The sequence below is a fragment of the Dyadobacter psychrotolerans genome, assembly GCF_004349265.1.
Lineage (GTDB): Bacteria > Bacteroidota > Bacteroidia > Cytophagales > Spirosomataceae > Dyadobacter > Dyadobacter psychrotolerans.
Genome location: NZ_SMFL01000025.1, coordinates 1 through 50,811, shown reverse-complemented (window position 1 = coordinate 50,811; position 50,811 = coordinate 1). Strand labels below are relative to the sequence as shown.

The following is a 50,811-nucleotide window of genomic DNA, read 5'->3' as shown; positions in this document are numbered from 1 at the left end:
TACATGATGGGAATCTGCTGATCGACAATAATCAAATTGAAAATTCCTTACGTGGCTTGGCCCTAGGTCGGAAAAATTATCTTTTTGCCGGATCACATGATGCTGCACAGCGAGCTGCCATGATATACTCTTTCTTCGCGATCTGCAAAAAACATAATATCAATCCCTACAATTGGCTAAAAAACACCCTGCTAAACATCTCCACAATCAATCATAAAAACATTACCGACCTATATCCGCAAAACTTTAACAAAGTTCAGCAACTAACAAATATGTAGTTGGTAGGCCGGATACGTTTCAGTTACCGTATTCCAATCTATTTCAACTGTTTCCCCCACGCGCTTTACAATAAAATCAGTAAGTTCCACAGGTAAAATTCCACAAGCCACAGCCAGGTTTGCCGACGAGCAGTTCCCCCCGGCTGTGATGTAGATGTAAGACCCGGGAGGTTTTACTGCCATATTTAATAAATTACAAAGTGGCTGTACTGCACAATGTGTCAGTGAAGGGTTTGATTTGATATAAAAATATTTTGCACTCACTGCATTATCTATGCCCATGAGGCTATTTATGCCAGTTTCCTCCAACACCAATCCTCCCCGAATAATTTCTAGTTTTTCAAGGCCTTGCAAATTTCGTAAACGGCTATTTTCTGTTATTGAAATACCACCAACAGATGTCAGATTGTTTAACCCGGCTAAATCCGTAAGAAAAGGTGTCTGATATATGTCAAGACCACCTCCAATATACGTTAGGTTTTCCAGACCAGACAGGCTTGTAATTACCTTATTAAAATTGATGGATAAATCTCCTGCAATGGATGTTATGTTTTTCAGACCTCTGATGTTATCAATGCCGCCAGACGAAGAGATGTTCAAACTTCCGGGAAGTTCTTTACAATTGGGCCAGGTTATAGGAAAATTATCAACCTGACTTTGCGCCGTCCACAATATATCACCAGTTGGACATTGTGCCGAAGCTTTGATTAATGCAAAAAGGAAAAATACATAAGGTAAATAAATCTTCTTCATAGTGTCTGTTAGTAAATTATCTAAATAGAAATATAAAAAGTAAATTTTTTCGATTTTTTAATATGAAAGTATTTAAGTAATGGTTATTTCAAGTATTTATTACGATTAGTATATTAACAACAAAATCTAAGAAAAGCTCTATCAAAAACTTTTAGTAAATTTTAGAAACGTTCATTAAGGAAAGTGTAATTATTTTAATACCTAGTATCAAATAATTAATATGACTAATGAATTACTCCAAACAGAACTTTTCTTAAAACTGCGCTCTTTTCAATCAAATTTGTACATACAAATGAGAATATAATTAAAAAACCAGCAATAAAAATTATCATAAAATATTTATTAGGATTAATTCTTTGAACAAGAAAAATTACTTTCGGATGAAATACAACTAATAAATGAATCATATATATTCCAAGAGACTTGGATCCTATTTTTAAAAAAGGATCCAACATAAATTTTTTTTGCAGAAATACGTATGCTTTATGCAAAAAAAACAGATTAACAGCTACACCAAATAAACCAGCTAAATATCTATATATATTTACGTAAATCTGCTTTAAATCAAAAGATAGATTACTAAATCGAAAAAATTCCATTCCAGAGTTATAGATAAAAAATTCTGTCCTCCAGAATATTAAGAATGCTAAAAATATCAGAGTGAATAGTAAAATAACCAATGGCGAAATTTTAATAAACACCAGGTTAAATTTGTTAAATAAGTAACCAATTACAAAAAATGGAAATAGGTACTTCAGAAATGCAAAGCTTGATATATCAGGCAGAAATAACAATACTGTAAAAACTAGAAATTGAATAAACAGGGTAATTCTGAATGATAAAAAGGTGGCAAGTAAAATCATTGAGGCAAACAATATTGGTAAAAACCAATAAAATCTGGGAATAAGACCGATAAACGACTTCAGTAGGCTCTTTTTGTCTTGCTGGGGATAGACAAGCTCCTGATAGTTATACAGCAGGAACATGATCATTGTCCAAATTATGGTCGGAATTACTAATGACTTGAATCTCTGGCAAAAAATTTCCTGTAAACTCTTTTTCGTAACTGTACTATAAAATAGATATCCACTTATCGAGATAAAAAGTGGCATGTGGAAAGAGTAAATAAAAACGAAAACAAAAGATTCAAAAAAAATAGCTTCCTCTACAATTTGAACTGAATGCCCCAATACCACTAGCAATATGGCATACCCTTTGGCAAAGTCTATAAATTCACTTCTTGCTCTTGTCATTTGGTGGAAATACGATTTCCACAATGTAATTAATAATTATAAAACTTTTTCACTCACAGCGAATTTCTTATCCAGTGGTATTTACTCCAAAACTGCCTAGAAATGTTAGCTCTCCATCAACCTGAATGTTTTTCACGGTGATATCCTGTGCTATCTGAATATTATGTCCATAATTAACTTTGACATATTCATTCGGACCAGGCACCCGGTTGCTTGACCAGACTTCTCGATCTGGCCAGGAACCAGATTTAACAGTTTCAACAACATCCGAAAAGAGTGAAATAGTATTAAAATTTCTAAATAAAATTGAGTCTGTTGTCGTTTTTGTCACCCCAAACCAATCATTTATTATATCATTATAAACCCTTCTAAAGTCAATCTGCATTTTAATATCCTGATTTGAATCATGTGCCGGAGCAACTAAAGGCACCAGATCGTTTACTAAATCAGGATTTGTTCCAACAACCTGTCTTTTTATACCAGTTCCAAAAACAAACATAGGCGCGGCGATCCCGTGATCCGTTCCCTTAGAGGCATTGCTTGTAGCACGTCTGCCAAAATCAGAAAATGTCATTCCAACAACCTTGTTTTCGGTTCCTTGGGCTTTCAAATCCTTTTGAAAAATGGCAATAGAATCTGATAGTTTTTTCAACAAATTAGCATGAATTCCTTCTGTATTATTGGTACCTACCTGCCCAGCGTGTGTATCATAACCAAGCATCTCCAGATAATATATTTTAGTTTTCAGTCCTCCATGAATAAGTCTCGCCACGACTTTAAGTTGCTCCGACAATTCGTTTGTACTACTTGCTGTTGGGTAAGTGACTTGATTGTGTCCGGCAGCTGCTGCCCTTTTGATCTCGGTTGCATAGGCAACTGACATAATTTGTTGCTGACGAAAATGTTCTATCATGTCTCCCGGATCACAACATTGCTGATCGCCGGAAGATATTGAACCTGCCTCACCAGTAAGCCGATAAAAGGAATCTACATTTGGTATTGCAACACCCAATGGCTGTTGACTACCTAATAGCGCTGTTGAATTTGTATACCCTATTTGAATGGCCAGAGGATCCAGCATTTCCGTCGTTGTTATATTTGGGAATTCATTTTCAAGATATCTCCCCGCCCAACCTGTTTGAGCATACTGATTTGAATCTACGGCTGTCATCAATATCTCCGATGACCTATAATGCGATAAGCTTGGATTCGGATATGAAACAGAATGTATAATTCCCAGTTTACCTTCATTATACATATCTCTCATGCCTGTCATGGCAGGATGTAATCCTGTTTCCAGGTTACCAGATAACCTGAGAACCTGAGCTTCCGGAATCGCTATATTTGTCCTAAGAGCGTTATATTTAGAATAATATTCGAGTGGAATAACAGTATTCAACCCATCGTTTCCACCATTTAAATAAATAACAACTAAAATTTTATCGTTATTTAACGCCGCCGTTTTCATAATTGATTTGACCAACGGCGAGTCTTTTCCATATGATTTAATCCGAAATCCATCCAGCACTACGGGCAATAACATGGTCGACGCCGCAGCTAAAAAATCTCTCCTTTGCATATTATATTTTAGAAAATATGGTACTCTGCCATCCTTAACATATACTCCATCAACACCTGACACCGATATCTGCAAGCATTGGTATTATTCTCGTTCGAAGGATTACTTCTATATCCATTCCATTCTATTATCCAGGAGTTCCTTGATATTCCCTGCATCATAATAGTATCTATCAAAAAATCCCTTTGCGACTGAAACAGATCAACGGCAAATAAATTCTTTGTCAAGCCATTCAAAACATCTACACATGTAATTGCGGGAGTTCCAGCCACATCTGAAAAATTGGGCTGTAACGATTTAACCCAGGCAAGAATATCAATACCCAATTTATATCCGGGCTTAATCTGTTTCCAGGGCCAGACAAAGGAATCTGTGTATTCTCCTCTTTGATATAGGGTAGCACCGTTTATCCAATTTTTGGAATACCCAATCTGATAATATGGAGGATAACCGAAAACAGAAGGATGATCTAAAATATCTTGCTGCATGATTCTAATCCCTCTTTTCATCCACTCAATCAACTCTTTAAATGCGGCACTATCCGTTTTAATATTTGGAACCGGTTGATTAAAAAATCGAACTGTGCCTACTAACAAGTCAGCCGGAGCCTTAGTGATCGCGCCGATGTTTGCCTGATCATAAAAGATGTCGCTAGTCAACAAAATTTCCAGTATTGGCTGGATAGCATAATTATTTTGACTACCGGCAAATATCTGAGCTAACGGAATTATAACATTATTTTCGATTTCCTCTGTGACGTTCGGATTAACATACCATCTATACAACTTTCTGCACAAAAACTTCGGTGTCTCCGGATGTTCAAGCAAAATGTTTATTAAATCTGTTAGTTCATCCAAACCAGCAGATGAACCTGAACGACCAGCAATTGATTTACTTAAATACTTTGCGGAAAAAGTCTTGCTCTCAGTATCATGTCTTGTAGGGGTAAATTTTGCATCAACAGAGATAGAATTAACAACTCTATGATTTACGACTTCCCAGCCTGTTAGTACTCTGGCAGCCTCTTTAACATCCTGTTCTGTATAGTTGAGGTTACCATAAAAATCCTTTTGCCCAACAACAAATAATTCCTGTAGTTCACGGGCGTAATTTTCATTCGGATGTTCCTTTTCGTTTGTATTTCCATTTTGATATAGGAGCATGCCGGCATTTTTAGTCATTTCTATTGCCAGGGTTCTGAAATTGCCCAGGCAAGAATGACGCAATAACTGAAGATATTGATAAATCATCCGATAATCTCCTATTTCAGTTTGAACAACCACCCAATGATTCTGCCAGAAGGCTGTTAATTTTTCAAGCAACGAAGGTTTACCGTTCTGTTCAGTCATTAAACCCACCCACCAATAGCTTACATAAATACTTAAATCGAATTCACGGCTTAAGTTAAACGGTAGCCCTATATAGGTATTTCCAAATCCCGGACTTGCCGCATCAAGATCAATTGGCTGAGAACTATCAAGTGTAACTGAGACATTAGCAATTAGCTTTTGTACTGCCTGCGTGGGAGTAAGCCCCACAAAATCCTGAATTTCCTGTTGTGTAGGCCCGAAAGTCGCCCTTCTTAGAAGGTGCGCCGCAGTCTTTGCCGTTAATGGCGCTGTATTCTTATTTAAATATGCCATAATGAGATTTACCGTCAGATTTTATATTTTACCCCGTCGTTGACGTCAACGACGTAATAGTATCTTAAAGGATTTTAAATCGCCCCTTTTGGTTATTATGGATAACACGTAAAAACCTGTATCTAAATGTTTTACATCTATGCCATCTATAGAAAAAGAGGAGGATGCATAAACAGTTTTGCCCGAAGGATTTATTAACGAAACTTTTTCCACTTCGGAACTTAGCAGGTTTTTAAAATAAATCCTGTCGTATACCGGATTAGGATAAACGATTATGCCGGCTTCATTGAATATCACACTTTTTATTGAACTGAATGTAAACGTACGGTCTTTGTCAATTATCTTAAGGCGATAGAAATTTTCACCTTCCCAAGGATTAGTGTGTAAAAAGCTATAGCTATTATCAATACCAACGCCGGTATCCTTAGATTTTTGATTACCAATGACAAACCATTTTTTCCCATCAGGACTATTCTGTATTTCAAATGACTCACTATCAATTTCAGCAGAGGTAGACCAGTCAAGAAGCACACTTCCTTCCTGTTTTCCGGCTGAAAATGATATTAGAGTTACAGGCAAAGGTCCGCCAACCTTGGCACCCAAGGTGTATACATTATAGGTATCTGGTGAAAATGCTCCAATAGTAGTAATTGAACCCGATGAAAGTGAACTTGGACTACCGAAAGCGGAAACAGCATCAATAGCCGATTGAATGCTAACCCACTGATTTCCATTCCATCCTAAAAGAATTAAATTAGCTAGATTTCCGTTTACAAGAGAATTTATATCGCTAAATTCACTCCAGGTAAGCGTAATCTTGGTTCCGGCTGCACCATTTATATCCCAGTATTCCTTAGAACTCACCACTGAAACTTCGCTTGATTTACTGGAAATGTTAAAAGGTCCCCCTGCTGGCAGCACTGGAAAATTGCCACCACTATTATTACTTGTAACAGCTACACCCGGATTAACTCCAAAATAAGCTCCTGAAATACCCTCAGCAGCAGCGACGAAAGGACGATAAAGACCATTATCGCCTACAGGAAATAAGAAATTGGACGAACCCTGCTTCTTGACGTATCCGTCTATATGCCGCAAATTATTCATACCGCTAACCTCTGCCGCCGGCCCGAAGTTCACAAAACCATATGGAGCAACCCGTTGCGTGTTAACAATCCCTTTTTGTGCAAAACAAGCATCGCAAGCAAGCGATAAAAACAGGATCAGTTTGAATATATAGAATAATTTATTCATGTCGATAAGATAAAGTCACAATTATCAACTACTTATAAAACAAAATAGTTCTACAAATATGTAATAATATTTATAACTTACAACTATCAACAGCCACAAACCTGTATTTTTTATTAAAGTAATTCTACAATTCGGGCAAATTTTTTAAATGGTGTGCGTAGTCCTTTTATTTATTAAGCCATATTATTTGAATAACCTAAACTCCTCAACCCCCATCTGCCCCCCTTTTTGTCCAGGTCCATCAGGTTTATAAGACCTGATTCTAAAGTATCTGGCATCGATTTTGGTAAGATTTAAAAGGATTTGTAAATTGTCACTCTTATCTGTTCGTCCAAGTGATACCCAATCAGTCCCTTTTGTAGAATAGAAAACTTCAAAATCTGTTGGATAATATTCCCGGCTAAAATCGATGGCCGCTTTAATAATTCCATCTACTACTTTACCTAAATCAATCTGAAGGGTCCATGCATATTGTCCACCAGCTTGTGCATGAGTTTTGTTATCTCCATCCACAGCATTATCTGCATAGAGTATTTCAGTACTTGGGATTAAAAGATTACCCGCATTATCAAGTAAAGTTGCTTTGCTACCCAGGGCTATATTTTCACTTTCCTTTCCCCCGGTAAAATATTTGAGTGAAAGTATCTCACCGTAACCGTCCTCAACTACCGGCACTCTGTCCCCGGTACTACTTAATATGGCATTGCCCGCAATCCTAAAATCAGCGTTTACATCTTCCTTTTCTACTTTTGAAGCTACAAATTTATCATTACCATCTTCCTCACTAACAATAAGATAAGACTTTCCGGCTTCAAGCGTTAACGGTGGGATATTAATATATTGATATCCATCCTTTTCAACTTTTGCCATTCCCGACTTTATGTCTAAATTCAGCAGAGTATACTGATCAAAAAATCTTTGAACTAGAATTTTATGAATATTTTTATTACCTGCAACAAACTTTCGTCCAATTTGACTAACCGTTACATTACGCCTCCCAACAGTGATTCTGATACCCCGGTAATATCCCTTTGGTTCGATTCGAGCAGTTGTAGTCTTGCTAATTTTTGAGGTAAAATTACGATTGGCAAATAACTGTTTTTCCGGGTTTCTGATGCCATATTGCCTATCTAATATCTTACTACCAGGCCTCCCCTCTTCATATGCAATTGCCCGCAACCTGGTACTTTCCTTGATTGTAATGGGAGAAACGTATTTCTTACTTTTTTTGTCTGGTTTACTTCCATCAATAGAAAAATAAATCACCGCATCCGGCTTTGCAAAGAGTTTGATGGTCTGAAAACCCACGTACTCTCCATTAATAACTGATGCAACAGGCATCTCACTCCATCCATTATTTGCATTAACAAATTTCCCTATCTCATTAAGTATAGGCTTGTACAGTTCAGGTAAGATCTCACCATTCGCGGGGATAGGATAATTTAACATATATGTGGCTCCTATCTCCCAGTTGGCCTTCATGTTTTTAATAATCATACTTGCAGGCTTCGGGTTTTTCACAGAACCTGACACTGGCTCCCACCAATAGTTGTCTAGCATGTTATCTACTTCAATTGCAACCTTTTTGGAAATAATCTGAGGTTTTGCTACCTGAAGAGCGCTCTCGCTGGCGGAGACGCGTCCTTCATAAACTAAAACATCTGTGTTAGGCCAGCGTAAAGCTGTTCCACCATAATGAACCCCAGGATTGTTTGCAAATATTGCATACGGATTGTTTGCCCGTATAATCGGTATCATTTCATTCCAAGGGAACCACTTTCCATAAGAGCCGGGATATAATTCTGAGGATGCGGCCATATCAATCCAAAGACCATCTACACCCATTTTGATAAGTTCGCGAATAAGACCTTTGTTTAATTCCGCACCACTACTCGTACTTTTACAGTCTATATCCGTATCCATCACCACTTTATTCCACGAGTTGTCAGGAGCAAAATAGGCAACAAATTTGATTCCCCGTTTGTGACAGGCATTGATTAATTCCAAAGTTAGATTCCTCTTTGTTTTAAGCTCCTGACAACTTGGTGTTGTAGAGGGCCAAAGTCTTATTCCATCGCCTCCCTTAACAGAAAAATTCAAAACTCTCCCCCCTAGTTTTGCAATCGTTTCAGCCCATTTGTCTGCATCAAAATTTTTTATGCGCTGTTCAAATAAAGGTATCTGATCCTTTGCATATAATGCCGGTTCGGTAAATGCCCCCCACTGTAACATAATACCAAACTTTGCATCTGCCATCCATTTGGAACGAAAGGATTCAGTACGAAAAGTCAACCCCTTAATAGCATTTTTACCTTTACTATCTGAGACCTCAACTATAAATTCATAATCTGCTTCTCTGAGCGCCTGCCCTCTTAACTTCCCATCAGAACTTAGATTTATCCCTAATGGGAGCGCTCCGGATATTACTTTCCATTTATATGGTTTGTTTCCACCGGATGCGAGCAACTGAAAAAATGGTCTACTACCAGATTCGGACCAGGAGCTATAGGCAATTCCATCTACAAAGGCTGGGTAAATTGACAAGTCTGGCTTTGCCATGTATTCCGTGCTGGAAGTCGTTAAAATTTTCAACAAGCTACTTTGGGCATGCACGCAAGTGTCAAAACCATATACTTGAGATACAAACAGCAACCACAATTTTACGTAAAATCTCATTTCAATATTTTAGACTGTTGACATCTCCGAATACTATAACGCTTGGGTTAACCGAGAGTTAATAACCGGTTGTTTTAGAATAAACATAACTTTTTCATTTTTATTCTACTTCGTTCATTTAACAGTTTCAAATTAGCGTGACTACATTCATTTCATGTTAAGTGCACGATACAATATAAAATTTCTTACTTTAAACTTTTTTTTATAAACTTGCGATAAGTACACAACTATCATCGCACACATGAATCGACATTTAGTGTCTAATCGTCCGTTCGTTCACCGTTTACTTAGCAAATCGGCCAAAACGGACCAAGTATTGATCATTACGAGTTATGATTATTTTCTCCAAAAAAATGATTTGAACCTGTTAAGAAACGAATACAAAGAAATCATTCTCGTCCCGCATACAACCGACGATGACTATTTACTAAATGTTACGGTTAGCCCTCTACTGGACAAATACGAGAAAATTCATTTGGTTACAAATCCCCAATTTGACAGTCAGTATCATGTGATTTATGAATTGGTTGTGCGAAGAAATAAATCGATAAGAATCACCACAGTATATGATTTCTGCGAAAAGGATTTAAAGAAAGTATATATTCCTGAAGACATAGAGCAAACCAACCCCAATTTAACCAGTTTGTTGGAATTTGGGAGAAGAGTTCGTTACCCCAAAAAAATTATTGATTTAGCAATTTCCTCCGTCTTGTTAGCCATAAGTTTACCTGTTTGGCTAATTAGTTTTGTTATCGTAAAACTGCAGTCTCCAGGGCCTGCATTCTTCTATCAGGAACGGGTTGGAATTTTTAATAAATCTTTTAGTTGTATCAAATTTCGATCCATGAGGCTGGATGCAGAGTCAAATGGAGCATCCTTTTCTAAGAAGAAGGACTCACGTGTATTTGCGTACGGCGGATTTATGCGGCTTACAAGAATCGACGAGTTACCACAGATTTTTAATATATTCAGGAGAGATATATCATTAATTGGACCACGTCCTGAAAGACCCGTGTTTTGTGAAAGTTTTGATGAGGTTATTCCTTACTATAACCAGCGTCATCTGGTTAAACCGGGTATTACCGGCTACGCCCAGGTCATGTACTCCTACGGAGCAGGTACTTCTGATGCACGCCATAAACTTATGTATGATCTTTATTACATTAAAAACTGGAGTCTGCAACTTGAATTAAAAATCATACTGCTTACGATTGTAGTAATTTTTGGAAGAAAAGGACGCTGAAACTTAAACTCTATTCCAAACTTATTGCGATCAGAATGAAGAGTATATTTTTCTGTACCTTAATATGTATAACCTTTGCATTCCGAAATGCATACAGTCAGGACTCAACGCTTACTTTTGGTATAAATATTCAGGGAACACTTTCTACACCTGCTACCCCTCTGTGGTTTCATTCTAATACAAATGGGACCATGCCAACCAAGGGATCTTTTGTTTTAAGCCAATTTGGACTTTTTAAGAAGTATAATCCTAATAACCCAAGATTTATTCAGTGGTCAGCAGGTGCAGAGGTGGTTACTTATACAGGAATTTCCAATAACCTGTTTTTCTCTGAGCTTTATGCTGCAGCCAAATTCGGTCCTGTGGAATTGAGCTTTGGGCAAAGGAAAGAATTTATGGGACTTGGCGACAGCCTTTTGTCCTCGGGACCAACGGCCATGAGTAGCAACTTTCGGCCTTATCCAAAAATACAATTATACACTCCCCGCTTTGTTAATATCATTCCTGGAAATGACATTGCCTCATTTAAGCTCTCCTACTCCGATGGCATTTTAGGGGCAGGAAGTATTCAATACGGCAATGTCTCTGAAGTTCCCCAGGTTTACCTTCATCAGAAATCCGTTTATCTGAGATTAGGAGGAGATAGATTTAAACTTAATTTATATGCCGGTTTTAATCACCAGGCCATGTGGGGTGGAGAAGATGAGATTTTTAGCGGAGGTCTTAAAAGGCCCGTGGCCTATAAGTATGTTATTTTCGGAAAACCATGGGCCCGAAGCAGGGTTGGGAACCATTTTGGTACGATTGATCTGGCTGCCGAACTAAAAACATCAACCGGAAATTTCCTGCTTTACCGGCAAAGTATTTACGAAGACGGGTCGTTAATTACCTTCTCAAACGTGGCCGATGGTTTAAATGGAATTCGTTTCAAGCGAAAAATCACCGATCCACTTGATCATTCTTTTAAAATCAATACGGCCTTACTTGAATTTATTTATACTAAAAACCAGGGGGGAGCAATTTTTGATTTTGAGGGAGGTATTTTTGGGAACGACAATTACTTCAACCATTATGTGTACAAACAGGGCTGGTCTTACAAAGGCAGGGCCCTGGGCACGCCCCTGATTGCTTCTCAAACTTTAATGAGAGACGATTTGCCTCGCGATCCATCAGGCTTCACCGTTAATAACCGTATTATTGCTATACACAGCGCACTTAATGCCACATGGGGAGGTTATAACATTTTATTTAAAGGTACCTATTCCAAAAACTTCGGTAGCTACAATGTACCATTTGACAATCCCGTTAATCAGGCCTCATTCTTATTATACTTCGAAAAACCCGTATCTATTTGGAAAAAAAGCATTGTAAGCGTAAGTTTAGCATCTGATATAGGCAAGCTTTATCCGAATAATTCTGCCATTTCACTTGGCTGGAAAAAGTCTGGATTTATCAGGTAATATATCGAAACCTATTTCCAGTCATTTAAACTTCGGCAGTGAATCTTGCAATGCGTTTTTGCTACCTTCTGATCTTTTTGGTATTTGTTTCCGAAGCTAATGCTCAGGATTCCACAGTTATATATAATGCATCCGTCACTTTATCAGGCTCTATCGAAAAAACTCCCTTTTGGATAAGCGCCAATAAAAACGGAGCCGTTCCAAACACCGGCAATTTTGGGTTAGGGCAATTTTCCATTTACAAGATATACAATTTAAATGATCCAAGAAGATTCCAATGGTCTGCAGGTGCCGAAGTCGTGGCATCATACAGTGAAAAACCGCAAGTATTCGTATCAGATCTTTTTGGAGCAATCAAAGTTGGCAAAGTCGAAATTTTAGCCGGACAGAAAGCCCATATGACCGGGCTCGTCGATACGCTTTTAACTTCGGGCTCGCTTTCAGTTTCCGGTAATACCCGACCCTTCCCCCGTCTTCAAATTTCAGTTCCGGATTATTATCCATTATATTTTACCAATGATTTCGTATCTGTTAAAGCTTCCTACTCGGACGGGCTCTTACATGGAACGGATATCGGTTACGGGAGTGTAAGAAGCATAAGCCAAACGTTTTTTCATCAAAAAAGTATTTATTTCAGGCTTGGCCGGGAAGAGGGAAATTGGACAGGTCTGCTTGGAATGAATCATCAGGCAATCTGGGGCGGAGAGGAGGAAATCAATCCGGTTGAAAAGATGAGCAAGGGTAAAGCGTATCGGTATACCGTTACCGGCAAAACATTGAACAGCAGAAAAATTGGAAACCATTTCGGAACAATTGATTTGGGTGTTCAATGGAAACGAACGGCCTGGACTTACTTTTTGTACAGACAAAACATTTACGAAACCGGCTCATTATTCAAGGTCATTAATTTTACTGACGGCTTAACCGGACTGAGTATAAAGAGAAATAAAAAAATCAAAGAGCGGTATTTTTTGGTGAATTCTATACTAGTAGAAGTAATTGGAACAAAGGAGCAGACCAATAAAAATCCTTTCTCCGGGCTTGCAATTTTTGAAAAGGGAAATTATTATAACCATTTTACTTACGCGAACGGTTATTCTTACTTCGGACGAGCAATAGGAACACCACTGATCGCCAACAAATATAACACCAGGTCCGATGACGGATTAAATGCTTCAGAATTCACCAATAATAATCGATTCTGGACGTTACACTCAGGTGTGACCGCTTCCTGGCTTAATACAAATTTTCTGTTTAAAGGCACCTACTCGCGGAATTTCGGAACGTACATAAGTCCATTTGACGGTCGTAAAGATCAGGTTTCCTTTATAATTACAGCCGAAAGAAAACTTAAAGGAAGATCGGGTCTTATTGCTTTTGCTGGTTTAGCAGGGGATATCGGAAGTCTTTACCCCCATTCTGAAAGTCTGTTCGCTGGTCTCAAAAAGACTGGCTTTTTAAATTGATCTGCCGTAATAAGTTAACGGTTTATTGAATAGCCGAAAGATTATATTAATTTTATTTCTTTTATTAATTTAAGGCCAGTTACACACTATTTATGCATCCTCCTCACTGTAAAGAAACAAATATTAAAACCTTATTCCGACTTTTTCTTCTTTTAATTCCTTTAACTTCTTTTTCCCAAAGTTCTGAATTTATTAAAGACTCAACAACCAATTATATTGAAATTATAGGTTTTGGAGGGACATCATCACGTACTCCCTTTTGGCTGCAGGCTAATCAATATGGTATTGTTCCAAAAAATTCTCCTTCAGGTAGTGTAAGAGCACAACTTGAAAAGGTATGGACGCTGGACCAAAAAAACATCTGGCGGGTTGGCGGAGGCGTTGAGGCTGCTGGAAATTATACAGAGCAGAAATCGAATGTATTGTTTCCGCAAATTTATGGTACAATCAGATTTAAAAACTGGGAGTTATTTGCCGGTAGAAAAAAGCAATTTGTAAGTATAGCTGATTCCACTATTGGAATGGGTTCTTACGCCTGGTCGGGTAACGCTTTGCCTATTCCCAAAATATCCATCGGAACCAGGGGTTTTGTAAGTTTACCTTTTACCAAAGGTTGGGTATCGTTTAATGGATTTTACTCAGACGGCATGTTTGAGAACTCCCGGCCTGTGACAAGTGATTTAAAATTTCATCAAAAGATGCTTTATCTAAGACTCGGTAAAGCTACCTCTAGAGTGAAACTGTACGGCGGCTTTAATCACCAGGTTCAGTGGGGAGGGAAATCGTCCTTCAACACCGTTGATGATCAGATGCCGAAAGGCCTTTCCAATTACATCAATGCAGTCATTGGAAAAGCTCACAGCAATAACCCGTCGATACACGATTCAACAGGTCGTGTTGGAAATCATTTGGGTTCAGTAGATATCGGATTAGAATTCGAAACTTATGGCTCAACCATATTAATTTATCGACAGAACTTATATGAAGATGGGTCTTTGATTTGGCTTAGCAACATCCGTGATGGATTAAATGGTGTAAGCATACACAGAAAAAACTCATATGGTGCTAACTTCGAGATCACGAGGTTCGTTTTAGAATTTTTATATACTAAGAGTCAGGGAGGTGAAGTTGCAGACTGGAGCCTTCCTACAAGACACAGGGGGAAAGACGATTATTTCAACAATGGCCAGGTACGGGATGGTTGGGCCTACTACGACCGTACCATTGGTACTCCATTTATACCGCCAAGCTCTGATACAAAATGGAAATGGCCTCAGTATGCAAATTTTATGACAAGTAACAATCGCGTTTCGGTGCTTCACCTGGGACTAAACGGTACTTTATTCCAGAAAATAACCTGGACAAGCAAATTATCATATTCCAGTAACTCCGGTACGTATAATGCTCCGTTCGAAGACAATCCCACCCAGTTTTCAGGCCTTGTTACTTTTCAGTCCCGGTTAAATGTGTTAGGAGGAATTTCACTCAAAGGTTCCTTCGCAGCAGACATCGGAGATCTTTACCCAAAAAACTACGGTTTTTCTCTGGGCCTTCGAAAAGATTTTAACCTGTAAAATTATTGAATCATAGATTGCCCCTTATTTCCTCGGCGAGTTGGGCAAGCTCTTCTTGTGAAATTTTTATCTTTTTGCTAAAATCTGCATCTGACATACTATTCAGCGGAAGCAGGTGTATGTGGGCATGAGGTACTTCCAGCCCGATTACGCTTACACCTATTCTCAAACATGGTACCGTCTTTTGCAATGCAGGTACGATCGATTTAGCAAACAGAAAAAGTTTGGCATACAACTCCTCATCCAAATCAAAGATGTAATCTATTTCTGTCTTGGGAATCACAAGCACATGTCCTTTCGTGATCGGGAAGGCGTCCAGAAAGGCCAGAAAATCCTCCGTCTCAGCGATCTTGTGAGAAGGTATTTCTCCGTTTACAATTTTTGAAAATATAGATGCCATCTGGGTAAAATTAAGGTTTGGTTTAAAATTTAAATTCCTGCCTGCGCTATTCACACAACCAACTTTCGCCAAAAATAAGTAGTTCAAACGATAAAAGTACTTAATATTGTGATCCAAACTTTTAACAAAACAGGATATGAATTTCACAAAATGGCAGACATACGGTAAAGCTGCCCTGGTTGGCTTATTTGCATTATCACTAAGTACCACTGACGTACAGGCGCAAAAAAAAGGAAAATGGGTAACACTATTTGATGGAAAAAGCTTAAATGGATGGCATAGCTGGCAGTCAGATAAAGTTTTGCCACAATGGAAAATTGAAGATGGCGCTATCGTTCTTGCCGAAAAAGGAGGAAAAGACCTTGTTACAGACAAAGAGTATGGCGATTTTGAACTTGAACTGGAATGGAAAATTTCTGAAAAAGGAAACAGCGGAATTATTTACCACGTAATCGAAGATAAAAAATACTGCTGCCCCTACTCCACCGGACCTGAAATCCAGGTTTTGGATGATGAAAGACACCCGGATGCAAAAGCCGGCAAAGTTGGAAATCACAAATCAGGTTCTCTTTACGATCTTCTGCCACCAACCGATTTTGCCGTTGTGAAACCTGCTGGTGAATGGAATAAAGCAAAAGTAATCATCAAAGCCGGAAAGGGTGAAAGCTGGCTGAATGGCAAAAAAGTTGTTGATTTCCCAACACAAGGACCTGAATGGGACAAACTCGTTGCCAACAGCAAGTTCAAAACCTGGGAAGGTTTCGGATCATTCCAAAAAGGCAAAATTGCTTTGCAGGATCATGGCGACAAAGTTTCCTATCGTAACATCCGGATTAAAGAACTCTAGAATTTTCTAAATTCATTGTTTTTGTCCAATACTGGCGACTATAAACGCGGTTGAAAGGCCAGTGTTTTTGTCTGAGAAGAAGAGGTAAATAGGCGTGCGGTTCTTTCGACGTTTCAGACCGGTGATACAAATCATCGTCCGTCAGGATCAAACCTTTATAAGCCTCTTCTTCCTTTATAGTCAAATCAGAAAAAGGCAGTTCTTTTTTATATTCCTTATTCAGTTTAATTAACCGATTTTTTAGCAGCCAATCGGTCCGGAAATGATCTGTCGGCAAGGGCTCCGGCTGGTAGTTTCCCTCTGAAACATCCAGCGCATACTGCAAATAGGCTTTCAACAGCTTCGGTCCTGTATTAGCTGTTGAATCGGTATTTAGCTGTGAAGGCCATAAGCTTGTCACAAAATATATTTTTTCCCTTGCCCTGGTTACTGCTACATTGAGCCTGTTTTCGCCCCCTTGGGCATTAAGACTTCCAAACTGCATACTGAGCTTTCCTTTCTCGTCATGAGCATATCCCATTGAAAAAATAACAATATCCCGTTCATCTCCCTGCACGTTTTCAATATTTTTGACAAACAAATCCTTCACGCTGATTTGCTCTCTTTCCACAGCTTCCTGAATAACCTGCTGCTGATAAATATTAAATGTAACAACACCTATTGAAGACTGCCCGCCAGCCAGTTCCTTTAGAAGATTTATTACAGCTTCCGCTTCTAACAAATTGGCATTCTGCTTCCAGATTCCGTCGACCTTAATATATTTTATACCCGGCTGTTTTTGATTTAGTTTATTAAAATCGGGTAAGAGGCGAAGCGTGTTCTTATAAAAATGCTGATTAGAAAAATCAATCAGATCAAGCGAAAGACTCCTGTAATGTCCTGACAACTGATATTGTTCCAAAGATTGTGCTGCCAGATCCAGCAGCGATTCAATCTCCAGTGCCGGAGCGTATTCCTCTTCCTCCGTTTTTTCTTCATACCGGACCTTGTAAAGATCACTGGGAGAAAGCTGTTTACTATCGCCGGTTACGACAATCTGTTTCCCGCGGAATGCCGCAGGCAAACCATATTCGGCATAACACTGGGATGCTTCATCGAAAATCACCAGATCAAACAAATCACTTTCCATGGGGAAAATGGCAGAAACTGCTTCTGGAGAAGCCATCCAGCATGGAACCAAAGAAAAAATCTCTTCCTGGTAATTTTCAAGTAACTTCCGTATTGGCCAGATTTTTCTCTTTTTAGCAACCTGGTGATTCAGTTCTCTGTAAGTAACACGATTACCAAGACGGTTTTTCTCAACATCCTGATAGGTCTGCTCACGCAACTTAATTGCAGTAATTTCGCTGCTTAAATTTTGTTTTGATAAAATACTTTCCTGCAATTGTTCTTCCCACTGCTGCATTTTCAATGAGGTAACTGCCCTCAGCTGCGGAAATTTGTTTTCAATATGCGTTATCCAGGCAAGCCTGATGCTGTTGTCAAAAAGATTAACAATGTCTGATGGATCAGCAACATTATTCTTTACAGAATTTTCCAGAACAATTTTCGTGGTCAATTGCTCATTGATACTCATTTCCTTCCACAACCGGTCCATATCCGACATGGAATCAAAATCTTTTGCTAATGTCTCCCAAAGTTCACTGCTATACGCATTGGGATCATCAAACAATCTATCAATCTGGATGGGTAGCAAAAATGGGACCATTACCGACTCCATCCGGTCCCAGACTTTCAGCCAGTTAATTAACTGATTGATCTTTTTGTTAAAAAGCTCCCCAATTTCTGTTTCAAGTGCAATTTGTTTAATCACAGAAAACCACAAAGGCAATTTTGCCCTCACAGATGCATCAGCGGCAGATTCGGCCCTTCTGAAAAACAGTCCAAAGGAATCCGATTTTTCTGACCTTGAATCCAGGTATTTTTCCAGATAACCCACATGCTTATTTTCAAGCCAGCTTTCCAGCTCTATCCGGTTCCGGACAATCAATTCCAGTTTCAACAAATGATCAACTGATGTTGTCAGGTTGTTTCCCTGAGCAACCTGGCTGATCTCTTTTTTCTCGGAGCCAAACAAATCCCACCACATGCCGGTAACGGCCGACTGCTTGGCGTCAATCACCTTTTTTAACTTCCCTCTGAAAGAACTAAGTTCCGAACGTTCCAGCGAAAATTCAATGCCATCCTCTGCCAGAAAACCTTCCAGAGATTCTGTAACCTGTCTGACAAACGAAAGACGTTCATGCGTATTTAAATCGGACGCCAGGTAAGACTTGAACAAACTAAAGGTCACGTCATCAGTTACCAGTCCGGTAATATCTTCCAGGCGCTCCAGAACCTCTTTTCTATTGTCTGTTAAAAGTTGGGAATATGGCCGTCCTGATATTTCGGTAAAAGCCATGCTTTGCTGATGGTAGGCACTGGGCCAGTCTGCAAGCATTTTTTCAATAACCTGTAATTCAGATAAACCAAAATCAGCAAAGCTTTTCCGGTCCGCCCAGGGATGTGCTGCATTGATGTACAGAGAATACTTCGCAAACACTTTCAATCTTCTTTTATAATCGTCCCACTGGTCAAGCCTGAAAGTTTTATACTGAGCGCTAAGATCCACTTTCAGCCCTGACTGGTCGCTGGTCAGATATAATTCTTTAACCGGAATCCCACCTTCATTTTCATCGAAAAGTGCATTGCGGAAGCGATTCAGTTCTTCTACGGTGCGGTCAATATTTCTGCTTTCCTGAGTGAATTCTCTTTCAAGGAAAACAGCATCCAAACTGTAATTTTGCTGGCGGTAAGATTCCACATGCTCTATCTGAGATGCAAACTGACGGTAAAGCTCCAGCCGGTCATTTTTAAAATCGTGTATCAATGCGGAAAACGGGGCCATACCAATGCCTTTCAGACGTTGGTGAACAACATCCAGAGCTGCCCGCTTTTGACAGACCAAGAGAACTCTTTTTCCCCTGGAAGCAAAATCAGCCATCAGGTTACAAATTAACTGCGACTTGCCACTCCCCGGCGGTCCCTGAACAACAACCGATTTTCCTGATTTTACAGAAAGAATGATTTTCTCCTGGGATTCATCTATAGAAAAAGGTGTGAGGATGTCCTCTTCCCGAATTTTGGCAATATTTTCTTTAATGACGTCTGAATTAATTTCAGCCTTCTGAACTGAATCCGATCCGTCCGATTCCAGCAAAATCATTTTTAGAGGATCCTGCGCATTTATTTCAAGGAGCTTATTATAGTCGGGAACCAGGTATGAACCTGCCTGAGGAAAAATCCCTAAGACTGCTTCCGGGAAAAGTTTTAATTCTCCATTCTTTTCCAGCAATTCCAGTTCCGAACTTTTTTGTGCATCAAAAGGAAGAATTTTGTCCTCAAAAAGTGCCTGGTTGAAATTAATCCGAAAGGGCGTTTCTTTTAACCACTCATAAAGCTGGGTCCGGAATTCAAGAAAATCTTTTGAGAAATCTTCAAACGACTTTTCAAGCACTTCATCCGAAATGACTGATTCATTGAAATGAGCGTATGCCAGGGCAAAGCTTCGGTTAAGGGTAACTCCAGCCTCTTCACGTTCAAAAAGGCACCATTGCTCTTTGTCGATACGCAGCGTTACGGGAAAGAAAAGCAGAGGAGCATGTATTGGCGTTCCATCCGACAGCTTACCCCTTACAAAGGGGTAACCAATATATAAATCACGTGAACCGCGCTCTTCCTGTATGAAAGATTCTGTTCTGGCAATTTTACGGAGCTTTTTACTGATGTCATTACTCCGCTCTAACCGTGGATCCTGTACGTCACAAAGTGGCAAACGAGTCTTCTTTTGAACAAGCTGCTGAACAACTTCAAGACAAGATTTTCCTAGCAAAAAATCTGTGTCATAGATATCCAGAAATTGCTCCGATGGCAGTCCCGGCAGCAGCAGCGATTTGTTACGCGTGCTTAAATTGGTAAGTCGTTTTAAGTAAGCTTTAAGGATTCGGTTCATGGATACTCAAACGATTCCTTTTGTTTAACTATTGGGTAATATTCTTTCCGAATCTTCTTTTTTTTCAGGGAAGATTACCGATGCAAGTATACTTACGGCCAAAATTCCCAGAATTACGTATAGAGAATATACCGTTTTAAAACCTGCATGTTCAAGAGGAATATGGAAAATCATTTTCGCTCCAATGAATACAAGTAGTACACCCAGTCCGTATTTAAGGAAACGGAAAAGTCCCATAATATTACTCAGGAAGAAGAACATGGACCGTAAACCCATGATTGCGAATATGTTCGAGAAAAAGACGATGTAGGGATCTTTTGTTACCGAGAATACTGCCGGCACCGAATCCACTGCAAAGATTAAATCTGTAAATTCAACGATCAAAACCACTACGAACAATGGAGTAAGCAGCCATTTTCCTTTTTTAAGTACAAAAAAGTGCTCTTTGACGTAGCGCGGAAATACAGGAAAATATTTTGATGTGAATTTAACAACCGGATGTTTTGCAGGATCAATTTTTTCATCGCTGTTCCCTTCAAAGAATATTTTCCCTCCCTGATAAACCAGCAGCGCGCCAAAGAGATAGATAATCCAGTCAAACCGCTGCATAAGCGCTGAGCCAAGGAAAATAAACAGGAACCGCATGATAATGGCACCCAACACACCCCAGAAAAGTACTTTTTTGTAATACTTAGGTCTTACACCAAATGAAGAAAATATAAGAATGATTACAAAAATATTATCGACAGACAGTGCATATTCAAGCAAGTAACCTGTGATAAATTCCAGAGACATATTTTTACGATATATCTCAAGACTTTCTTCAAAATTACCAGGAATCAACTTGACGTGAGAAGCGTATTTGGCCTGAATCGCTTCGAGCTGTGTGTAATTATCAACACCATGTACCAAATCGCCATGGGTATTTATGATCATATAAAAAACCAAGGCCAGCGCAATCCAGGCAACCGTCCAGCCAGCTGCTTCACCAAACTTAACAATATGGTCCTTTTTATTAAAAACCCCCAAATCGAGGAGTAGCATCACGCTAATTGCTAAAAGAAAGCCTCCGAAAAATAAAACTTCGTTGGAAAACATGTAGAGTAGATATTTTAATTAGAGTAAAGTTTGGGTTATGTAAACTGGTAAGAAAAATCTACCAGCCGTTTTCACCGTAACGCAAAGGTAATCAAAATATGTAGTGGGAAAGGGAATAAGGACGAACGGCTAAAAGTATAATTATCCGGTATTAATTACTGTGTTTAAAGTTACATAAACCTATCCGACTGCATGCCCGGCAATACTTGCGGGTTTCCTGTCAAGAATAAAAAATATGAGGAGCTAAGTGTAATGATTTACAATTTGTTAATGAAAATATAGAAGAAATTGATAAAATATTTTTGTAAAAAACTTGCGTCAAATGGTTTGCATACCTACATTTGCACCACGTTAATCAGAAACGGTTATGCGAAAGTAGCTCAGCTGGTAGAGCGCGACCTTGCCAAGGTCGAGGTCGCGGGTTCGAACCCCGTCTTTCGCTCAGAGATAAAGCACCGGAAGCGGTGCTTTTTTTTCTCTTAGATGCCATCACAATCGTTAATGGCTCAGGCCGGGGTGGTGGAACTGGTAGACACGCAGGACTTAAAATCCTGTGAGCCGAAACGCTCGTACGGGTTCGATTCCCGTCCCCGGTACAAAGCGGGACTTTTGTGAGAAATCACTAAAAGTTCCGCTTTCACTTTTTCCTATGTCGCTGTTTATCTGAAAGATAAGAGCCGCCGCTTCATTGATTTTTGTGGTTCGATATCCACTTTCTGAATACACCAGTTTTTCGGGATATATCGAACCAATGATCTCACGCTTCTGGTTTGTATCTGACCTTGTATAAACAAGGTCGATGTTTGAAAGTGCGTTCACTGCCTTATCCAGCATTTTTTCAATATTCACAGGACTGGCAGCACTGGTTGTCATCTCAGTTAAATTAGCCTCAAGTCGCACGAGCTTTTCCTCTATTTCTGCTTTCATCGTCCGGTAGTCCTTTGGATCAATATCAGAGGTTAACAAAAGCTCTCTCGCCTTACTAAGTTTGCTGTTTAAAAGATCGATCTGTTCCAGAACGTGTTTCTTCTCGCTTTGTGAATGCGTAGTCTGCCCTTTGAAAACTCTGCCAACAATAATTTTGAAAAGCTCTGTAACACCTTGGTGCGGTTTAAACTTTTGAAGTTCGATTACAAACTGATCATTCACCTGAGCACACGGATATCTTGGCCCGCAGGTGGCCACACAATGATAATAGTGATACCTGCCGTTTCTGCCCTTCGAAGCACTGGCCGTGAGTAGCCTGTGACAGTTAGGACATTTCAGAAAACCCCTCAGAGGAAACATATCATTGGATATTTCTCTCACATTTGGTCGTTGCCTTTTCTTCCTACCGTCAACGGCATCCTGTACATCATAAAACAAATTTTCGGATATTAGTGCTTCATGCTGCCCTTGTGCTAACCGGCTTTCCTCATCCTTATAACCGGGTATGAATATCTTACCGAAGTAAAGCGGGTTTTCGATTGCACGCCAAAAACAGGTTTTACTGCATCTGAGTCCTCTACGGATAGCCTGTCTTCTGACTTCCTCCACCGAGTATATACCTTGCGCTAATTCTTCAAAGGCCCATTTTAGCACGGAAGCCTGTGGCTGCTGTAATGCGATGTATTTCCTTCCGCCTTCTGTGATCTTGTTTATGTAGCCTACCGGAGCGACACCCATGTACCTACCTTCCTTTCTTGCCCTTCTCATACCATGAAACGTATTGAGTGCCCGCCGGTCATTTTCCACCTCTGGCGCAGCCAGGTAAAATGCCAGCATCATTTTGTTTTCCGGAATAGAAAGATCCAGCGGCTGCTCAATAGCCTGGGGCTCCACCCCCATCCTCCGAAGGATGCTGATCATCTGGTAAGCATCACCCGCATTACGGCTAAACCTGTCCCATTTGGTAAAAAGAACCAGATCCACTTTCCCTTTTGATTTTTTCAGGTCTAGCAGCAACTGTGACCATTGGGGTCGGTTGAAGGTTTTGGCCGAATGGTCTTCACAGATCACCTTTCTAACCTCTATATGGTTAATACCACAGTACTTTCTGAGCATCTCTTCCTGCCCTCTTTGTGAGTACCCTTTATCTGCCTGTTCGTCCGTGCTGACGCGGACATATAGATCTGCCTTTTTCATCTCAATACCATTACATCATAAATAATTTAGCAAATTAGTTTCTGTTACTAACATCCTCTTTAAAATCTCTAAGACATTGATTTACTGCTATATTAGCCAATTTTTCCAAAAATTCCAAGATTTTCTTAGCCTGAATTTCTGTTACCTCGAGTCCTTCGCGCCTTAAAACTTCCAGCGCCTTTTGCGGTGTTACTCTGTCTCTTTCTATCGCCCCCATCCTGCTCACCATGTTTTAGCCCAACATGTCGGAAAATAATCTTTGAATGCAAGCAAGATGTTCCGGCGGTACTTTCCGGAATAAAAAGAATCTAATTTCTGCATTTATGGAATTAAACGCGGCCTGATCTTCCTAAATCAGACCGCGTGGTTTACTAATCAGTCCATAAAAACATGACCTTCATACTGTGAATAGCCATCTAAAAATAGGTCCCTTGCATAGGCTTCGTAATCAAAATATCTTTGCAACAGTTCGGGCACGTCTGATAGCATTCCCATATCTTCGATATAATGGTATGCAAATTCTATTTCCGAATCTTTCGGTCCTGAAAAGCAACCTTGATACGATTCTTCAAATCCTTGCAGCGTTTCATGTAAATCATTTCCATTTGAAGGCCATGATACGATGCTGGAACAGTAAATCTCAAATGCCTCCGCGCGTTCCTCGCCCATTTCATCCGTCAGTTCAAAGTACTTGAATGTGTCCTCATGCAGACTGCATTCTGAAATCAAAAAATCCGGAATATATTCCCAATCCTGGAACATTAACTCAGGCAGAAATTCATTTCGGTGATATTCATAGCAGTCCTTGTAGAACGCTTGGCTATCAGAGTAGTCTGAGAGATCAAACCATTTACCGAAAAGTGATCCGTCGTTATACTGCCCGTAAGTTCCAACATAAATTTTTGGAGTGTTTTCAAGATTTTTCATGATTGAAAGACTTTAAAAGTAGCTTAGCCCGGCGTTGTGCTCAGGGCAATCGCTATCTACACTCAAAGAAAAAATGACGGGGTTCACCCCTTGGCTGCAAGAGTGGCCAGCGGTTTAAGGAGCGGCATTAAGCCGGGGGCGCCAAGCCGCGGTAAATAGCGGGCTACTCTTGTAGTCGTCATTTTTTGCTTTGTAACTTTCGTTGCTCTGACTGACAACCTGTGCGATAGACTCTTACAAACCATAAAACACTCATCGAAATTGAATTAACCTCAACTATCTAGAATCCAAAAGCACCATCAAAATAAACCTATTATGTGAAATGTATTACGATTATTAAATTTTTTGTACGATATTTTGATTTTTAATTACGATATGCGTAATTTTGCAATCAAACTTTTCTGCTATGCATACGGAGATATTAAAAATTATTGAAGGAGGATTATCTAAGGACTTCAAAAAAGTACACAACTACTCAAAGCTGTTAGCCGATAAACTGGCGAAGGATGGAGATGAAAAAATGGCAAAACTGATTTTACGCGCCATCGAAAACGGTCCCGCTACAACCGTTGTAATGGATGAGCTTCTGACCACTCCCGTTGATCAGGAAAGCAGACTTAGCATTGTCGATATTTCTAGGCCTCTTAGTGGCAGAACTCCGGTTATACTACCTCAGTTAATAGAGAATAAGATTGATGATTTTATAAATGTTGTAAAGCATCAAAGCGAGTTGATAAAAAATGGAATTGAAACAACCAATACTCTTTTATTATATGGAAAACCAGGTTGCGGAAAGACAACAGTCGCGCAATATATCTCTGACAAAACAGGTTTGCCTCTGGTAGTTGCAAGATTTGATGCAATAGTCTCATCCTTACTGGGCAACACAGCGAAAAATATCAGAAAGATATTTGACTTTGCAGACAATAAACCCTGTATTCTGTTTCTGGACGAATTCGATGCTATTGCAAAGGCAAGAGACGATCAATATGAACTTGGTGAACTCAAAAGAGTGATTAACAGCCTATTGCAAAACATTGACGCTTTTGCAAGTCACAATATATTGATCGCCGCTACCAATCATCCGGAGCTCTTAGATAAAGCGATATGGCGCAGGTTTAATACGGTTATTGAGATTGGCGCTCCTCAGGAGGCTGAGGTATCACAGCTGATTAAAGTTTTTACAGCAGGGTTCAAAACAGACTTTATAGATGATGAAAGACGTCACGATAAACTTGTGAAACTTCTGACGGGTAAGTCTCCATCCGATATAAAGGGGATCATCAACAATGCAAAGGCGCATACGATCATTAATGGCCGTGAAACACTTGCTTATGAAGATCTACTGGTAGAGCTTTTTGAATTTACCAACCATGGAGACTTATCCATCGAAAAGCTGGTGGAATTTTTAAATGACAATGGTATTCCACAAGTGGCCATCGCCGAAAGGATGAAGATATCCATCAGACAGGTAAGAAATTTTTTAAACAAAAACATCTAGGTCATGGCAGAAAAGAACCTCCCTGTAAAATTCTTTCAAAAAAGACAGAAAGATGAGATGGACACCGAAGGTGGTGGAGAGCGGAAGATGCCCACTTGGGCAAGTCCTGCCATAGCGTCTCAGAAATCAGCTTATATCAGAGAAGTACTTCAGGATGTTTCTGTCAAATTGACCAATAAAGTCAAACAAAATAATTACATCCCGTCAGTGCTAAAACTGAAAGTCAATGAAGATGCACTGGCCAAATCATACCGCAAAGAAATCGGAAACCTGTTCAATACCACAGAATTGAATATTATTGGGGTTAACGGAGTGGACGAGGTATTGGTAAAAGTGGATGATGTTCAGGATTTGCAGGGAATGATCAGAAATTTCGAGAAGGCAAACAACGCATTTCCAAGCTTTTCTACGGTAGTCGGGATATCTGCCATTAGTGACGTAGAGGAATTCAAACCAGAAATAGCCATTGAGTCGGACATTGAAGAGGATCATGTCTTAAAAATAAAACTTTTCAATTATGGTAATATTGAGTTGGACGGCATACTGGCCAGAATGTTTGAACAGTTTTGCAAAAGCAGAAAATTGTCTTTTAAACGTACCGTCTACTCCGGCGATTTAAATATTTACCGGGTCGATGCGGTAACAACAGATGCGCTGGATTTTTTGAAGGATTTCGATGGTATACAGCTTATCACCGAAATGCCTTCATACGAACTTACGCTTGACGAAGTAATTGAGGACACGCCAGTAGAAATTAAAACACCAAAGGCTGGTGTGGACTATCCTATCATCGGTGTGCTGGATACAGGGATTGCCAACATTCCGCATCTTTCGCCCTGGCTTCATCAGGATAACATTACCTATTATACCGATGAGGATACCAACAAAAAGCATGATACCGGTGTCGCCGGAATCCTGATTTACGGAGATATTCTTGAAGGAGTGAATTATACCGGGTTTGAAGGATGCAAATTATTTGAAGCGGTTGTGATGCCGGATCTTACCAGGCAAAAAATATATGAAAGTGAATTAATAGAGCAGATCAGAGACGCAATCAGCAGACATGATCATATTAAGATATGGAATCTGTCACTGGGAACAGATCAGGAAGTCGACTTAAATGAATTTTCCGATTTTGCAAAGGCACTCGATGAAATACAGGAGCAGCATGATGTACTGATTTGTAAATCTGCCGGAAACTGTGATAATTTTAAAATAAACGCACCAAAGCGCAGGATAACCAAGTCTGCCGATACAGTCAGGGGGCTTGTTGTCGGTTCTTTGACGCATGATCAAAGTCCGACGGACCATGCTAGGAAACATCACCCCTCACCGTTTTCAAGAACGGGACCAGGACCAGCGCATTTGATCAAGCCGGACATTGTTCACATGGGCGGAAATGCAGGAACGGACGCGCGAAATAATGTGACTATAAGTCCTGTCAAATCTTTTTCATCGGATGGCAGGTTAGCAAAAATTATCGGTACGAGCTTTTCCACGCCAAGGATTTCAGCCATTGCGGCAGGGTTAAATTCTATGCTTAACGAGAGGTTCAACCCCACCCTGATAAAGGCTTTGATCATTCATTCTGCTAAATATCCTCCCGAAATGAAAATGGCGATTTCGGACAAAATTAACACGGTTGGTTTCGGAATGCCATCTAATATATCCGATATCCTTTTTAATGAACCAAATGAAATCACGCTGATACTGCAGGATACGCTTGAAAAGGGGAATTTTATTGACATTCTTGATTTTCCGTTTCCGCAAAGCATGGTAGATGAGGATGGCTATTTTTATGGAGAGATTACGGTCACACTTGTAACTGCTCCTATTTTGGAAGTTTCACAGGGAGCGGAATACTGTCAGTCCAACATCGATGTGATGCTTGGGACTTATGACGAAAAAACGGAGCGGGACACCTCAAAACCACAAATCAAAAATCCAATCGGTGCTGATGGACGGCAGAATATCCTTAGTAGCTCAGTCTATAGTAAAAGAGCCGGAAAGAATATGGATGTCCCGTTTGCCGCAGAAAGAATACTGATTTCATACGGAGATAAGTATCAGCCTGTAAAAAAATGGTGTGTGAATTTTCAAGAATTCACAGAATCCAACAAGGAGAAATTTTTGAAAGCTCCTAAAAACTGGTATTTGAAAATCAAAGGGCTTTACCGTGATTTTTCAGAATCCAAGGCAGAAATTAATAAAGTGACGCTTGCACAGGACTTTTGTCTGATCATTACCATAAAGGATACCAAAAGAAGAGGTAATATCTACAATGAAGTCACCCAGTTATTGGATAATTTTAGCTTTATACATAGCAATGTGAAAATAAAAGAAGAAGTCAGATTACGTTTAAACAATGGTTAACTAATAAAAATACTACAGAAACAAAAAAATGCCCTGAAGCGCTAACTTCGAAGGCATTCAATTTAGAATGTATAAAGCTGTTGGTGGCTTATCCGGGTTGGTACCCCTTTGGCATTCTACTTTATTGTGCTTGAACGCTGCAAAGATATCAATTTGTTTAAATTATTTATCTGTGTACTACAATAAAGGAAAACACCATCCAGATAATCTCCGGCGCTGCAAGTTCGGAGTGGATATATAAATTTTTGTAAAATGAAATTTGAAGGAGCTGTTCTAAAAGAGCAGGGTGTAACCTTCGCGATTGTAGTGGTAAAATCGCATGTATTGAACAGCACGAACCAGTGTGACGAGGCGCGGGCAGCCTTCAGAGGCGCATTTCCCGGAGTGCCCATTATTTTGATGGCGCAGGATTCGCGTGGCACTGCAACGTACCAGGGCAGAAAGGATATCGTGAACTTCCTTAGTAAGATTCACGTCTCCCGAATTCCCTGGAAACAGTACAATTACAATTAACAGATTTTAAACTTAAACAAATTTTCACTTATGGCTAGAAATGGCAAAACAGGTGATGGACATCGGAATGGTGCTGTTACCGGAAGAACACAGGTGTATAATCCTGTAACGGAAACATGGACCAAGCGGGATCGGGAAACCGGCAGGTTCATGGATGGAAAACAAGATGGTACTCCGTTCAAAGGCGTAACAAAAGAGAAGTAGGAAGAACGGTGTAAAAATAGCGGCCGTATATTCCGGAACGGTCGCTGTTTTTTTAACCATCATAGAATTTCAACATCATTATAGCTACCAGTTCAAATAGTCCACTTGACTTAAGTAGACAGGGAATTTTTACCTGATTTCAGGAAACTTTGTATAAGACTGAGAATGAAACAACCAACAAGAACTATCAACCGACTGCATTTTTCGGACCTTGACCCGCTAAGATTTGAAGACCTGTGCCTGAATATTGTTTCCAGAACTGACACTTTTAAAGAAATCAATCATTTCGGCCGTAAAGGTGCAGATCTAGGTGTAGATATATTTGCGATACAAAACCTGGAAGGCAAGGAAAAAATTTGGTTCATACAATGCAAACGGTTCATTCGGATCGGAAAAGCAGATATCACCGACATCGTCGACAAAGTAGCGATGAATGTGGCATTACCTGACAAGCTGCTGGTGATTGTAGCCTGCGATGTGAGCCGGAACCTTCATCAATACTTAAAAGATTATTCTAATGAAAAAGGAATTTCCGAGGTGGAAATCTGGACAGCAAGCGTTCTTGAAGCAAAATTATACAAAGATTACAAGGATCTACTTTTTGTATATTTTGGTGTACGGGTAGAGAAGAAAACCCAGGATAACGCCACTAGAATCAAGTACTCGCTCAGAATGAAGAAGCGTGTAGAAAAGGAACTAATAGATCATGAATATTTAAAGAAAAACAGGACTCCGGATCTGCTTTTGTTTAAACCCTATGCAAAATTTATCACTCATAAAGTCTACATACGATCAGTCGATGACACATCGTATCCCGACTCGGATGAAACACCAGATGGAAAGATTAGTCCCTGGTTCCGAACTTTTTTTTATGATACTTACCATAACGGAATAGAATTCTGGCTCAATGTGGCGATGAGCACCCCTATTATTATGGATGAGCATGGATTTTGGGAGCCGTTAGACCATTTTGATAAGAGAAGAAATAGCCCCAAATACAAAACATTTTATGCTATTAAGGTTGGAAGAATTCCTTATCATAACATCGTAGAGATTCTCCGGGAAGGAGATGAATACTTTTCTGAGCCACATTTGTTCTGCAAATTTGATATCCAAGAAATGCCATATGAGGAGATTTATTACAAAACAGAAGGAGATACTGAAAGAAAAATTCCGGACTGGGATTTGGACAAAACTCTAAGAACAGAATTTCCTGGCGAATGAGAAGATATAGCTAAGGGAAAGAAGTTCGCAAAATTCCTACTTTTCGATTCTACCAGTTGAAAATATAGGAAGACGAAATTCTATAAACCAATATCGAGCTGCTAACTAAACGCCTCAGCGTGTGTCAACTGCTGACACCTGATGGGGTGAATTGAAGAAAATGTAACCTAGTATTATGTGAAATACATCCACGAAATGAGGATCTTCAAATATCTGCCGCCCGATAGAATCGATGTCATCTTAAACCAGAACATTCGTTTCACACAACCACATTACCTAAACGATACTTTCGAAGCGATACCGTACCTTTCTGGAATAGACACAGCGAAAAAAATTGATGATTTGTTTGACAAAGAAATTCCGAAGATTATTAATGGGCAAGACATACTGAACAATTTTAGTATACAACTTCAGGAAGTTGTCAAAGCAAACCCTGAAATTGATCCAAATGCAATTATTGATATTATTAAGACAGTTGAACCGGATAAATTACTGAGTACATTAGTCAAGCCATTTCTGAAATCCATGAATTTGCAGCCAGCGAACGACGATTTGGTTGAGAAGTTCCGGGAAGGGTTTCAGAATAAACTTGGAATCCTTAGCCTAACACAGAGAAAGGACAATTTGCTGATGTGGGCACATTACGCACAAGGCGATACTGGCTTTGTAATTGAGTTCAATCACTCAGGAGACCTTTTGAAAAATAGGAAATCATCTATTGCATGTTTAAACGAAATTAGCCAGGTACGGTACAGAGAGGAAAGACCGGAAATATATTTATTTAAAACGCTTACTCCAAATCAAGAATGGATTGAAGCATTAGCCGCAGATGTGTTTTTAACAAAAGGACTATCCTGGGAATATGAACAGGAACTTAGGGTTGTAAAAGGGTTGCAAGAATGTTCCTGTGTCAACGAAAGTCTTGGCATTTTTCTATATCACTTCGATGCCGCGGAGATATCGAACATTTACATGGGGATGAAGATAGGTAGTGCCACTGAAGAACGGATCAAGGGCATTTTGTCTGATTCCAGATATGGTCATGTTGGACTATTTAAAGCATTTCAGAGTAGTAAGGAGTATCGAATAGATTTTCGAAAACTTATTTAAGCTGTAAATCTAACTTAGAACCCAATAAACCTGCTTCCGTCGGATTTTACCTTTAATGAAAAATGCACCAAGATATTTTCCAGTAGAGAAAACAACCGCGGCTTCGGAAAGAATTGAGAATTTGATTCTAGTATTTATGAGGTCGATTTACCCAATCAGTTATTTGATAGAGAATTAACTAAAACATCTCCAAGAACGTGTAGTCATGGAAAATTGGAAGGTTTAGACATTATTAATTTCTACCATCTTTCCAGCCCCAACAGGAGTAAATACATTCTCCATTCCGCAAAGTAGCATATCCATCCGTCTTTACGCCGCTTGCGAAATGTGCTCAGGAAAACTTTCAACCTTTGAGGAGCCTGCTTTTCATTTAACCCGACTTTGCCAAAGTAGGTTGAGAATTTCGGAAGGTTTCTTCGAGATCTTCCATAACTTAGACCTGATCCTGTGACATGGATATTTTTATGGTAACCGCTTCCATGCAATTTATCTAGCTAAACAATTCCAAAATATCCTCGGCACTCAGTGATTTAAGTACCCCATCTATTGATGACACAAGCTCATCAGCCAGTTGACGCTTCTGCACCTGCATGTTCAGGATTTTTTCTTCCAGGGTATCCTTGCAAATCATCCTGTAAGCCATCACGTTGTTTTTTTGCCCGATGCGGTAGCAGCGGTCAATGGCTTGTGATTCAGCGGCTGGATTCCACCACGGGTCTACTAGAAAAACATACTCGGCAGCTGTGAGATTAAGCCCGGTGCCACCTGCTTTCAGACTAATCAGAAATACTCGTGTGTGATCATCGTTTTGAAAGAGATCCACCATTTTGCTTCTTTGATCTTCCTTCGTTTTACCATCCAGATAGGCATATCCAAGCTGGGATTTTTCGAGCTGCTGTCTGATCAACCCGAGAAATCCGGTAAAGCTTGAAAATACCAATACCTTATGGTGAGGAGTGACTTCTTTCAGTCGGCGCATGAGTTCTTTGATTTTGGCCGGCACGGCTGCCGGATCAGTCTGATGATTCACCAATGCAGGCGCGTTGCAGATTTGTCTCAGTTTCATCAGCCCTTCCAGAGCATAAAGTTTTGAGTTGCCTGAGCCGGTTTCATTGATTTTTTCTTTAAGCGCATCCTGGTAACGGACTCTGTATGCTTCATAAACTTCGCGCTGATCTTTTTCCATTTCACAGTAAATGACCATTTCGGTTTTTTCTGGCAGGTCTTTGGCTACCTGTTGTTTGGTACGTCGCAGAATAAACGTATTGATCACTTTTTGCAAATGAGTTTTGTCTTCTGTTTGTGCCTTAGGGGATAGCAGCCTGTTAAAACTGCGCAAGTTTCCCAGTATGCCCGGATTGACGAAGTTCATCAGGGCGTAAAGGTCACTTCCGCTGTTTTCGACGGGAGTGCCCGTCAAAGCCAGTTTGCTGCGCGCATCCAGGATACTGACAGCTTTGTAGCGTTGAGAGGAAGGGTTTTTGATTGCCTGCGCTTCATCAAGGATCACATATTCAAACTCGACAGATTTTAGTATGTCGATATCATTCAATACCGTTTTGTAAGTAGTTAAAATAACGTCGCCGGAATCAAGCTGTGAAGCGTGCTGTTGTCTGAATGCACCGTGATAGCGGATCACACGAAGATCTGGTGTGAACTTTTCAGCTTCCTGCTGCCAGTTAAATAGAAGCGAGGTCGGTACGATTAGGAGGCTCGGCCTTGTATGTACTCCGTTATGATACACTTTTTGTAAAAGCGTTAAGACCTGCAAAGTCTTCCCCAGTCCCATATCATCAGCCAGAATACCTCCCCAGCCGTTATTTCTCAAAAACATCAGCCAGTTATAGCCTTCTTTCTGGTACGGGCGCAGTGTCGCCTGGACCGAGTCAGGAACAGCACAATCTTCCAACCCTTTGCTATAAGCTGCCTTTTTCTTGCAGTTCTCGACAAACTGGTGCAGTTCCTGCTGGCTTTGCTGATCATATAGCTGATCTACAAGCGTGTAGTGAAAGCCAGACAGGCGAAGACCTGACTTGGCAGTTTGTCCGAAAGAAAGAACTTGCCTCAACTTTTTTTGCAAGGTCGGTGAGATAGCTGCACGGGTGCCATTTTTGAAGTTCAGCTGACAGTTGTTTTCCAAAACCGCTTCTCTGAGCGCTTCGATGCTTACCACAGCGGCTCCGCAGGCTGCTTTCAATGTAATCTCAAACCAGTCTTTGTCAGCCTGGATGTTCAAACGGATATCAACTGTATTAAGATAATCCGACAGCTCAGCAATATCTTCAAGCCCTAGAACTGTGATCCCGTTTTCCGTTAGTAATGAAAGGATATCGGAAAGGCAACCGGTTTGAAGAACCATGTTCTTCGGCAGTGAGAAGTAGCTCCAAATTTTGCAAGATTGACTTGCAAAATTTGGGTGCAGTGTTTTAATAAAATCGACAAGTTCTGTTTCGCTTGTCTTATCGCGCACAAAAACAACCGGACGATCCTTATTGAATTCAAACCAGCCAGTCCCACCAGTCAGCACCGGTAGCACAATGCCATCTTTATACAAGACTTGCGGCTCAAAGCAAATCATATCTCCTTTTTGAAAAATGAATACCTGTCTTTGCTCAATAACCAAGTCTCTTTGATCCAGACCGATGGCAAAGTCAAAATGTACCGGGTAATGTAAGCAGACCCACCGTAGTACTTGCGCGTTGAACTGCTGTAAATGTATGTCCATGACCGTGAGCTTAAAACCGGTTTCTCTCAGCGCGGTGATCAGATCGAGATCTCTCAAATTGGAAGGTAATACATGCATCTTGCTGCTATTATCCAAAACAAAAAGAGGATCTTTGGCAGGGAACAGCTCGTAAGAGTCCAGAATTTGCCCATCAACGATCAAATTGAGATGAAGCAGAAAATAGCCTTGGTGCTGGGTCAGGGTATATGTTATGGACAATCCAGAATCAGCCGCCCTGAATGGACGGGTGTACCCTTTTTTAGGTTTGTGATCATAGGTGATCTTGCGGCCATCGCTGTAACGGATTACAAAACGCTCATCACTAAGCAGCTTATGAGCACGTGACCACAGGTCAAGCAGACGCTGGCGCAAAAGATCCCTTTTTGAAACCACGGGACTATTGTATTTTATAGCAAGTGCAGTCAGGTTTGATGTACTGTTTTCAACTTCTGTCTGGCTCAACTGTTCATTTACTGATTGGATCTGTGATCCTATTGCGTTTAACATCAGTTGTTGATCTGTAAATTCGATGGGATCTGGTGCAGCACTGGTTTGAAAGAGTGTGCTAAAAGATTTGATGTCAGATCCGTCGTTTAGCAGTTGTCCCAGAAAACCAGCAAGAAAGGGCAGGTGATCCTGCCGGTAAATGGTGTAGATACAGTAACCGAGCTGATCATGGGTCACAGGCTCCGGAAGATATTTATCGCAACCCTGAATCTTCGGATCGGAGCTTATTTCATCAGGTATGTAAACAGCTCCAAGCTGTTCACATACCTGGATGCTGACACCATCAATGGTCGTTTTTACCTGAAAAAACTCGGGATAATATTCTGCCAAACCAAGCTGTTCAGGTTTGTAGAATTTTGAAAAGTACTTCTGCCCTCTTCGGTCAAGCAGCGTCACAAGTGTTTTATAAGCATGGATACACAGCTTTTCTGATTGGCCGCCACAGTCGCAGCTAACGGAAAGATGTGACGGATAGACTGTCAGATGTAGACGTCTGACTGATTTTCCGAAAGCGACATCAAGATCAATCGCTGGATGACAGAATTTAACAAAAGTAATGTCAAAGAAACCCAACTTGTTGTTTCGTATGGCATTGACAGGTATGTAATGATTTTCGATTGTTTCTTCACTGAGAGTAAAGGCGTCATCACCGAATGGGATAATGTAATCCATATCGGCGGTACGCTCCACAAGGGCAAGATCTGGACGAGCAGCTTTATTCATAGCGTTAGGAGTTTAAAATGTGATACGTAAGTTGGCCATCTCGGCTTGATCTCGCAGTAGTGCCAGCTTAGCTAGACACAGCGAATCACTCAGGCCAGCGAAGGTTTCTGTTTTCGAAAGGAGAAATTGTGCCTGCTGGGCGGTCACTGTAAAATCGTTTCGGTAGCGGACACCGATGTAAGCGCGGTTTAGTTTTCGCAGCAGCATCTGATCCTGCTCAGTGGTGGCAAAGATCTCGGAGATCTTTGGTGAGAAATAGTAGCAGAGCTCAAGTAATCTTCCAAGATGATGGATATTAAACCGGTATCCCATCCAGACCCTGATCAATCCAATGGCTGTCTGTTCGGTTGCCTGATGTAGAAAAAATAGTGTCAGTTTGTAATCCTGGCCTGAAAACCGTTCACGTGCCGAGCTTAGAAACCCCTCGGCCAGCGAGCTGTGATGGGCAAAGTATTTCTGCGCCTCATCAAAGTCGGCGGCCGGGGTGCTATCGGGTTGAAATGACAGGGAATTGTAACCACCGGTGGTGTACAGCAGTAGCCCACTTTTAAATATGCGTGTAAAAAAACGATTTGATTCGGCGAGCAGCTGACACACTTTCTTGCTGGAATGGCATAAAACCGTTACCTGCATTTCAGGGAGATGATTATTCAGAAAATCTTGCATTGAATGTTGTTGGCATTGCATAAAAAGCGTAGTCACCATCAGGCAATAGGATTTTTTATCCGAAGAATGGTCGGCAGTAAAACAACCGCAAGCCGCAGATACTGTTTGACCGAAAGCAAACAGGAAGATGTGTTCGACCGCAAACTTCTGGTTGATTAGCTCAACAATGCGGGAAAGATCCTGTTTCTGAACTTCATTTAATAGTTTACCGTCTAGCTCCATAACACGCCTTACTTTACCATCCACAATAAAAGACGCAGTGAAATAAACAAGCGGCCGGTGTATAAACCATTCCTGAATTTTCTATTTTAGAAGCTGACGAGGATAAAATATGCCAAACAGGGTATCAGGAGGAATATTTTGCAGATTTGCTCAAAAGCACTTATCTTGCTATTATGAATATGACAGGTGACAAATCCGGCAAAATACATCATGGCAGAAATATCAAACGTTTCCGCGAAATGCTTGGTATCAAACAGGAAGGCCTTGCCTTTGAGATGGGTGAGGAATGGAGTCAGAAAAGGATTTCACTTTTGGAGCAAAAGGAGGAGATCGAGCAAGATATTCTTGAACAGGTAGCCGAGATTTTGAAGGTTCCTTCTGATGCAATCAAAAACTTCAGTGAAGAAGTCGCGATCAACATTATTGCCAGTACTTTACACGATAATGCTGGTTCGATCAACAACAATTGTACGCTCAACTTTAATCCTGTTGACAAATGGGTAGAAGCGCTTGAAGAAAACAAGAAGTTGTATGAACGTCTGCTTCAATCAGAAAAGGAAAAAGTCGAATTGCTTCAAACGCTTCTCAACAATGGTAAAGACAGAGCGTAACTATTAAATCCTGGTTACATTGATCCCTTTAAGGCACATCAATAGATTCATTTACGCATTTTCATTGCTGATATGCCCATTACTGTCCACGGCCCAGACAGCGGAGCTCGATTCTGTACTAAGCATTATCAAGTATAAATCAAACACAATAAGGTCGATCTTTGACTATGTGGCAGATGAGATACAGTACGATACGGAAAAGCTCAGATGCTTCAACCCAGTTATCAACTTCACTGGTCATCAAAGTCAGTTGTATTGGAGACAATTAGAAGGCGTAAGGGTGTTTGTGAGCACTATGCTGAGCTTTTTAATGCGCTTCTCAGGCGTGCTGGCTATGAATCTTACACCGTTTCCGGCTATGTAAAAGGCCCAACGAAAATAAATGATAAGGTGGCTCATGCATGGAATGCTGTGAGAACTTCGAAGGGCTGGTATCTGTATGATCCGACATGGTCTTCTGGCACCGTTGATGGTAATTTCCAGTTTGTCAAGGACCTCAACGACACTTGGTATAAGGTTCTACCGCGGGAGTTTATTCTTACCCATATTCCTTTTGATCCTATCTGGCAGTTGTTAAACCCACCGCTTTCCAACCACCAGATCAAAGCCAACGACTTTACCTCTGTAAAGTCCAATAATTATAATTTTCAGGATTCAATTACAGCCGATATATCAAAACCTGAAAACCTGGCTCTTATATCAAGACTTGCACGCATACAGAGTGCGGGGATTACAAACAAGCTGATTGAGCAGTATACCAAAAACCTAGAGCGAAATATATCTTATAATACCCTCTCTGAGAATCTGAAATTAGTTAACAATTCCCTCAGCTCGGTGATCATTCAGTACAACATGTATATCACCGCTAAAAACAAACAGTTCAGAAGGCCACAGTGGTCTGATCCGCAGCTAAGCAGCACTATGGATATATTAAAGTCCGATGTTCGGTCTTGTGCAGCGTTACTGGAAACTATCAAGTCACAGGAGCCGGATGCCATACGATACATCGCTGAGCTAAAAACCAAAATTTCTGAAACAGAAAAATCTATTAGTGAGGAGGATGAGTTTGTGAGGAAGTACCTTTCTACGAAAAAGCCGTTCAGGCTATCCCATTTTTATAAAAGATAATCCAAGGATTGATTGCTGGTGCATATTCCAGATATGCATCGGGCGGAGCCAGCAAGCATGCCCGGGAGCGCTGAATTATAGACACTCCTAGGCAAAAGTTACTTACTCTGAGATTTCTTTTCTGCGTTTGCAACCGCTAGGCTTGCCAGTGTGGGGCGGCTTCCGCTCTGAACTGATAAGCTGCAATTCAAAACCGGAAATAACCTCCCGATAATTAAAAAGACTAACTACGAAGTATGCTTGGCGCTTTCAAAATCAATACCGCCTTTTTTCAAGATACCACCTAACGGAATCACGCTACCTCTTCCACTTTTTTCCAGTGATAAAACTGTCTTGCTGATCATCACATGGAACTAAATATAGAGACTTAATCTTTCTCTTTCCTTCCTGTGTTCCGATTTTAAATTGCGCTGATTCCGCTTCGATTCCCGGTTCTTCAAGTGTGGCTCAGGGAAACACAACGTTACCGCTAGCATAGATGTATCCCGTTGGTGCTGTCTTCGATTTAACAGTTTTTTTTCTCCGGTGAGTTATACTTTGGTAAGAATAAATTATCGGTTTAACTTTCATTTTATTTGGCTTGAAGCTATTTACAATTCATGTAAAATTACCTGAATGTGAATGTTCTATAAAATCTATCAACACTCTCTTCATTCGTAGCTCGCAAGGCAATCTGATTCCCGGTTGGTCATCCAACACTGAGACCTTTTCTTCTCCGTAAATTCTTTTCCTGTTTCTGATTTAAATCTGGTTGCACCGCTACACCCAATCGTTTTTCCAGACCGCTCAACGAATAATCTCTTCCGATCTCGGAACCCTTAATCTTCGTTCCGTTCTTAGTATTGACAAAGGCAATACCACGACCCAGATAGGTTTGGTAATTCTGCTGTCGAAGTTTTTCTTTCAACTCCTGCAATGAGCGGACTTCCCTCAAATTATGATCGATGAGCTCCTTCAGTTTCAAGATCGCTTTGTTAGCATGGTGTTGCTTTTGCCTTTCAGGATCGGTCAGATACATTTCAGGGGTGATTTGAAGCCCAAGTTTCATCTCCATCCTCCGGCAAAATTTGCCCGTCCTGGCATAATTGTTAAAATGGTCTGCCGTGTTTTTACCGTTGTAATTGATCCTGTTTGCAGCGACATGGATGTGCTCATGCGCCTTATCCAGATGCCTGAAAACAATCAGCTGATTGTTTTCAAAACCGAAATCTTTGGCAAATGCGACGGAGATTTCCCTGATCTGATCAACCGTCGGTTTTTCGCCAGGCGGAAAACTGAATGACTGGTGCCATACGAACTTGTTGAGCTTTTTATTTTTATCCCGGTTACCCAGAAACTGCCTTGTCAGACTATCCATATTGTAACGACCGTCCGGCAGCTTTTCAAGTGATAGATTCTGAATATAAAGGATTTCGCCCCGAACATCATCCGGACCTAGTTGCTTGCGCTGCTCCGGTGTCAGAAGTTTGTCATAGTAGCAGTAATAAAGCAGCTCTTTGGGGTAATTGCCCAGGTTTACGTTTCCGATCATGACTGTCTGTTTTTTAATAGTTCCTGCATCGACTGATTAACCGCTTCATGCACCAACTGAGGATTTTCCAGACTAGTATGTTTCCAAGCGTTCACTGCATGGACAGCTTCTTCCGTCAGATAATAGCCTTCGTATTTTTCCAGAAGCTCTTTGCTTATTTTTAAAATATCGGCTGTCTTTTCCAGTACACTGGCTTTGTTTTCACTTTCCGGTAGCACCTTTCCAAGATACATTTCAAGCTGCTGCATCCACTGCTCGATATCTGACAGGCTCTTTCTGATCGTCCAGATCTCAAAATCTTCAAACACCCATTTGGTAATCAGCTCGGATAGCATCCGTACATTTTTACTGCTGTCCTGCCAGCGCTGCGAGAGCATATCCACATCTCTTGTTTTAAGCACGGCCAGCGAAAGAATTCCGCTAAGCTTTTCAAGGATCAGGATCGTTTCGGCAGTCCTTGCCGGAAGTGATTTTTTCTGTGGTCTTTTGATCGGGCTGTTCAGTGCGAGCGTTAAAAAATACTGGCTGGCTGAAAGCCCGCTTCTTTCAATGTGCTGGTTCAACAGCTCCTTTTCTTCTTTGGTCGCCCATATAGAAAAATGGGATCTTCTGACAATCTTTTCATTTTTGGCTGGTCTGCCTTTTGGTTTCTTTTCCATAATCTTGAAAATTTTTAAGTGGTCTAAAACAATGAGCTATGAGCCCAAAGGCGAATAGCTGGGGGTCAAGGGGGCTCTGCCCCTTGCAAGCTTCCGCCGGTCGCCGTTTTTACGGCGTACCGGCGATAGCTTGATTTGGGGAAGCCAACGCCTATGATCTATTGAAGCTGAAATGTTTCTAAAATGGCTCTTATGATTGCCCTTTCGGGCTGACTTTTGCTTATTGTTGCCTGCCTTGACGTGCTTGTGCTTAATTTTTGGACTATTTGAGATCAACAGGAAAGGTTTTGGATCATTGTAGCCGTTTGAGGGGCACTTTGACCACTTTTTGCCTTTCGTCAAACTCGTAGGTCTGCCCGAAGATGTGCTTGCCCTTTTTGACCGGCTTTAAGATTAGGTAAACAACCCCGTCATCCTTTGTCAATTCCCCCTGACTGATCAGGTATTCATAGCTGGTGACATTACGGTAGCTGCGGACAGTGTCTTTCAGATTTTCATAATCTTTGTACGTACTCATGTAAACGTAAAAGAAAATACCCAGGATCAACGCGCAGACAGCGTACGGAAGACTCCGCCCAAAAGCGTAGCGAAAAGCTTCCGGTTTTGAGCTGAAGTGAATCTGTTTGATCGAACCTTTGAAAGTTTCACTGAGCCGTTTGTTCTCTCTCAGGTTTGCCAGCAGCTGCATATTCATTTTATCAAACTGCACCTGGTTGTCCAGCATCGTGATCGCCGTCCAGTCATCCATCTCCATGCCGTAGCGGGCCAGGTAATCTGCCTTGATAAGCAGCAACTCTTTCTGCTGCAGTGGAGTCTGATCAATCATATTGAAAGTTGATATTAAGTTCTCTTATCAGTCTTTTTCTTGGACCTCGGTCATAATCTTCCAGGGCTAGTCCTTTGCTTACTCCCGAGAGTATCTCAGTACCAACGTATGTCTCCGGTTCAAAGTCACCAAATCTCCGAAAAGTGAGGCCCATGTTCTCGCAGTTCTCTGCGAGTTCCTTCGCCAGCTCAGGGAACTTACGAAATCCGGTAACACTTTCCCATACCGTAATCTTAAAGTCATCTTTGACAACTTTTACCATTTTAAGCAGATATTCAACCGAGGCGTTATAGGCACCTGCGCCGCCGATGACAATGTGAAATTCGATGTCCATGTCGTCGGCAAATTCCCGTAGCGGCAATTGCACCTCATCAAATTCAATCAATGCAGGAAGCTGCTCACTTTCCGGTGCACCCAGATCAATGTATATTTCTTGATAACGGCTCCGGGATAGCTTATCCAAATAAACAAAAAGATTGTCGCGCTGAATGGCTGCTCTTTCGTTCAAAAGACTTACTGTATCAAGCTTGTCTTCATCTACAAAACTCAGCTGACGCCTACTGGTAAACGTCGAGGCATCCATGTCTACAAATAAACAATTTTCTTTGTGATGGTTTTTTAGGGCCATCAGATACATCAGAAGTGATTTACCAACGCCACCTTTTGACTGGGCAATAAAATGTAGCTTTTTCATAATGAGTCAAGTTTAGATCCTGTAAAAATTGGATTTTTTAATTCTTCCTGGTTTGTCCAGATTTCTTTCTTTAAGCTTTTCTTTTCTACCGTGTGCTGCTTTGTTTCAGCAGTTTCTGGCGGAGCCGTTTTCCACAAATGACAATGGGCCCGGATGTATTTGACATCCTGACGGTTTACCAATGCAAAGCCAAGATCTGCATTGATCAGCTCGATGGTAAACCGGGCGGAGTGCTGCTGCTGAAAATAGTGTTCGTAATACTCGTATAGCTTCCTTCGTCTTCTGACATCCCTGCTTTCTAAAAGCCGGACGAGCTGCTCTTTGCTTGCTTTCATACCGGCTGATTTTGCGATGAGAATAACACATCCTGCCAGCCATTCTGTATTTTCCACTGCAGCAGGTCGTCTTTAAAAAAATACAGCCGTCCACCCTGACGGATGTGCGGGATTCTGTTGTGGGCGCATTGGTAGTAAAGCGCATGCTTTGAAATCCCGCTCAGGAAGACGCGCGCCTGGCGGGTGTCCAGAAGCGTGGCGGTGTGTTGTCCGGTGTCCGGCGAGGTGCCCCTGGTTAAAATTGTTTCCAAATCAGCGACTGTCAGATCAGAAACTTTGGTTTGTCCGTTTATCATATTGCAGCTCGTTTAAGTAGAACATGCTGCAAAGTTGATCCGGGCAAATGGCAAAAACATTCCCGCGATTCCGGCGGGAATGAAAAGAACATAAAAGTGAAATTTCAGGCCCGGATCGGCACTATAAATCCCGAATCAGCAACTTACAATCCTGGACATATTTGTATCGCGGCTGGCGGACACTGCAATTAAAAGCGTCCTGCTGCTCGGGTTGGAACGCCTTGACAAATGAGTCTTTTGAAATATGATGGGAAAGCCAGCTGCCAAAGAGCGCTGCAATTTGTGTAGCCATGAGCTCCTGGGCAATATGCCCTTGTTTGTTGAGCACATAATACAAAGCTGCTAGTTGAAGCCTTGCGCCTCTGCCGGTATTTCGGAATCTGTAAATGCCATCGTTATCTGTTGGAGCGATCCACTGTTCCCGCGTTAGAACTGAAATCAACCGCTCGAATTTTTGCCGCTTCTCTCTCTGGTCTGCACCGGAAAGTACCTGACAGAAATGTTCATACGCAGACTTTTTCGAAGATTTTACAGGCATTGGCTGAGTTGATGCTGATAGAAAAGGGGCCATTGCCGTTTCTAACTCCAACTTCCATTGGTTGAAATCGATATCTGAGGGCGGCTGGATTCCGGATGGTAATGCTTCAAGCCATCTGTAAATTTCAAGAATTGTCTGCTTTTTGGCTTCCCAGGAGCTGTAATCCTTTCGGGCCAGAAGCTGATCAAAGATCTGGCGGTTATTTTTAAGAAGAAAATACATTCTTTTCCTCACCATCTCGATCCGCTCTCTTTTGAAAGCTGTTAGATACCAGAGGTTCAGGGGTTTTCCCAGATACCTTTCATAATCATCCAGGTAATTTTCGGTATCATCATAAATCGAGAATACATACCGATTATGGTAAAGAATCAGCATCCTGTTCAGACAGGTGAGCTCATTCTGGTAAAAGCTACCTGCGAATTCCTCTGACAGGTATTTGAATAAGGGGTACTGTAAATTTGAATGTAGGTTCATCTCTCTCTCCGTTTTCGTTCTACACAATTAAACCAATGCAAAGTCCATGAAATAGACTTTGTAATACGAATTTAAAAAAGCATTCAGAGATTTTTTCAACCTATTCAAAATTTAAATAGGTTGAAACTCCATTTTTTTGACGATAAATTTTGCGGGAAAGAGCTCTCGGTGCAAATGGGCACAACACTCAGTATATCTCAACAGTCTGTTACTACGCATTTATAAATCCGTAGTATTGTATACGGATTCTACTACAGCAAATGCCGCCAGCGAGGTGATGGCGAGCGGAGTAGTCTGAAATGTTCTGCGTTTCATGTTATCAGATGATTTTTCGTCTATCTATGAAGTTCTGTCTTTCTCAATAACCTTTAGCTATCCCATTCTGATTTTTCCGGTGAGAGGAACTTTCACCCGACAAAATATGAACTTCTGATCTATTTACTCTCTGCATTTCCATTGCTGCTCTATGTTTAATTCACTTTGGCAATTTCAGCACATTTCCAAATTCACCTTTTCCCTACTTTTGAATAAAATATTAACTCATTCAATTTATGAAATCCATCTCGCCAAACATCTTTGTCAATGACTTACAAGCAACCATCACCTTTTACGCCAAACTCGGCTTTACAGTAACCGATGAAGTGACTGCTCCCGAAGGCGAAAAAGTATTTGCCCTGATGACGAACGGAAGTGTCACCTTCATGTTTCAGATCTTTGCCAGCATTGAAGGCAAGCACCCGATGGTTAGTCGTGCCGATGGAGGATCGCTTTTGTTGTACATCACTGTGGATAACATCCGTCAGTATTATGATTATATCAAAGAACACGTAACCGTGCTCACCGACCTGGAGAAAACTTTTTATGGTGCTATTGAATTTTCGCTCTGTGACAATAATAATTACATGCTAACTTTCGCAGAACATGACTAAAGAGGAACTCAATCCACTGGATGTAACAGCTGCAGAAGTGAAAAAGCTGCGCGCACTGAAAATCAAAAAGAGTGAAATGCACCTGCACAAAATAGAGGTATTGCAAAAATTGCTTGATACTTCAAAGATCAGGGCGATGGAGCTGTTTGCGCTATCCGAGTTTCAAAGTCTTCCCTCAATCGGGATACGCTTTGCGCATGACCTGATCTGGATGGGATATTATTCCCTCCAGGACCTGAAAAGCGAGGACGGAGCAAAGCTCACCGATCAATACGAATTAGAAAAAGGGGTATGGACAGATCCATGTGTTGAAGATCAGTTTCGGCTTGTGGTACATTTTGCCAACCACCCAAATAGTAAACTCAACTGGTGGAACTTTACTCCCGAGCGCAAAGCCTTCCGCGAAAAGAATGGCTATCCTTCCACGCGGCCAAAGAAGCCTTGGTTTGAGTCTCCTCAATACCAAACAGGCAAACAAATACCGCCCGCACATGAGGCCACCCAAAAAGACCTGCATAAAAAACTGAAACTCGCATTGGCGTACATGACCAAACATCCCGAAGAAAAAATCACCATCGCTCAACTGGCTGATTTGGCACACCTCTCCCAATATCATTTCATCCGCTGCTTCCGCAGTGCCTATGAACTGACACCACTGCAATACCTCACGCGGCTACGATTAAAGCAAGCATCTTTACTATTAAAGAAATCAGATACCACCATAGGCAATATCGTTCCCCAATGTGGCTTTGAGAACGAGAGCGCTTTTATACGCTTGTTCAAAAAAGAATTCAGAATGACACCAATAGCTTACCGGAAGGAGTTTGGGAAGAAGAAGTAATCTTGCATTCAATTCGGCACACCTCTGCTCCCCTGCTGTTTATATGCGAAGGTGTGGCAAATGCCTGATCAAGATGGCGCTGAGATTTGAATGTACCGTACTTGATCCCAGAAAAATTATTCTATCAAACCCGCAGTACTTTTAGTTCTAACTTTTAATTTAACCCGAAAAATGTAAATGCGGATCAAAACGGTGCATATGTTACCTGTGAGGGTATTTTAAAAGAGAATGGCGAAAAAGATAAATTTACTCATAAACATGTTTTAGAAAACGGCCAATGGAAAATTGCGCTGCTTTGAAAATTTAGTATCTTAGTCCAAAGATTACTTTGTTTGAGGTTATCTTGTACCCCGTTAGCCTATCCGCTACGGGGTTTTTAATTAGAAACAAACCCTATCTATCAATGCAACCAAATCAAAATCCAAGCAGCCATGATGATCGATATTGGCAAATTTTACAGTATAACATCGATTGGCTACGGTTTTCAGAAACAAAGGCAACAGTTATATTAACAGTTTATGGAATCCTATTAACAATAACTTACACCAATGCTGGGCCCGTTTTTGACGCTATTAAAGACTCAACCTTTTTATTTTGGGCTACTTTGTTATATGGAGCTCTAACGATATTATCAGTAATATGTGCATTTTTATGTATAAACCCATCATTAAAAAATATTAACCCCGATTCTATTTTGTATTTTGGCCATATATCTAAAAAGTTTCAAGATGCGTCCAGTTACAAAACTCATGCAAAATCAGTATTAGATAATGATAACACCTATACCGATCAGATAGCAGAACAGATTTACATAAATTCAACCATCGCTTGGAAAAAATATGAGTTGGTGACATGGTCTCTACGACTGTTTTTTGGCAGTTTGATAACGGTAATTATTTCGATGATAGTTTACCTCTTAAAAGAATTACCTTAACTACGATGCCGAACATTCAACAGATTCTAGGGTTACATGAAAAATATAAAATCGAGTCCAATAGACATCTTAATGAGGACATTTTAAAAATTCCATATTATTCAAAAAAGGCTATTAATGAGGCCATAACTTTAGATAATCCCGAGTATGCAAAGTATTTCCATAACGGATCTCCTGCGGACATAGCTCTATTATTTATTGATATTTGTAATTTTTCTACTCGATTTGAAAACCTATCTGGAAAACAAATCGAAGAATTTTTTGATGAATATTATGATATTGTCATTCCCAAAATTTATGAATACAATGGAGAAATTGATAAGGTAATTGGAGATGGTATCATTTGTATTTTTGGCCCACCCTTTTATAACAAAGGAATTGCACACTGCGTCTATCAAGCAATTCAATGTGCAAAATCAATAATAAAACAGACATATAAAACTAAGTTTAAATCAAAAATAGCGCTACATGCCGGAGAAGTAAATTACTTTGCTAACAAAACGGACTACTATAACGAGTATACAATAATTGGAAAACCACTAACGGAATTATTTCGACTAGAAAGTATAAGCGAAAATGAATGCATCAATTATTTTGATCAAACTATTGTCAGGCAAGTGTTGAAAAGAATACCTTCGAAATTTATACATTTTGAGAATGGGAAGCTTCAATGGCCTCATTATGGAAAAGAAATTAACCCTCCAAAAGGAACTAATTATGCTCAAATGTTTAGAATAAAATATAACGGATAGATCCCAAAATGGCTGTAAAATATATTCTTAAAGAAGTAGAAGAGGATATAGAAGATGTAATCAAAACCTCTTTTAAACATGCAATTACAAAGCAAGTACCTAATTCTAATGATTCATATTTAACTTTTGAACGAGACTCTGAAAAAAGAGGAAAAATAATAGAGACTTGTGTCCTATACGTTGACATCCGAAGTTCGGTGGCAATGACGGAAAAGGTAGGCCCAGATGTTATGTCAAAAATTTATACGGCTTTTATAAAATCCGTTATTAAAATTGGACGGCACCATAATGGCTCCACTAGAAACATAATTGGAGATAGAGTTATGCTTGTATTTCCATCGGAGGGTTGTTTTACAAATGCTATATCTTGTGCAATATCCATAAATCATATGGTTGAAAAGCTATTGGCTGAACGCATTGAACAGGTGAGTTTCAAATGCGGTATAGGAATCGACTATGGTGTCTTAAGGGTTATTAAGGTAGGCATTCAAAGAAATGGAAATGAGCGTTCGGAAAACAAAGGACTAGTTTGGACTGGAAAACCAGCCAATTTAGCTTCTAGATTGACAGATTTTGCGAACAAAACAATCAAATTACACTTCTATGAGGTTACTAGATTTGCATTAAGAAATCCTAATCCATTTAAGTTTTTCTTAAAAAGCAGTGCTCCAAGATCTCAATTTTCAACAGCTTCAAGCAAATATTTGACTACAACAGAAACAATTAAAATTAGTGTTGAAGATTTCGCAGGATCTTTTGGAATGTCCTCAGATGGAGAAATTATCAATAATCAGGGTAAATTAGTAAACTTTAAAAAAGTAGATCAAAGTATTGATTATCCGGCAATTTTAATCACCGAAAGGGTATACGATGGCCTTAAAAATTCTGATGAAAAATTAGTTCATAATTATTGGAAGGAGCAAAAAGAAAAAATTAAAAATATGGATTGTAAGGTATATGGGTGCAGTCTAACCTGGAAAATATAATTTTACCGGTTAGTAAATTAACAACAGTTATGCTTTAATTCTATACAATTCAAATATGCCAAACTTATCACAAATAAATTCATTAAGAGAAAAATATCAATCTAATAACCAAATTTCGAAGCAAGAAATAAGGCTTTTGAAAGAGAGCTTTAATAAATCTTCTATCGAGATTAAAAACCTTTTCGCAAGGGCAAGCAGGAATGATCATTTACTTAAATACTTTGAAAGCCAGCAATCTGCACACGTAATCTTGTTATTTATAGATATAACAGATTTCTCTTCAAAATGTAAATTATTAACTAATTCATTACTATCATCTTACTTAGATAAGTATTACGACAGAGTAATTCCTGCTATTTACCGACACGGAGGAGAGATTGAAAAAATTATTGGAGACGGTATTATCTGTCTATTTGGAGAACCATTTTTAAATGACACTAAATCAAAATTATTTGAAAAGGCAGATTCATGTGCCAAAGATATTGTAGTTGATCTTAAAGGAACAGAAATGGAGGTTAAAATTGCACTTCACGATGGAACTATCATGTATTACAAGAATAAGACAGATGATTATCCAGAGTATACCATGATAGGCAAGCCCCTTACTGAATTGTTCAGACTTGAAAGTGTATCAGAAAATAACTCTATAAATTACTACCATATTTCCGATTATGACAATATGCAATGCTCGAATGATGGAATTTATAAATACTCATTAAGCAGTACTCATTCTGTTTGGAAAAAGTCTACTCTTATAAAGACAGATCTAAAAGGTGTCGACTGGTCATTTAGGAAACATTTTTCCTGCACATTTAAGACTTAATTATTCTTTTAACAGCAAAAAATCTCTGTTTGACGTGACAAGAGGCGGTTTTGAATCCTTCGCTCTGGTCTATCTTTTGGCTGATCAATAAGCTTTTTAGTTAAGAGGCGAAACTATTACATAAAATATCAGTTATTCACAGCCTTAGCAGCTGTTATCCATATTCATGGCAGCGTTGTTGAACAGTATATTTTATCTTAAAATCATATGGATAGTAGTTCCTGCAATGATGAATAGAATTTAACAGTCTCATTTTTAACTATATATCTTTTAAAAAATGCAACAAAATCCAGTATTTGGTAGTTTGATTGAAAACTTGGAAAGTATTCAAATAATCTTCAATCCAACAACAGAAGTATTCAAAGTAGACAGAGACAGTACAGCAGACAAAAAAGAAGTAACTGTTCAAGAGTTTATAAGAGCCTATCTAACTAGCGATTTTCGTTTAACTAAGGGTCACATTTTTAGCCAGACAGACAGCTCTCAAAGCATTGATTGCGTAGTTCTTGCCCCAAATCATCCACGTCTAATAACTCCTAAAAGAGAAGTTATCTTGGCAGAAGGAGTTTTTGCTGCAGTGGAAATTAAGCCCGATATCTACGATAAAAGAGAGCTTTTAAGAGGGCTGCAACAAATTAGAAGTGTAAAAAAACTACATAGAGATGTTTCATCAACAGAGTTCCCGGGACTTGGAATTGAAGGATTACAAGAGTTTCAGAAAAAAATTCCAACAGCTATTTTTTCCGGAAAATCTCTTACCGAAGAAAATATGTACAAATTCTTAAAAGACCTGATTGATCAAGGAGAGTTTGAAATTACTGATTTGCCTGATCTTATCTTAACCCTGGATAATGGATTATTTGTTATTTCCCCTGATATGGAGTATATGCCGCTAGGCAATATACTGTTGGACCAGGATCCAAAAACTAAAAGTCATCATCTTTTTAATTTTAAAGGTGATTCTACGGCTACTACTTTGGCATTATTTCTTATTCACTTACTTTGCTTTCCAACTGCGTACCTCAAAGAAGATGAGCCCATTTTATTAAAATATCTTACAAATTTAACTTCATTCCAAACTAAGGCATGGGAATTAAAATAGATCTTGTAGGATGTCGTCATAAGACATGACGATATGTAGACTTGTTTATGTTATTGATTTGATTAAAATATATACCTAAGTCGACATTTCGTTTCTCAACGTGAAAGGTTATTATTCTTAACAAATAAAGTTTCCTGAATTACATGAACGATTTACAAGATAGGGTCCTGCGTGGCATGGGAGCCATTCTAATAAGCATACAAACCACTGAGAAAATGTTGCAGACCATTATCGATATTGTTTTGCCCAAAGGTGGTGTTGGTGATCCGGAGGAATTCCTAAAACGCTTGAATACAGTTGATAAACGAACAATTGGAGTGTTTATAAACTCTTTAAGGGATCGTGTTGAAATAGAACCCTGGTTTGATGCTATTTTGACCGAATTTTTGACGATGCGCAATAACCTTATTCATGATGTAGAGCGAATTCCTGGCTTTGGTCTTAATTCAGAAAAGGAATTGCTTGTTGCTTCATCATACCTTAAAAAGCTTTTGGATTACAGCAAGATTATCCAAAATACAATGTTCGGTTTGGGAAGGGCCTGGCAAAATCAAAATAACATTATCCTACCAAACTTTGATGCAACCCACGACTATGTGAAACACATCGACAAAACTATTGCTCCATTAGTAGATGAGATTTTCAGCCAAAAAAATTAAGAATAAAAACTATTGTAAAACGGAAAATCTATTTAACATAATCTTAGTTATACAACACTCCATATGCTACTATTTTAAGTGTACACTTAACTTGTAACATTATGAATGTTAATGACTTACAAAGAAATAAAAAAAGCAGACGATCTGTACTTTTTAAGAGAAAAGTTGTGGAAATTTACCGTGCAGAGTTATCCAGTCAATTTGAGATCCAACAGAGTCTCCACATCTCGCAGACAGAACTTCGCCAAATGAACCGGTGGTACTTTAAGCACCGGTTAAGACCTTATTTTTCCCTTTCATTTTATAACAGAACTACTATGAAAAAGAAAACCGATGCGTCTTATTTGAAGGCTTTGGAA

41 protein-coding genes, 2 tRNA genes and 2 pseudogenes are annotated in these 50,811 nt (G+C 40.0%); 25 read left to right on the top strand and 20 right to left on the bottom strand.

What is annotated here, in order from left to right; all coding sequences use genetic code 11:
* The coding region (locus tag E0F88_RS32530; RefSeq protein WP_165940204.1) for an IS66 family transposase at nucleotides 1-278 on the top strand (278 nt) is incomplete at its 5' end.
* Here E0F88_RS32530 and E0F88_RS32525 read toward each other — a convergent pair.
* The 6 genes from E0F88_RS32525 to E0F88_RS32500 form a co-directional block, all read right to left on the bottom strand.
* Entirely contained in the window at nucleotides 264-1,031 is a 768-nt protein-coding gene (locus tag E0F88_RS32525; protein ID WP_131962814.1) for a receptor L domain-containing protein, read from the bottom strand. The two genes, E0F88_RS32530 and E0F88_RS32525, sit on opposite strands and share 15 nt — an antisense overlap.
* Before the next feature lie 224 nt (nucleotides 1,032-1,255).
* Complete coding sequence (locus E0F88_RS34950) at nucleotides 1,256-2,284, bottom strand: acyltransferase family protein (RefSeq protein ID WP_131962812.1); 1,029 nt, start codon at nucleotides 2,282-2,284, stop codon at nucleotides 1,256-1,258.
* Between the two features lie 67 nt (nucleotides 2,285-2,351).
* On the bottom strand, nucleotides 2,352-3,863 hold the full coding sequence (locus E0F88_RS32515) for a DUF1501 domain-containing protein (RefSeq protein ID WP_131962810.1): 1,512 nt from the start codon (nucleotides 3,861-3,863) through the stop codon (nucleotides 2,352-2,354).
* Between the two features lie 8 nt (nucleotides 3,864-3,871).
* The gene (locus E0F88_RS32510; RefSeq protein WP_131962808.1) at nucleotides 3,872-5,506 is read right to left on the bottom strand and encodes a DUF1800 domain-containing protein; all 1,635 of its coding nucleotides are present in this window, start codon (nucleotides 5,504-5,506) and stop codon (nucleotides 3,872-3,874) included.
* 45 nt (nucleotides 5,507-5,551) lie between these two features.
* Nucleotides 5,552-6,760, bottom strand: coding sequence for a T9SS type A sorting domain-containing protein (locus tag E0F88_RS32505; protein ID WP_131962806.1), 1,209 nt, complete (start codon nucleotides 6,758-6,760; stop codon nucleotides 5,552-5,554).
* Between the two features lie 183 nt (nucleotides 6,761-6,943).
* Nucleotides 6,944-9,319: an alpha-L-fucosidase gene (locus tag E0F88_RS32500; protein ID WP_165940227.1), complete on the bottom strand. Its 2,376-nt coding sequence runs from the start codon at nucleotides 9,317-9,319 to the stop codon at nucleotides 6,944-6,946.
* Between the two features lie 358 nt (nucleotides 9,320-9,677).
* Here E0F88_RS32500 and E0F88_RS32495 point away from each other — a divergent pair, with 358 nt between their 5' ends.
* The 4 genes from E0F88_RS32495 to E0F88_RS32480 all read left to right on the top strand — a co-directional run bounded on the left by E0F88_RS32495 (nucleotide 9,678) and on the right by E0F88_RS32480 (nucleotide 15,179).
* Nucleotides 9,678-10,679 (top strand): sugar transferase, encoded by a 1,002-nt coding sequence (locus E0F88_RS32495; protein ID WP_131962802.1) that lies wholly within the window; start codon nucleotides 9,678-9,680, stop codon nucleotides 10,677-10,679.
* 35 nt (nucleotides 10,680-10,714) lie between these two features.
* Nucleotides 10,715-12,139, top strand: a complete 1,425-nt coding sequence (locus E0F88_RS32490) for a capsule assembly Wzi family protein (protein ID WP_131962800.1) — start codon at nucleotides 10,715-10,717, stop codon at nucleotides 12,137-12,139.
* 38 nt (nucleotides 12,140-12,177) lie between these two features.
* Nucleotides 12,178-13,605, top strand: a complete 1,428-nt coding sequence (locus E0F88_RS32485; RefSeq protein ID WP_229213982.1) for a capsule assembly Wzi family protein — start codon at nucleotides 12,178-12,180, stop codon at nucleotides 13,603-13,605.
* 92 nt (nucleotides 13,606-13,697) lie between these two features.
* Complete coding sequence (locus E0F88_RS32480; RefSeq protein ID WP_131962798.1) at nucleotides 13,698-15,179, top strand: capsule assembly Wzi family protein; 1,482 nt, start codon at nucleotides 13,698-13,700, stop codon at nucleotides 15,177-15,179.
* Between the two features lie 10 nt (nucleotides 15,180-15,189).
* Here the strand turns inward: E0F88_RS32480 and E0F88_RS32475 are convergent, their stop codons facing one another.
* The gene (locus tag E0F88_RS32475) at nucleotides 15,190-15,579 is read right to left on the bottom strand and encodes an HIT family protein (protein WP_131962796.1); all 390 of its coding nucleotides are present in this window, start codon (nucleotides 15,577-15,579) and stop codon (nucleotides 15,190-15,192) included.
* Nucleotides 15,580-15,715: 136 nt separating this feature from the next.
* On the opposite strand from E0F88_RS32475, the gene E0F88_RS32470 reads away from it, so the two are divergent.
* On the top strand, nucleotides 15,716-16,426 hold the full coding sequence (locus tag E0F88_RS32470; protein ID WP_131962794.1) for a 3-keto-disaccharide hydrolase: 711 nt from the start codon (nucleotides 15,716-15,718) through the stop codon (nucleotides 16,424-16,426).
* On the opposite strand, the gene E0F88_RS32465 is transcribed toward E0F88_RS32470, so the two are convergent.
* Nucleotides 16,413-20,417, bottom strand: coding sequence for an AAA domain-containing protein (locus tag E0F88_RS32465; RefSeq protein ID WP_131962792.1), 4,005 nt, complete (start codon nucleotides 20,415-20,417; stop codon nucleotides 16,413-16,415). The two genes, E0F88_RS32470 and E0F88_RS32465, sit on opposite strands and share 14 nt — an antisense overlap.
* A 24-nt stretch (nucleotides 20,418-20,441) precedes the next feature.
* A complete protein-coding gene (locus E0F88_RS32460; protein ID WP_131962790.1) occupies nucleotides 20,442-21,515 on the bottom strand; it encodes a TerC family protein in 1,074 nt (357 codons plus the stop codon).
* A gap of 369 nt (nucleotides 21,516-21,884) precedes the next feature.
* Between E0F88_RS32460 and E0F88_RS32455 the strand changes: the two genes are divergently transcribed.
* Together E0F88_RS32455 and E0F88_RS32450 are read left to right on the top strand one after the other, a co-directional pair.
* Nucleotides 21,885-21,957: transfer RNA gene (locus E0F88_RS32455), tRNA-Gly, on the top strand.
* Between the two features lie 68 nt (nucleotides 21,958-22,025).
* A tRNA-Leu gene (locus E0F88_RS32450) sits at nucleotides 22,026-22,111 on the top strand.
* A gap of 793 nt (nucleotides 22,112-22,904) precedes the next feature.
* On the opposite strand, the pseudogene E0F88_RS34945 reads toward E0F88_RS32450, so the two are convergent.
* Together E0F88_RS34945 and E0F88_RS32440 are read right to left on the bottom strand one after the other, a co-directional pair.
* Nucleotides 22,905-23,639 (bottom strand): annotated as a pseudogene (locus E0F88_RS34945) (recombinase family protein); the annotation flags it as partial.
* Between the two features lie 375 nt (nucleotides 23,640-24,014).
* On the bottom strand, nucleotides 24,015-24,566 hold the full coding sequence (locus tag E0F88_RS32440) for an antirestriction protein ArdA (protein WP_131962788.1): 552 nt from the start codon (nucleotides 24,564-24,566) through the stop codon (nucleotides 24,015-24,017).
* A 406-nt stretch (nucleotides 24,567-24,972) separates the two neighbouring features.
* Here E0F88_RS32440 and E0F88_RS32435 point away from each other — a divergent pair, with 406 nt between their 5' ends.
* From E0F88_RS32435 to E0F88_RS32415, 6 genes are all read left to right on the top strand, one after another.
* Nucleotides 24,973-26,067 (top strand): AAA family ATPase, encoded by a 1,095-nt coding sequence (locus E0F88_RS32435; protein WP_131962786.1) that lies wholly within the window; start codon nucleotides 24,973-24,975, stop codon nucleotides 26,065-26,067.
* Nucleotides 26,068-26,070: 3 nt separating this feature from the next.
* Nucleotides 26,071-28,440, top strand: coding sequence for a S8 family peptidase (locus tag E0F88_RS32430; RefSeq protein ID WP_131962784.1), 2,370 nt, complete (start codon nucleotides 26,071-26,073; stop codon nucleotides 28,438-28,440).
* A gap of 252 nt (nucleotides 28,441-28,692) precedes the next feature.
* A complete protein-coding gene (locus tag E0F88_RS32425) occupies nucleotides 28,693-28,953 on the top strand; it encodes a hypothetical protein (protein ID WP_131962782.1) in 261 nt (86 codons plus the stop codon).
* 30 nt (nucleotides 28,954-28,983) lie between these two features.
* Entirely contained in the window at nucleotides 28,984-29,157 is a 174-nt protein-coding gene (locus E0F88_RS33905) for a hypothetical protein (protein ID WP_165940226.1), read from the top strand.
* Nucleotides 29,158-29,322: 165 nt separating this feature from the next.
* Nucleotides 29,323-30,381, top strand: a complete 1,059-nt coding sequence (locus E0F88_RS32420; RefSeq protein ID WP_131962780.1) for a restriction endonuclease — start codon at nucleotides 29,323-29,325, stop codon at nucleotides 30,379-30,381.
* Nucleotides 30,382-30,558: 177 nt separating this feature from the next.
* Nucleotides 30,559-31,491 (top strand): DUF2971 domain-containing protein, encoded by a 933-nt coding sequence (locus tag E0F88_RS32415; RefSeq protein WP_131962778.1) that lies wholly within the window; start codon nucleotides 30,559-30,561, stop codon nucleotides 31,489-31,491.
* 490 nt (nucleotides 31,492-31,981) lie between these two features.
* Here E0F88_RS32415 and E0F88_RS32410 read toward each other — a convergent pair whose 3' ends face one another.
* Together E0F88_RS32410 and E0F88_RS32405 are read right to left on the bottom strand one after the other, a co-directional pair.
* Nucleotides 31,982-35,446, bottom strand: coding sequence for a DEAD/DEAH box helicase (locus tag E0F88_RS32410; protein ID WP_131962776.1), 3,465 nt, complete (start codon nucleotides 35,444-35,446; stop codon nucleotides 31,982-31,984).
* Between the two features lie 12 nt (nucleotides 35,447-35,458).
* Complete coding sequence (locus tag E0F88_RS32405) at nucleotides 35,459-36,334, bottom strand: HEPN domain-containing protein (RefSeq protein ID WP_131962774.1); 876 nt, start codon at nucleotides 36,332-36,334, stop codon at nucleotides 35,459-35,461.
* Nucleotides 36,335-36,507: 173 nt separating this feature from the next.
* On the opposite strand from E0F88_RS32405, the gene E0F88_RS32400 reads away from it, so the two are divergent.
* Together E0F88_RS32400 and E0F88_RS32395 are read left to right on the top strand one after the other, a co-directional pair.
* A complete protein-coding gene (locus E0F88_RS32400; RefSeq protein ID WP_090336594.1) occupies nucleotides 36,508-36,945 on the top strand; it encodes a helix-turn-helix domain-containing protein in 438 nt (145 codons plus the stop codon).
* Between the two features lie 207 nt (nucleotides 36,946-37,152).
* Nucleotides 37,153-38,073, top strand: a complete 921-nt coding sequence (locus tag E0F88_RS32395) for a transglutaminase domain-containing protein (protein WP_131962772.1) — start codon at nucleotides 37,153-37,155, stop codon at nucleotides 38,071-38,073.
* Nucleotides 38,074-38,761: 688 nt separating this feature from the next.
* On the opposite strand, the gene E0F88_RS32390 is transcribed toward E0F88_RS32395, so the two are convergent.
* The 7 genes from E0F88_RS32390 to E0F88_RS32360 form a co-directional block, all read right to left on the bottom strand.
* Nucleotides 38,762-39,604, bottom strand: a complete 843-nt coding sequence (locus E0F88_RS32390) for a relaxase/mobilization nuclease domain-containing protein (protein ID WP_131962770.1) — start codon at nucleotides 39,602-39,604, stop codon at nucleotides 38,762-38,764.
* Nucleotides 39,601-40,263 (bottom strand): plasmid mobilization protein, encoded by a 663-nt coding sequence (locus E0F88_RS32385; RefSeq protein ID WP_131962768.1) that lies wholly within the window; start codon nucleotides 40,261-40,263, stop codon nucleotides 39,601-39,603. The genes E0F88_RS32390 and E0F88_RS32385 overlap by 4 nt, the downstream gene beginning before the upstream one ends.
* 292 nt (nucleotides 40,264-40,555) lie before the next feature.
* On the bottom strand, nucleotides 40,556-41,089 hold the full coding sequence (locus E0F88_RS32380) for a hypothetical protein (protein ID WP_131962766.1): 534 nt from the start codon (nucleotides 41,087-41,089) through the stop codon (nucleotides 40,556-40,558).
* Nucleotides 41,082-41,783 (bottom strand): P-loop NTPase family protein, encoded by a 702-nt coding sequence (locus tag E0F88_RS32375; protein ID WP_181956119.1) that lies wholly within the window; start codon nucleotides 41,781-41,783, stop codon nucleotides 41,082-41,084. Before E0F88_RS32375 ends, E0F88_RS32380 begins: the two co-directional genes overlap by 8 nt.
* On the bottom strand, nucleotides 41,780-42,118 hold the full coding sequence (locus tag E0F88_RS32370) for a hypothetical protein (RefSeq protein WP_131962762.1): 339 nt from the start codon (nucleotides 42,116-42,118) through the stop codon (nucleotides 41,780-41,782). The genes E0F88_RS32375 and E0F88_RS32370 overlap by 4 nt, the downstream gene beginning before the upstream one ends.
* Nucleotides 42,115-42,414 carry a helix-turn-helix domain-containing protein gene (locus E0F88_RS32365; protein ID WP_131962760.1) on the bottom strand — a complete coding sequence of 100 codons (300 nt, stop codon included), beginning with the start codon at nucleotides 42,412-42,414 and terminating at the stop codon, nucleotides 42,115-42,117. Before E0F88_RS32365 ends, E0F88_RS32370 begins: the two co-directional genes overlap by 4 nt.
* Before the next feature lie 121 nt (nucleotides 42,415-42,535).
* Nucleotides 42,536-43,426, bottom strand: coding sequence for a hypothetical protein (locus tag E0F88_RS32360; protein ID WP_131962758.1), 891 nt, complete (start codon nucleotides 43,424-43,426; stop codon nucleotides 42,536-42,538).
* Nucleotides 43,427-43,977: 551 nt separating this feature from the next.
* Between E0F88_RS32360 and E0F88_RS32355 the strand changes: the two genes are divergently transcribed.
* The 9 genes and pseudogenes from E0F88_RS32355 to E0F88_RS34145 form a co-directional block, all read left to right on the top strand.
* Entirely contained in the window at nucleotides 43,978-44,355 is a 378-nt protein-coding gene (locus E0F88_RS32355; RefSeq protein WP_131962756.1) for a VOC family protein, read from the top strand.
* Nucleotides 44,348-45,196, top strand: coding sequence for a helix-hairpin-helix domain-containing protein (locus tag E0F88_RS32350; protein ID WP_131962754.1), 849 nt, complete (start codon nucleotides 44,348-44,350; stop codon nucleotides 45,194-45,196). The genes E0F88_RS32355 and E0F88_RS32350 overlap by 8 nt, the downstream gene beginning before the upstream one ends.
* A 403-nt stretch (nucleotides 45,197-45,599) precedes the next feature.
* On the top strand, nucleotides 45,600-46,130 hold the full coding sequence (locus E0F88_RS33900; RefSeq protein WP_165940224.1) for a Pycsar system effector family protein: 531 nt from the start codon (nucleotides 45,600-45,602) through the stop codon (nucleotides 46,128-46,130).
* A 5-nt stretch (nucleotides 46,131-46,135) separates the two neighbouring features.
* Nucleotides 46,136-46,882, top strand: a complete 747-nt coding sequence (locus E0F88_RS32345) for an adenylate/guanylate cyclase domain-containing protein (RefSeq protein WP_165940223.1) — start codon at nucleotides 46,136-46,138, stop codon at nucleotides 46,880-46,882.
* A gap of 8 nt (nucleotides 46,883-46,890) precedes the next feature.
* The gene (locus E0F88_RS32340; RefSeq protein ID WP_131962750.1) at nucleotides 46,891-47,868 is read left to right on the top strand and encodes an adenylate/guanylate cyclase domain-containing protein; all 978 of its coding nucleotides are present in this window, start codon (nucleotides 46,891-46,893) and stop codon (nucleotides 47,866-47,868) included.
* 55 nt (nucleotides 47,869-47,923) lie between these two features.
* On the top strand, nucleotides 47,924-48,691 hold the full coding sequence (locus E0F88_RS32335) for an adenylate/guanylate cyclase domain-containing protein (RefSeq protein WP_131962748.1): 768 nt from the start codon (nucleotides 47,924-47,926) through the stop codon (nucleotides 48,689-48,691).
* A gap of 277 nt (nucleotides 48,692-48,968) precedes the next feature.
* Nucleotides 48,969-49,793 (top strand): DUF6602 domain-containing protein, encoded by an 825-nt coding sequence (locus E0F88_RS32330; RefSeq protein ID WP_131962746.1) that lies wholly within the window; start codon nucleotides 48,969-48,971, stop codon nucleotides 49,791-49,793.
* Nucleotides 49,794-49,936: 143 nt separating this feature from the next.
* Entirely contained in the window at nucleotides 49,937-50,452 is a 516-nt protein-coding gene (locus tag E0F88_RS32325; protein ID WP_131962744.1) for a hypothetical protein, read from the top strand.
* 101 nt (nucleotides 50,453-50,553) lie between these two features.
* A pseudogene (locus E0F88_RS34145) lies at nucleotides 50,554-50,811 on the top strand (hypothetical protein); the annotation flags it as partial.

What these genes read in the sequence shown, in the direction of transcription:
- E0F88_RS32525 (WP_131962814.1), bottom strand. Translation starts at nt 1,031, where the DNA reads ATGAAGAAGATTTATTTACCTTATGTATTTTTCCTTTTTGCATTAATC.
- E0F88_RS34950 (WP_131962812.1), bottom strand. Translation starts at nt 2,284, where the DNA reads ATGACAAGAGCAAGAAGTGAATTTATAGACTTTGCCAAAGGGTATGCC.
- E0F88_RS32515 (WP_131962810.1), bottom strand. Translation starts at nt 3,863, where the DNA reads ATGCAAAGGAGAGATTTTTTAGCTGCGGCGTCGACCATGTTATTGCCC.
- E0F88_RS32510 (WP_131962808.1), bottom strand. Translation starts at nt 5,506, where the DNA reads ATGGCATATTTAAATAAGAATACAGCGCCATTAACGGCAAAGACTGCG.
- E0F88_RS32505 (WP_131962806.1), bottom strand. Translation starts at nt 6,760, where the DNA reads ATGAATAAATTATTCTATATATTCAAACTGATCCTGTTTTTATCGCTT.
- E0F88_RS32500 (WP_165940227.1), bottom strand. Translation starts at nt 9,319, where the DNA reads ATGGCAAAGCCAGACTTGTCAATTTACCCAGCCTTTGTAGATGGAATT.
- E0F88_RS32495 (WP_131962802.1), top strand. Translation starts at nt 9,678, where the DNA reads ATGAATCGACATTTAGTGTCTAATCGTCCGTTCGTTCACCGTTTACTT.
- E0F88_RS32490 (WP_131962800.1), top strand. Translation starts at nt 10,715, where the DNA reads ATGAAGAGTATATTTTTCTGTACCTTAATATGTATAACCTTTGCATTC.
- E0F88_RS32480 (WP_131962798.1), top strand. Translation starts at nt 13,698, where the DNA reads ATGCATCCTCCTCACTGTAAAGAAACAAATATTAAAACCTTATTCCGA.
- E0F88_RS32475 (WP_131962796.1), bottom strand. Translation starts at nt 15,579, where the DNA reads ATGGCATCTATATTTTCAAAAATTGTAAACGGAGAAATACCTTCTCAC.
- E0F88_RS32470 (WP_131962794.1), top strand. Translation starts at nt 15,716, where the DNA reads ATGAATTTCACAAAATGGCAGACATACGGTAAAGCTGCCCTGGTTGGC.
- E0F88_RS32465 (WP_131962792.1), bottom strand. Translation starts at nt 20,417, where the DNA reads ATGAACCGAATCCTTAAAGCTTACTTAAAACGACTTACCAATTTAAGC.
- E0F88_RS32460 (WP_131962790.1), bottom strand. Translation starts at nt 21,515, where the DNA reads ATGTTTTCCAACGAAGTTTTATTTTTCGGAGGCTTTCTTTTAGCAATT.
- E0F88_RS32440 (WP_131962788.1), bottom strand. Translation starts at nt 24,566, where the DNA reads ATGAAAAATCTTGAAAACACTCCAAAAATTTATGTTGGAACTTACGGG.
- E0F88_RS32435 (WP_131962786.1), top strand. Translation starts at nt 24,973, where the DNA reads ATGCATACGGAGATATTAAAAATTATTGAAGGAGGATTATCTAAGGAC.
- E0F88_RS32430 (WP_131962784.1), top strand. Translation starts at nt 26,071, where the DNA reads ATGGCAGAAAAGAACCTCCCTGTAAAATTCTTTCAAAAAAGACAGAAA.
- E0F88_RS32425 (WP_131962782.1), top strand. Translation starts at nt 28,693, where the DNA reads ATGAAATTTGAAGGAGCTGTTCTAAAAGAGCAGGGTGTAACCTTCGCG.
- E0F88_RS33905 (WP_165940226.1), top strand. Translation starts at nt 28,984, where the DNA reads ATGGCTAGAAATGGCAAAACAGGTGATGGACATCGGAATGGTGCTGTT.
- E0F88_RS32420 (WP_131962780.1), top strand. Translation starts at nt 29,323, where the DNA reads ATGAAACAACCAACAAGAACTATCAACCGACTGCATTTTTCGGACCTT.
- E0F88_RS32410 (WP_131962776.1), bottom strand. Translation starts at nt 35,446, where the DNA reads ATGAATAAAGCTGCTCGTCCAGATCTTGCCCTTGTGGAGCGTACCGCC.
- E0F88_RS32405 (WP_131962774.1), bottom strand. Translation starts at nt 36,334, where the DNA reads ATGGAGCTAGACGGTAAACTATTAAATGAAGTTCAGAAACAGGATCTT.
- E0F88_RS32400 (WP_090336594.1), top strand. Translation starts at nt 36,508, where the DNA reads ATGAATATGACAGGTGACAAATCCGGCAAAATACATCATGGCAGAAAT.
- E0F88_RS32395 (WP_131962772.1), top strand. Translation starts at nt 37,153, where the DNA reads ATGCTTCAACCCAGTTATCAACTTCACTGGTCATCAAAGTCAGTTGTA.
- E0F88_RS32390 (WP_131962770.1), bottom strand. Translation starts at nt 39,604, where the DNA reads ATGATCGGAAACGTAAACCTGGGCAATTACCCCAAAGAGCTGCTTTAT.
- E0F88_RS32385 (WP_131962768.1), bottom strand. Translation starts at nt 40,263, where the DNA reads ATGGAAAAGAAACCAAAAGGCAGACCAGCCAAAAATGAAAAGATTGTC.
- E0F88_RS32380 (WP_131962766.1), bottom strand. Translation starts at nt 41,089, where the DNA reads ATGATTGATCAGACTCCACTGCAGCAGAAAGAGTTGCTGCTTATCAAG.
- E0F88_RS32375 (WP_181956119.1), bottom strand. Translation starts at nt 41,783, where the DNA reads ATGAAAAAGCTACATTTTATTGCCCAGTCAAAAGGTGGCGTTGGTAAA.
- E0F88_RS32370 (WP_131962762.1), bottom strand. Translation starts at nt 42,118, where the DNA reads ATGAAAGCAAGCAAAGAGCAGCTCGTCCGGCTTTTAGAAAGCAGGGAT.
- E0F88_RS32365 (WP_131962760.1), bottom strand. Translation starts at nt 42,414, where the DNA reads ATGATAAACGGACAAACCAAAGTTTCTGATCTGACAGTCGCTGATTTG.
- E0F88_RS32360 (WP_131962758.1), bottom strand. Translation starts at nt 43,426, where the DNA reads ATGAACCTACATTCAAATTTACAGTACCCCTTATTCAAATACCTGTCA.
- E0F88_RS32355 (WP_131962756.1), top strand. Translation starts at nt 43,978, where the DNA reads ATGAAATCCATCTCGCCAAACATCTTTGTCAATGACTTACAAGCAACC.
- E0F88_RS32350 (WP_131962754.1), top strand. Translation starts at nt 44,348, where the DNA reads ATGACTAAAGAGGAACTCAATCCACTGGATGTAACAGCTGCAGAAGTG.
- E0F88_RS33900 (WP_165940224.1), top strand. Translation starts at nt 45,600, where the DNA reads ATGCAACCAAATCAAAATCCAAGCAGCCATGATGATCGATATTGGCAA.
- E0F88_RS32345 (WP_165940223.1), top strand. Translation starts at nt 46,136, where the DNA reads ATGCCGAACATTCAACAGATTCTAGGGTTACATGAAAAATATAAAATC.
- E0F88_RS32340 (WP_131962750.1), top strand. Translation starts at nt 46,891, where the DNA reads ATGGCTGTAAAATATATTCTTAAAGAAGTAGAAGAGGATATAGAAGAT.
- E0F88_RS32335 (WP_131962748.1), top strand. Translation starts at nt 47,924, where the DNA reads ATGCCAAACTTATCACAAATAAATTCATTAAGAGAAAAATATCAATCT.
- E0F88_RS32330 (WP_131962746.1), top strand. Translation starts at nt 48,969, where the DNA reads ATGCAACAAAATCCAGTATTTGGTAGTTTGATTGAAAACTTGGAAAGT.
- E0F88_RS32325 (WP_131962744.1), top strand. Translation starts at nt 49,937, where the DNA reads ATGAACGATTTACAAGATAGGGTCCTGCGTGGCATGGGAGCCATTCTA.